Origin of the sequence: Microbacterium karelineae (assembly GCF_009745985.1) — a bacterium.
In the GTDB taxonomy this organism is placed as follows: Bacteria; Actinomycetota; Actinomycetes; order Actinomycetales; family Microbacteriaceae; genus Microbacterium; species Microbacterium karelineae.
Window position 1 is genome coordinate 400,330 of sequence record NZ_WFIX01000190.1, and the last position, 55,342, is coordinate 455,671.

General features: G+C 70.6%; 58 protein-coding genes and 1 tRNA gene (2 of these 59 running past the window's edge). 39 read left to right on the plus strand and 20 right to left on the minus strand.

The window, feature by feature from the left end; translation table 11 throughout:
* The 4 genes from GB932_RS14990 to GB932_RS15005 all read left to right on the plus strand — a co-directional run.
* Positions 1–533: the 3' portion of a threonine/serine exporter family protein gene (locus tag GB932_RS14990; RefSeq protein WP_231916234.1), read on the plus strand. The gene continues 1,027 nt to the left of window position 1, outside the view; only the last 533 of its 1,560 coding nucleotides appear in the window; its start codon lies beyond the left edge, outside the window; its stop codon occupies positions 531–533.
* Positions 530–1,057, plus strand: coding sequence for a hypothetical protein (locus tag GB932_RS14995; protein ID WP_156761484.1), 528 nt, complete (start codon positions 530–532; stop codon positions 1,055–1,057). The genes GB932_RS14990 and GB932_RS14995 overlap by 4 nt, the downstream gene beginning before the upstream one ends.
* A 138-nt stretch (positions 1,058–1,195) precedes the next feature.
* Entirely contained in the window at positions 1,196–1,507 is a 312-nt protein-coding gene (locus GB932_RS15000) for an AbrB/MazE/SpoVT family DNA-binding domain-containing protein (RefSeq protein ID WP_197517509.1), read from the plus strand.
* On the plus strand, positions 1,504–1,815 hold the full coding sequence (locus tag GB932_RS15005) for a hypothetical protein (RefSeq protein ID WP_156761486.1): 312 nt from the start codon (positions 1,504–1,506) through the stop codon (positions 1,813–1,815). The genes GB932_RS15000 and GB932_RS15005 overlap by 4 nt, the downstream gene beginning before the upstream one ends.
* A 12-nt stretch (positions 1,816–1,827) precedes the next feature.
* Here the strand turns inward: GB932_RS15005 and GB932_RS15010 are convergent, their stop codons facing one another.
* Positions 1,828–3,060: a sensor histidine kinase gene (locus GB932_RS15010; RefSeq protein WP_156761487.1), complete on the minus strand. Its 1,233-nt coding sequence runs from the start codon at positions 3,058–3,060 to the stop codon at positions 1,828–1,830.
* A 149-nt stretch (positions 3,061–3,209) separates the two neighbouring features.
* Between GB932_RS15010 and GB932_RS15015 the strand changes: the two genes are divergently transcribed.
* From GB932_RS15015 to GB932_RS15030, 4 genes are all read left to right on the plus strand, one after another.
* A complete protein-coding gene (locus GB932_RS15015; protein ID WP_156761488.1) occupies positions 3,210–3,875 on the plus strand; it encodes a response regulator in 666 nt (221 codons plus the stop codon).
* Between the two features lie 160 nt (positions 3,876–4,035).
* Entirely contained in the window at positions 4,036–4,512 is a 477-nt protein-coding gene (locus GB932_RS15020) for a hypothetical protein (RefSeq protein ID WP_156761489.1), read from the plus strand.
* Positions 4,513–4,525: 13 nt separating this feature from the next.
* Positions 4,526–4,957, plus strand: coding sequence for a hypothetical protein (locus GB932_RS15025; RefSeq protein WP_156761490.1), 432 nt, complete (start codon positions 4,526–4,528; stop codon positions 4,955–4,957).
* 70 nt (positions 4,958–5,027) lie between these two features.
* Positions 5,028–5,405 carry a hypothetical protein gene (locus tag GB932_RS15030; protein ID WP_156761491.1) on the plus strand — a complete coding sequence of 126 codons (378 nt, stop codon included), beginning with the start codon at positions 5,028–5,030 and terminating at the stop codon, positions 5,403–5,405.
* Positions 5,406–5,418: 13 nt separating this feature from the next.
* Here GB932_RS15030 and GB932_RS15035 read toward each other — a convergent pair whose 3' ends face one another.
* From GB932_RS15035 to GB932_RS15045, 3 genes are read right to left on the minus strand one after another with little or no spacing between them, the layout of a single operon-like run.
* Positions 5,419–6,372: an ArsA family ATPase gene (locus GB932_RS15035; RefSeq protein ID WP_156761492.1), complete on the minus strand. Its 954-nt coding sequence runs from the start codon at positions 6,370–6,372 to the stop codon at positions 5,419–5,421.
* A complete protein-coding gene (locus GB932_RS15040) occupies positions 6,363–6,623 on the minus strand; it encodes a cory-CC-star protein (protein WP_156761493.1) in 261 nt (86 codons plus the stop codon). The genes GB932_RS15035 and GB932_RS15040 overlap by 10 nt, the downstream gene beginning before the upstream one ends.
* A gap of 5 nt (positions 6,624–6,628) precedes the next feature.
* Positions 6,629–8,362: a carbon starvation CstA family protein gene (locus GB932_RS15045; protein ID WP_156761494.1), complete on the minus strand. Its 1,734-nt coding sequence runs from the start codon at positions 8,360–8,362 to the stop codon at positions 6,629–6,631.
* A gap of 144 nt (positions 8,363–8,506) precedes the next feature.
* Here GB932_RS15045 and GB932_RS15050 point away from each other — a divergent pair, with 144 nt between their 5' ends.
* The 12 genes from GB932_RS15050 to GB932_RS15105 all read left to right on the plus strand — a co-directional run bounded on the left by GB932_RS15050 (position 8,507) and on the right by GB932_RS15105 (position 18,739).
* Entirely contained in the window at positions 8,507–10,282 is a 1,776-nt protein-coding gene (locus tag GB932_RS15050) for a sugar phosphate isomerase/epimerase and 4-hydroxyphenylpyruvate domain-containing protein (protein ID WP_156761495.1), read from the plus strand.
* A gap of 9 nt (positions 10,283–10,291) precedes the next feature.
* The gene (aroQ, locus tag GB932_RS15055) at positions 10,292–10,732 is read left to right on the plus strand and encodes a type II 3-dehydroquinate dehydratase (protein ID WP_156761496.1); all 441 of its coding nucleotides are present in this window, start codon (positions 10,292–10,294) and stop codon (positions 10,730–10,732) included.
* 96 nt (positions 10,733–10,828) lie between these two features.
* Positions 10,829–11,368 carry a TRAP transporter small permease gene (locus GB932_RS15060; protein WP_197517510.1) on the plus strand — a complete coding sequence of 180 codons (540 nt, stop codon included), beginning with the start codon at positions 10,829–10,831 and terminating at the stop codon, positions 11,366–11,368.
* The gene (locus tag GB932_RS15065; RefSeq protein WP_156761498.1) at positions 11,365–12,639 is read left to right on the plus strand and encodes a TRAP transporter large permease; all 1,275 of its coding nucleotides are present in this window, start codon (positions 11,365–11,367) and stop codon (positions 12,637–12,639) included. The genes GB932_RS15060 and GB932_RS15065 overlap by 4 nt, the downstream gene beginning before the upstream one ends.
* Positions 12,636–13,538 (plus strand): shikimate dehydrogenase, encoded by a 903-nt coding sequence (locus GB932_RS15070; RefSeq protein WP_231916235.1) that lies wholly within the window; start codon positions 12,636–12,638, stop codon positions 13,536–13,538. Before GB932_RS15065 ends, GB932_RS15070 begins: the two co-directional genes overlap by 4 nt.
* 28 nt (positions 13,539–13,566) lie before the next feature.
* Positions 13,567–14,586: a TRAP transporter substrate-binding protein DctP gene (gene dctP / locus GB932_RS15075; protein WP_156761499.1), complete on the plus strand. Its 1,020-nt coding sequence runs from the start codon at positions 13,567–13,569 to the stop codon at positions 14,584–14,586.
* A gap of 106 nt (positions 14,587–14,692) precedes the next feature.
* Positions 14,693–15,337, plus strand: a complete 645-nt coding sequence (locus GB932_RS15080) for a TetR/AcrR family transcriptional regulator (protein WP_156761500.1) — start codon at positions 14,693–14,695, stop codon at positions 15,335–15,337.
* A 54-nt stretch (positions 15,338–15,391) separates the two neighbouring features.
* The gene (locus tag GB932_RS15085) at positions 15,392–16,057 is read left to right on the plus strand and encodes a DUF2306 domain-containing protein (protein WP_156761501.1); all 666 of its coding nucleotides are present in this window, start codon (positions 15,392–15,394) and stop codon (positions 16,055–16,057) included.
* Positions 16,058–16,071: 14 nt separating this feature from the next.
* Entirely contained in the window at positions 16,072–17,361 is a 1,290-nt protein-coding gene (locus GB932_RS15090; protein ID WP_197517511.1) for a sensor histidine kinase, read from the plus strand.
* The gene (locus GB932_RS15095) at positions 17,358–17,996 is read left to right on the plus strand and encodes a response regulator (protein ID WP_156761503.1); all 639 of its coding nucleotides are present in this window, start codon (positions 17,358–17,360) and stop codon (positions 17,994–17,996) included. Before GB932_RS15090 ends, GB932_RS15095 begins: the two co-directional genes overlap by 4 nt.
* A 46-nt stretch (positions 17,997–18,042) precedes the next feature.
* Complete coding sequence (locus tag GB932_RS15100; protein ID WP_197517512.1) at positions 18,043–18,360, plus strand: FitA-like ribbon-helix-helix domain-containing protein; 318 nt, start codon at positions 18,043–18,045, stop codon at positions 18,358–18,360.
* Positions 18,347–18,739 (plus strand): PIN domain-containing protein, encoded by a 393-nt coding sequence (locus tag GB932_RS15105; RefSeq protein WP_156761504.1) that lies wholly within the window; start codon positions 18,347–18,349, stop codon positions 18,737–18,739. Before GB932_RS15100 ends, GB932_RS15105 begins: the two co-directional genes overlap by 14 nt.
* A gap of 3 nt (positions 18,740–18,742) precedes the next feature.
* On the opposite strand, the gene GB932_RS15110 is transcribed toward GB932_RS15105, so the two are convergent.
* Positions 18,743–19,246, minus strand: a complete 504-nt coding sequence (locus GB932_RS15110) for an aminoacyl-tRNA deacylase (protein ID WP_156761505.1) — start codon at positions 19,244–19,246, stop codon at positions 18,743–18,745.
* 85 nt (positions 19,247–19,331) lie between these two features.
* A complete protein-coding gene (locus GB932_RS15115; RefSeq protein WP_156761506.1) occupies positions 19,332–19,847 on the minus strand; it encodes a DNA helicase in 516 nt (171 codons plus the stop codon).
* A 96-nt stretch (positions 19,848–19,943) separates the two neighbouring features.
* Between GB932_RS15115 and GB932_RS15120 the strand changes: the two genes are divergently transcribed.
* A complete protein-coding gene (locus GB932_RS15120; protein WP_156761507.1) occupies positions 19,944–20,501 on the plus strand; it encodes a peptidylprolyl isomerase in 558 nt (185 codons plus the stop codon).
* Positions 20,502–20,546: 45 nt separating this feature from the next.
* Positions 20,547–21,452, plus strand: a complete 906-nt coding sequence (locus GB932_RS15125; RefSeq protein ID WP_156761508.1) for a rhomboid family intramembrane serine protease — start codon at positions 20,547–20,549, stop codon at positions 21,450–21,452.
* A 316-nt stretch (positions 21,453–21,768) separates the two neighbouring features.
* On the opposite strand, the gene GB932_RS15130 is transcribed toward GB932_RS15125, so the two are convergent.
* Complete coding sequence (locus GB932_RS15130; protein ID WP_156761509.1) at positions 21,769–22,008, minus strand: cell division protein CrgA; 240 nt, start codon at positions 22,006–22,008, stop codon at positions 21,769–21,771.
* 69 nt (positions 22,009–22,077) lie between these two features.
* Between GB932_RS15130 and GB932_RS15135 the strand changes: the two genes are divergently transcribed.
* Both GB932_RS15135 and GB932_RS15140 read left to right on the plus strand, forming a co-directional pair.
* Positions 22,078–22,842 (plus strand): class E sortase, encoded by a 765-nt coding sequence (locus GB932_RS15135; RefSeq protein ID WP_231916236.1) that lies wholly within the window; start codon positions 22,078–22,080, stop codon positions 22,840–22,842.
* Complete coding sequence (locus GB932_RS15140) at positions 22,842–23,027, plus strand: hypothetical protein (protein ID WP_156761511.1); 186 nt, start codon at positions 22,842–22,844, stop codon at positions 23,025–23,027. Before GB932_RS15135 ends, GB932_RS15140 begins: the two co-directional genes overlap by 1 nt.
* 10 nt (positions 23,028–23,037) lie before the next feature.
* On the opposite strand, the gene pknB is transcribed toward GB932_RS15140, so the two are convergent.
* Genes pknB through GB932_RS15175 form a run of 7 tightly spaced genes read right to left on the minus strand, consistent with a single transcriptional unit; the run spans position 23,038 to position 32,229 of the window.
* Entirely contained in the window at positions 23,038–24,900 is a 1,863-nt protein-coding gene (pknB, locus tag GB932_RS15145) for a Stk1 family PASTA domain-containing Ser/Thr kinase (RefSeq protein ID WP_306769966.1), read from the minus strand.
* Positions 24,901–24,954: 54 nt separating this feature from the next.
* Positions 24,955–26,787, minus strand: coding sequence for a protein kinase domain-containing protein (locus tag GB932_RS15150; protein ID WP_156761512.1), 1,833 nt, complete (start codon positions 26,785–26,787; stop codon positions 24,955–24,957).
* Positions 26,784–28,244: a peptidoglycan D,D-transpeptidase FtsI family protein gene (locus tag GB932_RS15155; RefSeq protein ID WP_156761513.1), complete on the minus strand. Its 1,461-nt coding sequence runs from the start codon at positions 28,242–28,244 to the stop codon at positions 26,784–26,786. The genes GB932_RS15150 and GB932_RS15155 overlap by 4 nt, the downstream gene beginning before the upstream one ends.
* Complete coding sequence (locus GB932_RS15160; protein ID WP_156761514.1) at positions 28,241–29,620, minus strand: FtsW/RodA/SpoVE family cell cycle protein; 1,380 nt, start codon at positions 29,618–29,620, stop codon at positions 28,241–28,243. The genes GB932_RS15155 and GB932_RS15160 overlap by 4 nt, the downstream gene beginning before the upstream one ends.
* Positions 29,617–30,945 carry a PP2C family protein-serine/threonine phosphatase gene (locus tag GB932_RS15165; RefSeq protein ID WP_156761515.1) on the minus strand — a complete coding sequence of 443 codons (1,329 nt, stop codon included), beginning with the start codon at positions 30,943–30,945 and terminating at the stop codon, positions 29,617–29,619. The genes GB932_RS15160 and GB932_RS15165 overlap by 4 nt, the downstream gene beginning before the upstream one ends.
* A gap of 10 nt (positions 30,946–30,955) precedes the next feature.
* Positions 30,956–31,492: an FHA domain-containing protein FhaB/FipA gene (locus GB932_RS15170; RefSeq protein ID WP_156761516.1), complete on the minus strand. Its 537-nt coding sequence runs from the start codon at positions 31,490–31,492 to the stop codon at positions 30,956–30,958.
* The gene (locus GB932_RS15175) at positions 31,489–32,229 is read right to left on the minus strand and encodes an FHA domain-containing protein (protein ID WP_156761517.1); all 741 of its coding nucleotides are present in this window, start codon (positions 32,227–32,229) and stop codon (positions 31,489–31,491) included. Before GB932_RS15175 ends, GB932_RS15170 begins: the two co-directional genes overlap by 4 nt.
* Positions 32,230–32,408: 179 nt before the next feature.
* Here GB932_RS15175 and GB932_RS15180 point away from each other — a divergent pair.
* Together GB932_RS15180 and GB932_RS15185 are read left to right on the plus strand one after the other, a co-directional pair.
* Positions 32,409–32,492 (plus strand) — tRNA-Leu (locus GB932_RS15180).
* A gap of 313 nt (positions 32,493–32,805) precedes the next feature.
* Positions 32,806–34,272, plus strand: a complete 1,467-nt coding sequence (locus GB932_RS15185) for a C-glycoside deglycosidase beta subunit domain-containing protein (protein WP_156761518.1) — start codon at positions 32,806–32,808, stop codon at positions 34,270–34,272.
* 59 nt (positions 34,273–34,331) lie between these two features.
* Here the strand turns inward: GB932_RS15185 and GB932_RS20720 are convergent, their stop codons facing one another.
* On the minus strand, positions 34,332–35,186 hold the full coding sequence (locus GB932_RS20720) for a DUF4143 domain-containing protein (protein ID WP_156761519.1): 855 nt from the start codon (positions 35,184–35,186) through the stop codon (positions 34,332–34,334).
* Positions 35,119–36,060: a LysR family transcriptional regulator gene (locus GB932_RS15195; RefSeq protein WP_156761520.1), complete on the minus strand. Its 942-nt coding sequence runs from the start codon at positions 36,058–36,060 to the stop codon at positions 35,119–35,121. Before GB932_RS15195 ends, GB932_RS20720 begins: the two co-directional genes overlap by 68 nt.
* 230 nt (positions 36,061–36,290) lie before the next feature.
* On the opposite strand from GB932_RS15195, the gene GB932_RS15200 reads away from it, so the two are divergent.
* The 5 genes from GB932_RS15200 to carA all read left to right on the plus strand — a co-directional run bounded on the left by GB932_RS15200 (position 36,291) and on the right by carA (position 41,786).
* Positions 36,291–37,580 carry an ABC transporter substrate-binding protein gene (locus GB932_RS15200; RefSeq protein WP_156761521.1) on the plus strand — a complete coding sequence of 430 codons (1,290 nt, stop codon included), beginning with the start codon at positions 36,291–36,293 and terminating at the stop codon, positions 37,578–37,580.
* 77 nt (positions 37,581–37,657) lie between these two features.
* Complete coding sequence (locus GB932_RS15205) at positions 37,658–38,611, plus strand: carbohydrate ABC transporter permease (protein WP_156761522.1); 954 nt, start codon at positions 37,658–37,660, stop codon at positions 38,609–38,611.
* Position 38,612: 1 nt separating this feature from the next.
* A complete protein-coding gene (locus tag GB932_RS15210; protein WP_156761523.1) occupies positions 38,613–39,449 on the plus strand; it encodes a carbohydrate ABC transporter permease in 837 nt (278 codons plus the stop codon).
* A 25-nt stretch (positions 39,450–39,474) separates the two neighbouring features.
* Positions 39,475–40,269: a TIM barrel protein gene (locus tag GB932_RS15215; protein WP_156761524.1), complete on the plus strand. Its 795-nt coding sequence runs from the start codon at positions 39,475–39,477 to the stop codon at positions 40,267–40,269.
* A complete protein-coding gene (carA, locus tag GB932_RS15220) occupies positions 40,266–41,786 on the plus strand; it encodes a c-glycoside 3-oxidase CarA (protein WP_156761525.1) in 1,521 nt (506 codons plus the stop codon). The genes GB932_RS15215 and carA overlap by 4 nt, the downstream gene beginning before the upstream one ends.
* Positions 41,787–41,925: 139 nt before the next feature.
* On the opposite strand, the gene GB932_RS15225 is transcribed toward carA, so the two are convergent.
* Positions 41,926–42,669 (minus strand): DUF559 domain-containing protein, encoded by a 744-nt coding sequence (locus tag GB932_RS15225; RefSeq protein ID WP_156761526.1) that lies wholly within the window; start codon positions 42,667–42,669, stop codon positions 41,926–41,928.
* Between the two features lie 226 nt (positions 42,670–42,895).
* On the opposite strand from GB932_RS15225, the gene GB932_RS15230 reads away from it, so the two are divergent.
* The 4 genes from GB932_RS15230 to GB932_RS15245 are packed head-to-tail and all read left to right on the plus strand — an operon-like array spanning position 42,896 to position 45,850.
* On the plus strand, positions 42,896–43,291 hold the full coding sequence (locus GB932_RS15230) for a C-glycoside deglycosidase beta subunit domain-containing protein (RefSeq protein ID WP_156761527.1): 396 nt from the start codon (positions 42,896–42,898) through the stop codon (positions 43,289–43,291).
* Positions 43,288–44,397: a sugar phosphate isomerase/epimerase family protein gene (locus GB932_RS15235; RefSeq protein WP_156761528.1), complete on the plus strand. Its 1,110-nt coding sequence runs from the start codon at positions 43,288–43,290 to the stop codon at positions 44,395–44,397. Before GB932_RS15230 ends, GB932_RS15235 begins: the two co-directional genes overlap by 4 nt.
* Positions 44,394–45,422 (plus strand): sugar phosphate isomerase/epimerase family protein, encoded by a 1,029-nt coding sequence (locus GB932_RS15240; RefSeq protein WP_156761529.1) that lies wholly within the window; start codon positions 44,394–44,396, stop codon positions 45,420–45,422. Before GB932_RS15235 ends, GB932_RS15240 begins: the two co-directional genes overlap by 4 nt.
* A gap of 11 nt (positions 45,423–45,433) precedes the next feature.
* On the plus strand, positions 45,434–45,850 hold the full coding sequence (locus tag GB932_RS15245) for a C-glycoside deglycosidase beta subunit domain-containing protein (RefSeq protein ID WP_156761530.1): 417 nt from the start codon (positions 45,434–45,436) through the stop codon (positions 45,848–45,850).
* Positions 45,851–45,995: 145 nt separating this feature from the next.
* Here GB932_RS15245 and GB932_RS15250 read toward each other — a convergent pair whose 3' ends face one another.
* Positions 45,996–47,366, minus strand: coding sequence for a restriction endonuclease subunit R (locus tag GB932_RS15250; RefSeq protein ID WP_231916238.1), 1,371 nt, complete (start codon positions 47,364–47,366; stop codon positions 45,996–45,998).
* A 4-nt stretch (positions 47,367–47,370) separates the two neighbouring features.
* On the minus strand, positions 47,371–48,627 hold the full coding sequence (locus GB932_RS15255) for an ROK family protein (protein ID WP_156761531.1): 1,257 nt from the start codon (positions 48,625–48,627) through the stop codon (positions 47,371–47,373).
* Positions 48,628–48,776: 149 nt separating this feature from the next.
* On the opposite strand from GB932_RS15255, the gene GB932_RS15260 reads away from it, so the two are divergent.
* The 4 genes from GB932_RS15260 to GB932_RS15275 all read left to right on the plus strand — a co-directional run bounded on the left by GB932_RS15260 (position 48,777) and on the right by GB932_RS15275 (position 53,752).
* Positions 48,777–49,811, plus strand: coding sequence for a Gfo/Idh/MocA family protein (locus GB932_RS15260; RefSeq protein WP_156761532.1), 1,035 nt, complete (start codon positions 48,777–48,779; stop codon positions 49,809–49,811).
* Positions 49,808–50,560 carry a hypothetical protein gene (locus GB932_RS15265; protein ID WP_156761533.1) on the plus strand — a complete coding sequence of 251 codons (753 nt, stop codon included), beginning with the start codon at positions 49,808–49,810 and terminating at the stop codon, positions 50,558–50,560. Before GB932_RS15260 ends, GB932_RS15265 begins: the two co-directional genes overlap by 4 nt.
* 124 nt (positions 50,561–50,684) lie before the next feature.
* Entirely contained in the window at positions 50,685–52,178 is a 1,494-nt protein-coding gene (locus tag GB932_RS15270; RefSeq protein WP_156761534.1) for an MFS transporter, read from the plus strand.
* Between the two features lie 14 nt (positions 52,179–52,192).
* Entirely contained in the window at positions 52,193–53,752 is a 1,560-nt protein-coding gene (locus tag GB932_RS15275; RefSeq protein WP_156761535.1) for a GMC oxidoreductase, read from the plus strand.
* A gap of 3 nt (positions 53,753–53,755) precedes the next feature.
* Here GB932_RS15275 and GB932_RS15280 read toward each other — a convergent pair whose 3' ends face one another.
* Positions 53,756–55,342, minus strand: the 3' portion of a protein-coding gene (locus tag GB932_RS15280) for an MMPL family transporter (RefSeq protein WP_156761536.1). Its footprint extends 558 nt past the window's final position; the window shows 1,587 of its 2,145 coding nt (coding positions 559–2,145); the start codon falls outside the window, past its right edge; its stop codon occupies positions 53,756–53,758.

Sequence of the window (55,342 nt, forward strand, 5' to 3'; positions counted from 1 at the left end):
GGGCGGCCGCGTGGGCGGGGTGGTACGTGCTCACCGCGATCACGGGGATGCCCTCCGCGGGCGCCGTCTTCGGCGGCGCGCTCCTCGCGAGCTTCATCGGATCCGTCGTCGCCGACCGGCTGTCGGTCCCGTCGATCGCGGTCACGACGGCCGCGATGATCCCGTGGGTGCCGGGCACCAGCGTGTTCCTCGGTCTGCTCGGCTTCGTCAGCGCGGACGCCGATCAGGCGCAGTTCATGAGCGCGTTCGACTCGCTCTTCACCGCCGCGATGACGGGCATCGCGCTCGCCTCGGGCGCCACCCTCGGCATCATGATCGGCAGCCCGCTCCGGGTGCGGATCGGCGGCCGCACGGTGCTGATGCGCTCGAAGGCGCGGCCCGTGTCGGCGGCGGGCGGCACGGCGGCGTTCGAGGTCGTGCGGACGGAGCCCGTCGAGGCGCCGGAGCTCGACGTCGAGCACGAGCCGCCCGTGGCCGAGACAGACGACCCCCACCCGATCACCCGGCCCTACGATCCGAAGGCGGACACATGACGGAGAGCGTGACCCGGCAGCCCGAGACCTTCGCGTTCATGCATCGCGAGAACTTCTGGGGGAAGCCCAGCGGCGGCGGCATGAACCGATGGGACTATCGCGGCTACCGGTGGGAGATGCTGCGGCCAGCCGAAGGCGAACCCCCGATCGATGTGACCGTGTCGTGCACGGAGTGCGACACCGTCGCTGATGTGCGGATCCTGCCGCCGAGCGGTCTGCGACGCCAGCGCGCGATCATGGCGGGTCTCTCCCTCCTCGGTGTGCTGATCCTGCTCGTGGGCCTCGTGATGGCGGGCGTCGCGATCCCGATCGCGGATGACTCCGCGCTCCCCGACGCCGAGCGCGACGACGCCACGGCCGTCGCCATCGGCGGCGTGATCATGGTGATGGTGGGCCTGACGGTCGCGTGGGCCTTCTTCCTGAAGCGCGAGTCGCAGATCGGCGTGACGGGCGGAGGCGCCGGAGCCGCGGGCTTCGCGAAGCATGTCGTGACGCGGGTCGCCGACACCCCGCCGCAGGGATGAGGGAGCGTCCCGAGCTCTACGCCCCGAGGCAGGCGAGCGGCACGACGTGGATCCCATCGGCGCGCGTGTAGGCGTATCGGCCTCCCGTGACGATGGTGCGGTAATGCGGTAATGCGGCTGATCTGCGAGAATGCAGGTATGTCCACCGCAGAGTTCCACGGTTACGTCGGCGTTCAGCGTCGAGGTCTCATCGCGCTGCCCACCGAGCTGCGCCAGCGGCTGCATCTCGACGAGCCCGGTGCACAGCTCGAGGTGACGGAGCGTCCCGACGGCGTCGTGGAGCTGCGCCCGTCGCTCCCGATTCCCGCGGATCAAGCGTGGTTCTGGACGGAGCGATGGCAGCGGCGCGAGCGCGAGGTCGATGCGCATGTCGCCGCGGGGGACGTCACGACGTTCGACAGCGGTGACGACTTCCTCGCGCACCTCGACCAGGTCGCTGACGACTCGTGAAGTTCGAGGTCACCCCGAGTTTCGACGGCGACATCCGGCGGCTGAAGCCCGAGCACCTGGCGGAGTTCCGCAAGGTCCTCCGCGAGAAGTTCGTCCCCGCGTGCGATGCGTTTGCCGCCGATCCGGCCACGCCGTGGACCGCCTCACTGCGGGTGAAATCGGTGCGATCGGCACCCGGAGTGCTCGAGATGACGCGGTCGTTCTCGTCGCCCGACGGCCGAGCGACGTTCGAGCTCGTCACCGTCGAAGGTGAACTGCGGGTCCGCTGGCGTCGTGTGGGCGATCACGACGTCTTCAAGAGCCCCTGAAGCCCGGGCCGGTCAGCCTCGAGCGGCGTCTGCGCGGCGGCTCGCGGCGGCGGAGTCGATGGGCAGCTCGACGTGCAGCGTCCATGTGTCACCGTCGGCTGACGTCGTGAGCTCGCCGCCGAGCTGGCGGGCGCGCTCCCGGTGGCGGGCGAGCCCGCGGGACGTCGAGGCGACGGCGTCGATGGCGACCGCATCGGGGCGTATCCCGTTGACGACGTCGAGGATCAGGTGGTCGCGGCGACGCGCGACGGCGAAGGTCACAGGCGCCTCGGGTGAGCCGTGCTTCGCGATGTTCGTGGCGGCCTCGCGGATCGTCCTGGCGAGGGTGGCCGTGACGAGTCGGCCCAGCGCGACGTCGCCGATCTCGTCGCGAGTGTGTACCGCGAAGCCGAGTTCGCGCAGCGTCGTCGCGGCCCCGGAGAGGGCGTTCGGGATCGTGTCGGTCGTCGCGTCGGCCTCGCCCGTCGCCGCGATCACGCGGCGCACGTCGTCGAGCGCGCGCGTGGAGGCGACGGTGATCGCGTCGATCGACTCGACGGAGGTGCGCGGCGTGCGCTCGTCGACGGAGAGGCCGAGCGCACGCGCCTGCATTGCGACGATCGTCAGGTCGTGGGCGAGGATGTCGTGCAGGTCGTCCGCGATCCGTTCGCGCTCGTCGCGGAGCAGCTCTGCCTGTGCCCGCGTGGCGCGTTCGAGCTCGTCGGCCGTTGCCTGGTGCGCGAAGATCACGATGCGGAGGCTCGCGCCGATCACCACGGTCACGAGGGACAGGATGATCAGGATGAATGTCATCTCCGACGTCGTGTCGGGCTCGACGAGCTGGCGCACGACGCCGCACGCCCACAGGATGCCGATGTAGACGACCGTGCCGGAGAGGCTGCAGGTCAGGGCGACGAAGATCGCGGCGAGCAGGATGCCGCTGAGAGTCGGGCCGGCCGTCTCATCGAGCAGGCCGAGCGCGCTGAGGGTCACGGCCGCGACGCCCAGCAGTGTGAGCGCGATCGCGGCGACGGGCGGGCGCCACGCGAACATGCCGAACAGGATGGCGATGGCGAAGGAACTCAGGACATGAAGATCTACGAGGTCCGCAGGCGACGTCAGATCGGCGAGGATCGACGCCGCGATGAACGCCGCGACCACGAGCACGATCGTGCGCGCGGTGCGGCCGAGCGGAACGTATCCGAGGGGTGAGACGCCGCCGTAGGCCGCGAGCCACCGCGCCGGCCGGGTCTGGTTGCCGGTCATCCGCAGAGGCGGGAGTATCGGCAGAAGACGTCGATCAGGTGGCGGAACGGGGTCAGGAGCATCCGATGGACAGGCCCTTCACTGGTGGCGGTGGTGTCGCGGCGAGCCTACCGTCGGCCGTTGGCGGCGCCGATTCGTAGACTGAACGGGTGTCGAAGATCCGAGTGCTCATCGCCGACGACGAAAGTCTGGTGCGCCGGTCGCTCCGCACCTATCTCGAGAGCAGCGGTGAGGTGGAGGTCGTCGGCGAGGCCACGGACGGCCGAGAGGCCGTCGCGATGACACGGTCTCTCGCACCCGATGTGGCGCTGATCGACCTCCGGATGCCGCACCAGGACGGTGCGTCCGCGACCGCGGAGATCCGTTCGACGATGCCGAGCGTGAGATGCGTGTGCGTGACGACCTTCGGATCCCGGAAGGCGGTGCTGTCCGCTGTGCATGCGGGGGCGCAGGGATACGTCGTGAAGGATGCGGCGCCGGACGAGATCGTCGACGCCGTGCGGACGGTGCACGCCGGAGGATACGCATTCGGCGACGTCGCCACTGGGCAGCTGGTCGCATCGGCGCGCGGCATCGACTCCGATCCGGACCACGCGCGCGAGCCGCTGACCGAGGCCGAGCGCCTCACCGACCGACAGCGCGACGTCGTGACCCGTGTCGCGTCGGGCATGTCCAACGGAGACATCGCGCGCGACCTGCACATCACCGAGGCGACCGTGAAGACGCACCTGGGCGCGGTGATGTCCAAGTGGAACGTAAAGGACCGGGTGCAGGTCACCCTCCGCGCCGCCCGGGCGGGCATCGTCACGATCTGAGAGGCGTCTGCGACTTTTGGATGAGTCGGGTCAAACCTTCGTCGCAACTTCATTCTCAGGACCTCTCGACGCTTATAGCGTGACTGGCGTTCACGCGTGTCGCATTCAGCACTGTTCGTCGAAATCACGGCGATGAGTCAGGGGTCAAGGAGAAAAGGGTATGAAGAAGTCGCTTCTGTCTATCTCGGGAGGCATCGTCATCGCGTCACTGTCCGTTGGGACGATGGTTGTGCCTGCGTCCGCTGCGGAACCGTTGTCCACCACGACGAATGGTGTGACCAGCACGGCGGCAATGACCGCGACGTTCACCCACGCGCAGTGGCGCGTCATCGAACGGAATGCCCGTGCTGCCGGTGACAAGGAGGCAGCGGCCTACGCTGCTGCGCAGGCTGACCCGAACTCGATCCGGCCGATGGGTCTCGGCGGCCTGGCGCTGAAGGCGATCAAGTATGCGTTGAAGTATGGGTACGACCTGCTTCCGAAGGCGGTCAAGCCGTACGCAGGAAAAGTTCTCAACGTCCTCGACGCGATCGAGGAGGTCGCAGAGTACCCGATCACGATGCTGCTGTGGCACAACGGCGTCCCCTATGATCACGCTAGGCTCATCGCGCAGTGGATCGTGACCTTCGCCGTCTGACAGAGGAGCGTCCATGACGTCTCATCGTCTGGTGGGAGCTCCGATCATCGGGCTCTGGATCGGCGGCGCGATTCTCGTCGGTGCGAGCCCGGTTGTTCTGGGCGTCATCGTCGGATGGCTCGTTCCATGGGGTGGTCCTCCGCGAGCCGGCACCACTGGATGGTCGGTGCTCCATCTGCTGTGGATCATGCCGGCCTTCATCCTGGCGAGTGCGCTGGGTTCGGCGGTGATGAAGACGGTGCCGCCTCGACTCCGTTTTGTGCGGGTGACGGTCGACTTCGCCATCTCCGTGGCGCTGATCAGCGTGCTCCTGATCGTCTTCTTTGAGGAGTGGGCGGGAGCGTGCACGGCAGGAGCGATCGCCGGAGCCGGTTATGTGGCGTTGAAACCGCTTTTCGATCGATGGGATCGGCGGGAGCAGGAGGCGCGTACTCATCGTGTCTGAGAGTGCAGGCGGAAGTCGGCGATGGTCTCCGCAGGTGCCTGTCCGCCTGCTGAGAGATCGGACTGTTCAGATGCCCTCTCCCGCATATGTTCTCAATGCGCTCGCGCTGGCCATCGGTGCGGTCGGCGGGTGGGCCTGTGCCCTGCACTTCGGACATGGCGTCGTAGGGACGATCGCGTTCGTGGCTGCGATCGTCGCCATCGTCGAGACATGGCGGATCCGGAGGCGCCGCAACGGGGCGGGTCCCGCGGTCGTCGTCCTGGCGATCACGACGGTGCTGGTCGTCGTCGGCGTTCTCGCCGCCAAGGGTGCGATCCCCGCAGCGCTCGTCTGGGCGGGCGCCGCCGGCTTCGTCGTGAGCTGGGCGTATGTCCTGGCGATTCGGATCAGGTGGGGTATCGGCTCAGATGCAGAGGCATCGTCGGATCGCCCGCGCGGTCTCGGCTAGCCAGGCGACACTGTCACCGGACGGAATCAGGTCCCGCCAGCGCCCCCGCGATCCGCTCGAGGGCCGGCAGGCCGACGAGTTCGTCGACGAGGGGGATCCGCGTGACGGGGGCGCCGAGGTCGAGGTCCACCAGCAGCTCGTCCTCGCGGGCGGCGCGCGCCGGCATGAGTCCGGCGGGGGAGAGGCGGTTCGCGACGACGCCGACGAGCGGGATCCCGAGGGTCGCGAGCTGCGCGGCGACCTCGCGGCTCTCCGCGATCGGCATCGGCTCCGCGACGGTCACGAGCAGGAAGCCCGTGCGGGCCGGATCCCGCAAGCTGTCGCGCATGAGCGAGAAGCGCGCCTTCCGCCGCAGGAGCATCCGCCGCAGCTCGGCGTCCCGATCCGACGTGTCCTTCGTTCCGCCGAGCGCGCCGTAGGCGACGCCGAAGCGCTCGGAGCGGTCGCGGTTCGCGAGCAGCTTCTCGGTCCAGCCCGTCATCCGCTCGGGCATCGCGAGCAGGTGCAGAGTGTGGCCCGAGGGCGCCGTGTCGAACACGACGAGGTCGTACCGGTCGAGCCCCATCTCGAGCGCCTCCGCCACGCGCTCGAGCACGGCAGACTCGTGTGTCCCCGGTGCGTCGCGCGCCGAGTTGAGGTGCTCGCGGGCGGCCGCGTGCAGGCGATCGGGCAGGAGCCGCGTCATCGTCTCCGACACGGCGGCGAGGTGCCGGTCGACCGTGCGGGCCGGATCGATCTCGACGCCGTCGACGCGGCCGGCGCCCTCCCAGAGGGGAACGACGTCGTCGCCGATCGCGCACTCCCACAGGTGCCCGAGGTTGTGGGCCGGATCCGTCGAGACGACGAGCACGCGGGACCCGCGCCGGGCGCAGGCGAGCGCGAGCGACGACGCGACGGACGTCTTGCCGACACCGCCCTTGCCGCCCACGAACACGGCGCGGTGGGACGCGACGTCGTTCAGCAGCACGAGATGTGGTCCAAGGGCGAGCGCTCCATCCCTGCGCGCTGGTGCCACGCGTGGAAGTCGTCGTACACGGCCGGCATCAGCTCGGCCGTGTAGTAGGCGGCCGGGTCGGGCACGCCGAGAGACTCGGCGAGCACGACGAGCATGAAGTGGTCGTCCTCGTCGCGCTGGGCCCGGCCGAACGTCCTGCGGTACGGGCCCGCATAGAAGTCGTTCAGCCCCACCTGGAAGGCCGCCCAGCGCGACGGGGACATGGCGCCTACCTCGACGTCGGGATCGTCGTCGTCACGTGGTCCACGAGGTCGGAGTCCTCCGCCTCCTCCGGCTCCGACGCGGCGCGGCGCATCGCGACGACGCCCTCGATGCCGACCCAGATCGTCGCGACGATGATGACCAGGTCGAGCACCAGCAGCAGCCAGTTGGTCTCGACGCCGCCGTTCCAGAACGTCCCGACCTGCACGATCGCGGCCCAGAACGCCGCCACGAACACGATCACGAGCGGGATGATCGCCACGAACGCGTTGCGGCGCTTCCGGATCAGCATGATCGACACGATGATGAGCGTGAGCGAGGCGAGCAGCTGGTTCGTCGTCCCGAACAGCGGCCAGATCGTGAGCCCGCCGGATCCGTCGACGCCCTGGCTGAAGACGAGCGCGAGGCAGACGATGAGCACGACGATCGTGCCGATGATGTTGTTCATCTTGAAGCCGATGACCTCGGCCGCCTCCTGGAAGACGAATCGCAGCAGACGCACGCCCGTGTCCATCGTCGTCGCGGCGAACAGCACGGCCATCGTCGCGAGCACGGTCGCCGACAGCGACTGCGGCAGGCCGAGGCCCATCTCGATGATGTTGCCGCCGCCCTCGACGAAGGCGCCGACGCCGCCCTGGCCGAACGCGCTGTAGATCTCCTCCCAGCGAGCGACCGACTGGATCCCGGCGGTCGTCGCGATGATGGATCCGAGGGCGAGCATGCCCTCGCCGACGGCGCCGAAGTACCCGACGAAGCGGGCGTCGGTCTCCTTGTCGAGCTGCTTCGACGTCGTGCCGCTCGCGACGGCGCCGTGGAAGCCGCTGATCGCGCCGCACGCGATCGTGACGAACAGCAGCGGCCAGATGGCGGGCGTGCCCTCGGGGACCGCGGTGTTGATCGCGGGCGCGACGAAGCCGTTGCCGAAGACGAGGCCCGCGATGATCGTCCCGACGAACAGGATCGCGAGCCCCACGAACAGCTGCACGCCGTTGATGTAGTCGCGCGGCTGCAGCAGCAGCCACACGGGGAGGAGCGAGGCGATGCCCGCGTACAGGAACAGGATGATGATCCAGAACGTCGCGGGGCTCATGCCGAGGATCGGGTCGGGCAGCACGATCGGCATCTGGTCGCCGATGACGATGAGCGCGTAGAGAGCGACGACGCCGACGATCGTGACCGCGAGGAGGTTCCAGCGCAGCTTGTACACCGCGAGGCCGATGAGGATCGCGACGGGCACGGCGCCCCACGCGGGGATGACGGCGGACGGGTTGCCGATCAGCAGATCCTTGATGACGACGGCGAAGGCGGCGATCACCATGAGCAGCAGCAGCGCGATGACGACGAGGAACGCGTACGAGCCGCGGCGCCCGATGTACCGCGCCGCGAGGGCGCCGATCGACCGGCCCTTGTTGCGCTCGGACGCCCAGAGGGCGCCGAGGTCGTGCATGCCGGCGAAGAAGACGGTGCCGATCGTGACCCAGAGCACGGCGGGGAGCCAGCCCCAGATCACCGCGATCGCGGGCCCGACGATCGGGGCGGCGCCCGCGACGGACGTGAAGTGGTGGCCCCAGAGCACGAACTTGTTCGTCGGCACGTGATCGATGCCGTCGTTCTTCTCGTGGGCGGGGGTGCGGAAGGCGGGATCGAGCTGCAGCACCCGCTTCCCGAGGTACTTCGAGTAGACGAGATAACCGGCTGCGAAGATCGCGAGTCCGATGACCAGGAGGATCACGGAATCCATGCGATGCCCTTTCTGTCGTCGTCGACAGCGTGCACAAGGACGCTGGAAGGAGCGGCCGAAGGGAATCTCGGCGTATCCATAAGGTACCGCGCGGGCGCATCGATCGGGGATCGCGTAAAATGTACGATCTGGTACGTTAATAGCATGAACACGTCAGTGGCGACGGTGTGCCTGTCGGGCGGGCTCGTCGAGAAGCTCCACGCCTGCGCGGTCGCGGGTTTCGACGGCGTCGAGATCATGGACGCCGACCTCGTCGCGGCTCCCGAGTCTCCCGAGGAGATCCGCGCGCTCTGCGACCGGCTCGGGCTGCGGATCGAGATGTTCCAGCCGTTCCGCGACGCGGAGGGCGTCGACGACACGACGTTCGCCGACAACCTGCGCCGCGCGAGCGCGAAGTTCGACGTCATGGAGCGCCTCGGCACCGACCTCATGCTGCTGTGCAGCAACGCCGGCACCGCCACGACGGGCGACGAGGATGTCCTCGTCCGCCAGCTCGGCGCGTTCGCCGACCTCGCGGCCGAGCGCGGGATCCGCGTGGCATACGAGGCGCTCGCATGGGGCCGGCACGTCGACGACTACCGTGACGCCTGGCGCCTCGTCGAGCGGGCCGACCGGCCCAACCTCGGGATCTGCCTCGACAGCTTCCACATCCTCAGCCGCGGGCACGACCCCGCGGACATCGAGCGGATCCCCGGCGAGAAGATCCTCTTCCTGCAGCTCGCGGACGCGCCCGCCCTCGACATGGACGTCCTCCAGTGGAGCCGTCACCATCGCCTGTTCCCGGGCGAGGGCGACTTCGACCTGACGGGCTTCCTCGGGCACGTCCTCCGCGCGGGATACACGGGCCCGCTGTCGCTCGAGGTGTTCAACGACACGTTCCGCCAGACCGACGTCGTGCGCACGGCCGCCCACGCGCGCCGGTCGCTGACCTGGCTCGCTGACCGCACGGCGGCCGCGAACGGCTGGTCCGAGCCGCGGATCCCCGCGCCGAAGGAGGCGCGAGGCGTCGACTTCGTCGAGGTCGCGGGATCCGATCTGCACGAGATCGACCAGCTCCTCGGGCAGCTCGGCTTCGCCTTCCGCGGCCTGCACCAGTCGAAGCCCGTCCGGCTGTGGTCGGCGGGCACGGCGCGGATCATCCTCAACGAGCAGGTGCGCGCCGCCGCGCCGCGACTGTCGGCTCTCGGGCTCACGGTCGACGACGCGCGCTCCGCCGCGGCCCGCGCGTCCGCGCTCGGCGCGGATCCGGTGTTCCGCCGCACCTATCGCGGCGAGGTCGAGCTGCGCGCCGTCGCCTCGCCCGACGGCACCGAGGTGTACTGGAACGACCGCGACCCCGAGGAATCGTGGATCCGCGAGTTCTCCGGCGGCGAGGCGCGCGCCGCCTTCGCGGGCACGATCGACCACGTCAACGTCTCGTACCCATGGCAGGAGTTCGACGAGGCGGTGCTGTTCATGTCGAGCGTCGTCGGCCTCGGCGCGGAGCCGCCCGCCGACGTGCCGGGGCCGCGCGGGCTCGTGCGCAGCCAGGTGATGCGCTCGCGTGACGGTGTCGTGCGCCTGCCCATGAACCTCGCCCCGCCGACGGCGCCCGTGCCGCATCGGCACATCGCGGTGCGCGTCGACGATGCGATCGCCGTGGCGCGGGGTGCGCAAGAGCGCGGCCTGCGGTTCCTGCCGATCCCCGCCAACTACTACGACGACGTCCAGGCGCGCTTCGCGCTCGACGACGACGTGCTCGGCGCCCTGAAGGAGCTCGGGCTGCTCTACGACCGCGACGGCGACGGCGAGTTCATCCACTTCTACACGCCGACCTTCGGCGGGCTGTTCCTCGAGATCGTCGAGCGGCGCGGCGGATACGACGGCTACGGCGCGCCGAACGCCCCGGTACGCTTGTCCGCGCAGCGGCAGGTGGCGTAGGAGGCATACATGCACAAGCGAGTCCTGGTCGTCAACGGCCCGAACCTCAACCTGCTCGGCACGCGCCGGCCCGAGGTGTACGGCACCGACACGCTCGCCGACGTCGAGCGGGTCGCGACCGACGCCGCGCGCGACGTCGGGTTCGACGCGCGCTGTGTGCAGTCGAACTCCGAGGGGGCACTCATCGACGCGATCCACGCGGCGCGGCACGACTGCGACGGAATCGTCATCAACGCCGGCGCCTACACGCACACGTCGATCGCGATCCGCGACGCCCTCGAGGGCGTCGCCCTGCCGTTCGCCGAGGTGCACATCTCGAACGTCTACGCGCGCGAGCCGTTCCGGCACCACTCGCACCTGAGCGCGCTCGCCGCGTGCGTCATCGCGGGCGCGGGGATCCAGGGCTACGACTTCGCCGTGCGCCGCCTCGCGGCGCTGCTGGCCGCGTAGCCGGGATCGACGCGGGCGCGGATCCCCTTGCGCGCTCAATGTACTACCTGGTACGTTAGTTCTCGACCTGCTCGCATGGACCGACAAGGATGTCCCATGTCCGACACACCCCCACCGGGGCGCGCACCCGCCTGGCGCCGCGCCGTCCGCGTCATCACCGCGATCGAGATCGCCATCGGCGCGACCTGCCTCGTCGTGATCCTCGCACTCGTGTTCTTCCAGGCCGTGCAGCGGTACCTGCCGATCGCACAGATCGCCTGGACAGGCGAGATCTCGCGCTTCTGCCTCGTCTGGCTGACCTTCTCCGTCGCCGGCGTGCTCATCACGACCCGCGGCCACATCGCCCTCGAGATCGTCGACGGGCTCAGGAGCCCGATGGCGGTGCGCATCGTGCAGGCGGTCTCGCTCGTGATCGTCGCCGTGATCGCCGTGCTCCTCGTCTTCGAGGCGGCCGAGCTCATCCGGACGCAGGGGATCATCCGCTCGTCGGTCCTGCGCATCCCGATGTCGTGGGTGTACGTCCCGCTCCTCGTCGGCGTGTGCTCGACCGCGATCCGTTCGCTCGCGCTCGCCGGGTACGTCGCGGCGCGCGGCCCGCTCCTCGCGGACGTCGACGACGAGGAGGTCGTCGCATGATGCTCGCACTGCTCGGCATCGCCATCGCGGTGCTCCTCATCATCCGGGTGCCTGTCGCCTTCGCCTTCCTCGGCCCCTCGATCCTGTACATGTGGATCGGCGGCCAATCGGTCGGCAACGCGCTGCGCGAGGTCTTCAACGCCGCCGACAGCTTCCCGATGCTGGCCGTCCCGCTGTTCGTGCTGCTGGGATCCCTCGCCAATCGCGCGGGGATCGCCGACCGGCTCTTCCGCTTCGCGCTCGCCGTCCTCGCCCGCGTGCGCGGATCCCTCGGCTACGTCTCGATCGGGACGAGCGTCGGGTTCAGCTGGATGAGCGGATCGGCCGTGGCCGATGCGGCCGCGCTCGGCAAGGTGCAGATCCCGCAGATGATCCGCGAGGGGTACGGCCGGCGCTTCGCGACGGGCGTCTCGGCCTCGTCGTCGCTCATCGCCCCCGTCATGCCGCCGTCGATCCCCGCCGTCATCTACTCGGGGCTCGCCGCCGTGTCGACCGGCGCGCTCTTCGCGGCATCGGTCATCCCCGCCATCGCGATGGCGATCGGCCTCGTGATCGTCGTGGCCGTGCTCGTCGCGCGCAATCCGAGGATCCAGCGCGGCACCTTCGACGGGCGCGAGGTGCTCGCGTCGCTGAAGGGAGTGATCCTGCCGCTCATCACGCCCGTGATCATCCTCGGCGGGATCCTCGGGGGCGTCTTCACCCCGACCGAGGCCGCGGCGGTCGCCGTCGTCTACATCCTCATCATCGGGGTCGTGCAGCGCTCGCTCACGTGGCGCGGCCTGATGGAGGCGCTCAAGGAGACGGCCCTCACGACGGCGGCGATCATGCTCATCGTCGCGTCGGCGTCGCTGCTGGGGTACATCCTCGCCCGCGAGCGGCTCCCGCAGCTCATGACGGAGGCGATGTTCGCGATCAGCGACGACCCGACAGTGTTCCTGCTGCTCGTCGTGGTCCTGTGCCTCGTGCTCGGCACCGTCATCGACGCGACCGCCGTGCTCGTCCTGATCGTCCCGATCCTCATCCCGATCGCGAACACGTACGGGGTCGACCCGATCACGCTCGGCGTCATCGCGATCGTGTCGCTCATGATCGGCCTGCTCACGCCGCCCGTCGGCACCGTGCTCTTCGTCACGGCGTCCGTGTCGCGCACCCGCATCGGCGAGGTGTTCCGCGGAACCCTGCCGTTCCTCATCCCGTACATCGTCATCGTGCTGCTCGCAGTGCTCTTCCCCGGCATCGTCGCCTGGCTCCCGGGGGTGCTCGGGCTGTGAACGCCGCACCGACCCGCCTGCCGCGCTCGCCGCGGTCGATCCTCGTCGGCCTCGTCGGCCAGGGGGTGGGCCCGTCGCTCACCCCGCCGATGCACGAGCTCGAGGGCGCGCGCCACGGCATGAGCTACGTGTACCGCACGATCGACATCGACCCCGCGCACGCGGCACCCGAGCACCTCCGCCCGTTGCTGCGGTCGGCGCGCGCCCTCGGCTTCGACGGGCTCAACGTCACCCACCCCGCCAAGCAGGCGATCGTCCCGCTCCTCGACGAGCTCGCGCCCGGCGCCGCCCGCGTGGGCGCGGTCAACACCGTGCGGTTCGCGGGCGAGAGGATGATCGGCCACAACACGGACGTGACGGGCTTCGGATCCGCATTCGACGCGGCCTTCGGCGACGAAGAGCACGGGCTCGTCGTGCTCGTCGGCGCGGGCGGCGCGGGCAGCGCCGTCGCGACGGCCCTCGACGAGCGGCGGATCGCGGACCTCGTGATCGCGGACGTCGACGCGGGCCGCGCCGAGGCCCTCGCGCGCCAGCTGGGCCCGCGCGCCGGCGGATCCGTCCGCGGGGCCGGATCCGCGGAGCTGCCGCGTCTGCTCGCCGCGGCGAGCGGCGTCGTCAACGCGACCCCGTTCGGCATGGCCGCACACCCGGGCATGGCGTTCGATCCCGCGAGGCTCCCGGCCGACGCGTGGGTCGCCGACATCGTCTATCGGCCGACGGACACCGCGCTGCTGATCGCGGCGCGTGCCTGCGGGCTGCGCACGATGTCGGGGCTCGGGATGGCGATGGGCCAGGCGGCCGACGCCTTCGAGATCTTCACGGGCGTGCGCGCGGACCGCGCCGCCATGACACGAGACCTGCAGGACCTGGTCGCCGCCGAGGCGGCCTCCCCGGCGTGATCCGGGCAGAACGAGAGGAAGACGGACAATGAATGCACGAACCAAGCGAGCAGCGTGGGTCGCTCTGGTCGCGGCGCCGGCACTGGCGCTCGCGGGCTGCAGCGGTGCCGATGACGGGGCCGCGACCGGCGAGGGCGGCGATGTCGAACTGACCTTCGCGACGAGCTACAACGAGGATCAGCCGCAGCACACGTGCGGCGTCGATGGCATCAAGGAGGACGTCGAGGCGGCCGATGTGGGCCTCGCCGTCGAGGTCTTCCCGTCGAGTCAGCTCGGCGGCGATGCCGACCGTATCGCAGCGGTCGCCTCAGGCGACATCGACATCGACCTGCAGGGCGCGTCGGCGCTCGGCGCCGTGTACGAGCCGATCTCGGTCCTCGACGCCGCCTACGCCTTCGACGGACCCGAGCACCTCCAGGCCTTCATGACGAGCGAGGAGGGCCAGCAGGTCGCCGCCGACTTCGCCGACGCCTCGGGCGTGAGCGTGATCGGCGCCTGGTCGGCGGGGGCGCGCCAGTTCACCGCGAACGCGCCGATCACGGGGCCGGCGGACCTCGCGGGGATGCGCATGCGATTCCCCGGATCGCCGCAGTTCCTGCTCAACGCGCAGGCGCTCGGCGCGGCCGCGACCGAAGTCGCCTACGAGGAGCTCTACCTCGCGCTGCAGCAGGGCACGGTCGACGGCCAGGAGAACCCCATCACCAACATCGACGCCCTCAACCTGCAGGAGGTGCAGAGCCACCTCAGCCTGTCGGCTCACGCGCTCAACACCAACCTCATCATCGTCGGCGAGGTGTGGAACGAGCTCGATGCCGAGCAGCAGGAGGTGCTCCAGGGCGCCGTCGACGACGCGATCACGCAGGTGACCGCGTGCGTCGCCGACGCCGAGGCGGAGAAGATCCAGGAGTGGAAGGACGGCGACGAGTGGACCGTCGTCGAGGACGTCGACATCGACGCCTTCCAGGAGCAGGCCGTCGCGTGGTTCGAGGGCAACCTCGAGGGAGACTCGCTCGCCGTCTTCGAGGCGATCCGCGCCACAGCGGGCTGATCGCGGCGCGCCGGGCGCGGACGAGGGGTCCGCGTCCGGCGCCGCACGGATCCGTACGATGTTGGGGAGGCGCGCGCGACGCGGGCGTCCGGAACGAGGAGACGGCATGACGAGCGACACGGACGACGCCCCCCGCGCACGCGATGCCGAGCGCACGCGGCGCGAGCTGCTCGACGTCGCGAGCGAGGTGTTCGCCGACGTCGGCTACTCGGGCGCCCGCGTCGACGAGATCGCCGCGCGCACGCGCACGACGAAGCGGATGATCTACTACTACTTCGGCGGCAAGGAGCAGCTGTACATCGCAGTGCTCGAACGGGCCTACCGGGGGATCCGCGAGGCGGAGAGCCGCATCGACGTCGCGGGCCTCGCACCGCTCGATGCGCTGCGTGCGATCGCCGTCGCGACCTACGACCACCACGTGCGGCACAGCGAGTTCATCCGCCTGGTCATGATCGAGAACATCCACCGCGGCGAGTTCCTCAAGCAGATCGACTCGCTGCGGGAGCTCGGCCAGCCCGCCGTCGACACCCTCGAACGGATCCTCGTCCGCGGGCGCGCCGAGGGAACGTTCCGTGATGACATCGACGCTTTCGACCTGCACATGCTCATCAGCTCGTACTGCGTGTTCCAGGTCGCGAACCAGCACACCTTCGGCTATCTCTTCGACCGCGACATCCTCGCGGAGCCGACCGCATCGCACGCGAGGGCGATGCTCGCCGACGTCGTCGCCAGCTGGGTCGCCGTGCGCTGAGAACCGGCCATCCGGCCGACGCGGGCGCGGGGGCGCCTGCCGCAGGATCGTGGCATGTCCTCCGCACAGCCCCGTGTTCCCGCCCGCGAGTGGGCGCTCGCCGCCGGCCTCATCCTGCTCGCGCTCGTGCCCGTCGCCGCGGGATCCGCGCGGCTCGGCAGCATCGCCGGCGGCGTGTCCACCCCCGAGACGGCGCGCTTCGTCGACGATCCCGTGCCGATCGTGCTGCACATCGTCGCGGCGCTCGTCTTCTCACTCGTCGGCGCGTTCCAGTTCCTCCCGACCATGCGGCGTCGCCGCACGCGCTGGCATATGTTCGCGGGACGATTCCTGCTCGTGCCCGCGGGCGTCGTCGTCGCGGGATCCGGCCTCTGGATGAACGCCGTCTACACGATGCCGCCCGTCGACGGCCTCGGGCTCGCGATCTCGCGCTGGATCGTCGGAATCCTCACCCTCGCCTTCCTCGCGTTGGGCGTCGCGAACATCGCCCGCCGCCGCCTCCCCGAGCACGGTGCGTGGATGATCCGCGCCTACGCGCTCGCGATGGGAGCGGGCACGCAGGTGCTCACCTCGATGCCGTTCATCCTCGCGTTCGGGCCGCCCGACGAACTCGCGCGCCTGCTGCAGATGGACGCCGGGTGGATCCTCAACCTGTTCGTCGCAGAGGTCGTCATCCGGCGACGGATCCCGTCGCGCCGCACCACGGCGGTGGGGGTATGAGTAGCGTGTCGAGCATGGGAGCGGATGCGGCCGGCGGAGAGGGCGCGCTGGGCGTCCGCGCGCGGATCCGCGCCGCCTGGGGCGCACCCTCCGCTCCCGCAGCCGGCCCCCGGCGGCGGGACGTCGTGCTCGTCGGCATCGTCGCGGCGGCCGCCGTCGTGGAGACGGCGCTCCGCTCCGACCTCGCGTGGCCCGTCCCCACGGCCGCCGTGACGATCCTCTTCGCCCTCGGTCTGCCGTGGCGGCGGCGCCACCCGCTGCCGATCGTCGTCGCCGTCGCGCTCGTCGCCGCGGGCTTCGCACTCGCCGCCGCCGCGGCGGGCGCCGGGCAGAACGCGCTCGCGAGCATGTTCGTCGCGATCGTCTTCCCGTATGCGCTGTTCCGCTGGGGATCCGGCCGCGCCCGCATCATCGGCGGGCTGGTGCTGTTCGCCGGGCTCACCCTCTCGACCGCGCTCGGGGGCGAGGGGATCCCCGGCGCCGTCGCCGGCGTCGCGTTCGTCGGCGGCACATGCCTGGCGGGCGCGCTGCGCCGGGAGCGCGTCATGGCGCGCGGGCGCGAGCGCGACGCGATCCGCGCCCGGGAGCGTGAGTCCCTCGCGCGCGACCTGCACGACACGGTCGCGCACCACGTGTCGGCCGTCGTCGTCCACGCGCAGGCGGCGCGCGCGCTGCTCCCCGCGGATCCGGATCGCGCCGCAGACTCCCTCGCCGAGATCGAGAGGGGGGCGCAGGCCGCCCTGGGCGACATGAGATCCCTCGTGCGCATGCTGCGCCGGGACGCAGGATCGCGCGGGGAGACGTCGCGAACCGTTCCGCGAACGGACCGCGCAGGCACGTCGATCGCGCGCGATGGAGCGCGGGCGTCGGCTCCTCCGGCGAGCGTCGATTTCGTGCGCGGCCAGGAGCTCGATGCCGCGCCGCTTGCGCCGACACCGGGAATCGACGCCCTCGTCGCGCTCGCCGCGGACGGCCCGCCCGCCGTGCGGGTGCGCGTCGATGCCGGCGCGATCCCCGACGTCCTCGCGCAGGCCGCGTTCCGCATCGCGCAGGAAGCAGTGACGAACGCCCGCCGTCACGCGCGCGGCGCGACGGCGATCGACGTCGCCGTCCGCGAGGAATCGGGCGACGTCATCGTCGAGGTGCGCGACGACGGATCCGCGCCGTTCCGGATGACGGAGGGATACGGGATCCTCGGCATGACCGAGCGCGCGACGCTCCTCGGCGGATCCCTCGCCGCGGGGCCGGAGCCGGAGGGCGGCTGGCGCGTCCGGGGCGTGCTGCCGAGGGGAGGAGTCGGATGACGCGCGTGCTCATCGCCGACGACCAGCCCGCCGTGCGCTCGGGGCTGCGGGTGCTGCTCGAGACGCAGGGCTTCGAGGTCGCGGGCGAGGCCGCCGACGGTCGCGCGGCGGTCGACCTCGCGCGGCGGCTGCGGCCCGACGTCGTGCTCATGGACATCCGCATGCCGCGGATCGACGGCATCGAGGCGACCCGAGCCCTCGCGGGACCGGGCGTCGCGGATCCGATCGCGGTCGTCGTCGTGACGACGTTCGACCTCGACGAGTACGTGCACGGCGCCCTGCGCGCCGGGGCGAAGGGCTTCCTCCTGAAGGACGCGGGACCGCGGCTGCTGGGCGAGGCGGTGCGCGCGGCGGCGGCGGGCGACGCGCTCATCTCGCCGCGCGTCACGACGCGGCTGCTCGAGACGTTCGCGAGGCGGGATCCACGGCCTCGCGAGCCCGTCGAGCCGCTCTCGCCGCGTGAGGAGGAGGTGCTGCGCCTGCTCGCGCGCGGCCTCACCAACACCGAGATCTGCGACGAGCTGTACGTCTCGCTCGGCACGGTCAAGACCCACATCGGCGGGATCCTCACCAAGCTCGGCCTCCGCAACCGCGTCGAGGCGGCGATGTGGGCGTACGAGACCGGGAGGGTGTGACGGGGGAGCGCGCAGTGCTAGCATCATGACAGCAGAGGGGGCCCGCATGTCGACGATCACGGTGAGGAATCTGCCCGACGATGTCGTCGCGCGGCTGAAGGCCCGTGCGGCGCAGCAGGGCCGGTCGATGGAGGCCGAGGCGCGCCGGGTCCTGGCCGATTCGGTGTCGCCGAGCGGCATCGAGGCCGCGGCGGTCGACGCGCTGGTGAGCCATCGCCTCCGTGTGCGCGCGCGCCCGGCGAGCGAGGTGCGCGCGCGGCTCGGCGCGATCGGCCCCGCCCCCGGCGGATGGGCCGAGGAGCTTCACCGCGATCGCGATGACGATCAGCCGGAGGATCCGTGGCGGCGTCGTGATCCTGCTTGACACGTCGGTGCTCATCGCGCTCCCCGAGGTGGAGATCCCCGACGACGACATCGCGGTCAGCGCGATCTCCTACGCCGAACTGAGCTTCGGCGTCGCCGTCGCGACGGATCCGACGGTCCGACGCGAACGGCGGCGATACCTGGCCGAACTCGACGACGCGCTCGGCGTGGACTGGCTGCCGTTCGATCGCACCGCGGGCGACGGATATGCGACGCTCGCCGCCCGGATCGCGAGCCGGAGGCCCTCCCACGCGCGGAGCAAGGACATCCTGATCGCCGGGCACGCGTACGCGCTCGGGGCGCGATTGGCGACGCTCAACCCGCGCGATTTCGAGCTCGTCTCCGACGAGGTGGGCGTGGAGGTGCCGGCGCGCCGGTGACCCTCACTCCTTCGGGAGGGCCCCGCGGATGCCGTCGATCGGGTCCGTGATGTCGGCGACCGTCGCGCCGTACGCCGCGAGGAGCGCATCGGCGTCGACGTAGAGGGCATGGTCGTGGGCGCCCGCGCCCATCGAGATCCGCTTGCCGCGCATGCGCTCATCGGCATATACGGGCCAGTCGGTGGTCGAGCCGAGGGGAACGATCGTGCCGCGCTCGTACCCGGTCGCCGCGAGCGCCAGCTCCGGCTCGGGAAGGCGCAGCCGGTTCACGCCGACGACGGCGCGCAGCTTCGCCCACGAGATCGCCCTGTCGCCGGGCACGAGGGCGAAGCAGTACTGGTCGCCCTTCCCCTTCACGACGAGGGTCTTGACGATGTCGGAAGGGGCGATGCCGCGCTGCGCGGCCGCTTCCTCGAGGGATCCGGCGCGCGGAGACTCCCGGATCTCGATCTCGAGGCCGCGCGCGTCGGCGGCCTCGCGCACTCGGCGCGTGGGGTCGTCGGTCATGTCTCCTCCTGCGGTGTCCACCGGGGCACGGACAGCGAAAAGGGGTGCGCGGACCGAAAGGCCTGCGCACCCCGTCTCGTGATGTCTACGCGTCCGGGGCGGCGACGGCCTCGTCGGCGACCCAGAGCTCGTCCTCGGCGCTGAGAGTCTTCCATGCCACGACGAAGATGCCGACGGCGGCCGCGATGCCGAGCACGGCGGCGATGACGGCGCCCGCGCTGGACTTCTTCTTCGGCGGCTCGACGACGATCGTCCGCTTGCCGAGCTTCTCGGCCGTCGCGTCGTACGCGCCGATCGCGCGGCCGATCACGCCGCCGGCGGCCGGGATCACGCGGCCGTCGAAGAACTTCTTGCCCTTGCGGTAGCCCGACTCGACATAGGGCTGCGCGCGCTCGACGTAGGGCTCGAGGTACTCGTGGTACTTCCTGCGCGCCTCCGGCGCGAGCACCTCCTGATTGATCGCACTGAGCTGGCGACCGGCCGCGCGGGCCACATCGGCGGCCTCCGCGGCGACCTCGCGCTGGGCTTCCAGCACTCGGTTGGCGGTGCCCTGGAGCCTGCGGAGCTCCTTCTTGCGCTTCCTGCTGAGGCTGACGCTCACGTGTGTGCCCTCCCGCTGAGTCGGTACTTACCCCCATCCTGCCACGGCGCCCCGGATACCGGCGAGGGAACCGGGGTTCTCTGCGAGAATGGACCCATGACTCAGCACACGGCCGTCGCCACCGTCCACACGAATCACGGCGACATCGTCATCAACCTGTACGGCGACCACGCGCCCGCCACCGTCGAGAACTTCGTCGGCCTCGCCACGGGCGAGAAGGAGTGGCAGGATCCCCGCACGAACGCGAAGGGCGACGGCCCCCTCTACAAGGACGTCGTCTTCCACCGCATCATCCCCGGATTCATGATCCAGGGCGGCGACCCGCTCGGTCAGGGCATCGGCGGCCCGGGCTACGCGTTCGACGACGAGATCCACCCCGAGCTGAACTTCAACGAGCCCTACATCCTCGCCATGGCGAACGCGGGCAAGCGCCCCAACGCCATCACGGGCAAGATGAGCGGCACGAACGGCTCGCAGTTCTTCATCACGACCGATCCGACGCCGTGGCTGCAGGGCAAGCACACGATCTTCGGCGCCGTCGCCGACGACGCCTCGAAGAAGGTCGTCGACGCGATCGCCGCCGTTCCGACGGGCGCCAACGACCGCCCCGCCGAGGACGTCGTGATCAGCACGATCGACATCGCGCAGGCCTGACCCGGCGCTCCGCACGAAGCTCTGCCAGATCGGATCCCCGCCGCAGTGACGTCGAACTCGTACACCGACAACCCCGACAACTACTGCTACCGGCATCGTGATCGGCAGAGCTTCGTGCTGTGCCAGCGCTGCACCCGCACGATCTGCCCCGAGTGCCAGACCCAGGCCTCGGTGGGGTTCATCTGCCCCGAGTGCATGAAGGAGCAGCGGAAGAACCGCACGCCCGCGCAGAAGCGGGCAGCCCGCCGCTGGGGCCGCGGATCGGGCGGCACGGCCGTGTCGTTCGGCTCCAGCAGCACCCGGGTCATGACGACCCTGTTCGTCGTCACGGCCGTCGTCTATCTCGCGCAGCTCCTGGGGCGCGTCGTCCCGGGGCTCGAGGTGCAGGCCTGGCTGCTGTTCTGGCCGCCGTATCTCTACCCCGACGTGGCGGGCACCTTCCAGCCATGGCGTGTCCTCACGGCCGCCTTCGTCCACTCCGGGTTCTGGCACGTCGGGCTCAACATGCTCGCACTGTGGATGGTGGGGCGGTCGCTCGAGCCGATCCTCGGATCCTGGCGCTTCCTCACGACCTACCTGCTGAGCGCCGCGGGCGGATCCGCCGCCGTCGCGCTCCTCGCGTTCTCGACCCCCGTCGTCGGTGCCTCCGGCGCGATCTTCGGCCTGTTCGGCGCTCTGCTCGTCGTCGGCCGGCACCTCGGCGCGAACATGACCGGCATCTACGTCGTGCTCGGCATCAACCTCGTGATCGGCTTCATCCCCGGCATGAACATCGCCTGGCAGGCGCACCTCGGCGGCCTCGTCGTCGGCGCGGCCGTCGGGTTCATCCTCACCCGCACGCGGCGCCCGAACCAGCGAGGCCGGCAGATCGGCCTGCTCTGCCTCGTCGGCGCCGTGATCGTCGCGGCCTTCCTCGTGCCGCCGCTGACGGGATACGCGACCCTCACCTGATCCGCCCCGCCGATGCGCCGTCCACACCTCTCTCCACAGGGTGGGCTGCGTTCTCCACAGGTGAGCGCGAGTTCTCCACGGGAATGAGCGGATTCTCCACCCTCTGTCCACCCGTTCTCCACCGGAAATCGACAGTTGTCCCCGGAGTTATCCACAGATCCATCCCCAGGTGGGGAGAATCACACGCGTGTTATTCACACCTGGGGACACGGCTGTGGATGAATCACAACGGTGTGATTCACCCCGCCGGGGCCACGCGAGAACGCCCCGCCCGGAACGGATCCGGACGGGGCGAGGGACGTGATGAGGCGCGCGGCTATCGCCAGCGGGTCGCCATGATGAGGCCGATGAACGCGAGCCCGCCGCCGATCGCGAGGTTCCACGCCCCGATGTCGGGGATGGGGAACTGCGAGCTCGAGAGGTAGAACACGAGGATCCAGGCGAGCCCCAGCAGGAAGAACGCGACCATGACGGGCCGGAACCACACGGGGTTGGGCAGCGGTTCACCCGGGACATGGGTGAAGTCGTCGTCGTCCTCGTTCTTCTTGCGTGCCATGTGCGTCAGTCTACGGGAGGGCCCCGTCCGGACGCGACGGACACCCGCGGGACCGGTACGCTCGTGACCGTGAGCATCGAGGCGAAACCGCTGCCGCGCCCGCGCCGCGTCCGTCGCCGGGCCACCTTCGCGAGCGTGCTCGGCGAGCTCCTCCTCACGGTCGGGGTCGTGATCCTCCTGTTCATCTCGTGGCAGCTCTGGATCGGCGACCTCATCATCGGCGAGCAGAACAACCTCGCCGGGGCCGAGCAGATCGACGAATGGTCGCGGCTCGAGATCGCGCCGCCGCCCGTGACGGAGGATCCCGCGACGGGGGAGCAGTGGTACGAGCCGCCGACCCTCGAGCACCCGGGAGAGGGCGAGGTCTTCGCGACCATGCGGGTGCCGCGCTGGGGCGATGACTACAAGGTCAACATCGCGGGCGGCACGACGCGATCCGTGACGCTCGACCACATCGGCATCGGCCTGTACACCGAGTCGAAGATGCCGGGCGAGGTCGGCAACTTCGCCGTCGCCGCGCATCGCACGACCTTCGGCAAGCCGTTCGCCGACATCTCGACGCTGCAGATCGGCGACGCGATCGTGGTCGAGGCCCCCGAGGGCTGGTTCACGTACCGCTACCGCTCGCTCGAATACGTGGTCCCGTCGCAGCTCGATGTGCTCGCCGACGTCCCTCGCATGCCCGACGTCGAGTCGAACGGCACGCGCTACATCACCCTGACCAGCTGCTCGCCCAAGTTCTCGCTCGCCGAGCGCATCATCGGCTACGGAGTGTTCGAATCGTTCACCCCGCGATCCGAGGGCGAGCCGGACTCCCTGGAGAGCGTGAGCTGATGTACGCAGGACTCTGGCGGATCCTCCCCGGACCGTGGCCCGTGAAGCTGCTCGCCCTGCTCGTGCTGCTCGCGGCCGCCCTGTACGGGCTCTTCTGGCACGCGTTCCCGTGGGTGGCGGGGATGATCATCCCCGACGAGGCGACGGTCGGGATGGCTCGGGCGGTCGGCGCGGCGCTGCTGTGAGCGCGGGCGATCACTCGCCCTTCCTGCCCTCGTCGGACTTGTCGCCGCCGGTTCCCCCGTCGTTCCCGTTGCCGTCTCCGCTGTCGTCGTCCGCTGCGGGCTCTCCCGAGCAGATGGTGAGCGTCACGGTGGAGTGCACGGGCACGTCACCCGGCGCGGGTGACTGCGCGATGACGATCGGCTGATCCTCCGCCTCGCACGTGTCGTCCTCGCGCGTCTCGGGCGCGAGGCCCAGGCGCTCGAGCTGGTCGCTCGCCGCGTCGAGCGTGAAGCCCTCGAGGTTCGACGTCGTCACGCGGCCCGTGGCGATCGTGAGGTCGACCATGGCGCCCTGCAGCACCTCGTCGCCCTCCGCGATCTCCTCGCCGTCGATCTCGGCCTTCAGCACGGTGCCCTCGTCGCTGTCGGGGTCGTTGACGGGCAGCACCCTGCCCAGGTGCAGGCCCTCCGTGCCCGAGATCGCGTCGCGCGCCTGCTGCTCGCTGCGACCGGCGAGCTCGGGGATCGTCGACGTGAGCCGGCCCTCGGAGACGACGACCTCGACCGTCGCGCCGTTCATGACCGACGTCCCCGGCGCCGGATCCGTGCGGATCACGAGGTCCTCGGCGACGGTGTCGCTCGGCTCGGACCGTTCGATGGGCACGAGCCCGGCGTCCTCGAGGGCGGCCGCTGCGCCCTTGTAGTTCATGTCGGTCACATCGACGACGTCGACCGTGTCGGCGGCGCGCAGGTCGAGCGGATCCGTGCGGATGACCCAGAATGCGACGGCCGCCACGAGCGCGACGAGCAGGGCGATCGCGGCCCACACCCACGCGACGGGCGGGCCCGACTGCGTGCGGGCGATGCCGTTCTCCGCCGACAGCTGCGTGAGGGTGTGCTCGGTCTCGGTCTGCTTCTGCTGCCGTTCGCCGTACAGCTCGTCGGTGAGCGCCGCCAACTGGCGGCGTGACGGGCTCTTGCCGTCGAGGGCCGCGTCGAGCTCCTCGCGGAACGTCGCCGCATCGGCGAAGCGCTGCGCGGGATCCTTCGCGAGCGCGCGCATGACGATGGGATCGAGCTGCGGGGGCGCGCTGGCGGCGACCTTCGTCGGCGGGATGGGCGCCTCGCGCACGTGCTGGTATGCGACGGACACGGGCGAATCTCCGCGGAACGGCGGGCGGCCCGTCAGCAGCTCGTAGAGCACGACGCCGGTCGAGTAGATGTCGGCGCGCACGTCGACCTGCTCGCCCTTCGCCTGCTCGGGAGAGAAGTAGGCGGCGGTGCCGAGGATCGTCGTCGTCTCGGCGACCGTGGCCGAGGTGTCGCTCACGGCGCGCGCGATGCCGAAGTCCATGACCTTGACCTGGCCGTCGTCGGTCACCATGACATTGGCGGGCTTGATGTCGCGATGGATCACGCCCGCGCGATGCGAGTACTCGAGCGCCTCGAGGATCCCGTCGACGTACCGCGCGGCGTCGTCCGCGGGCATGGGACCGTCGGCGATGAGCTCCTTCAGGAGTCGGCCGTGGACGAGCTCCATGACGATGAACGGCGTGTGCCTCGTGCCGCCCGTGCCATCGTCCTCGAGATCCTCGCCGGCGTCGTACACGCGGACGATCGACGGGTGCGACATGCGGCTCGCCGCCTGCGCCTCGAGCCGGAAGCGGGTGCGGAAGGTGTTGTCGCTCGCGAGATCCCGGCGGAGGATCTTGATCGCGACGAGGCGTCCGAGGGTCAGGTCGTAGCCGCGGTAGACGCTGGCCATCCCCCCGCGCCCGATGAGAGAGTCGACGCGGTAGCGGCCGGAGAGGATCCGTTCCTGCTGGACGGGAGTGTCCATCGCCTGAGTCCGCTCGTCCGACACGTCGTCGCCTCCCCCAAGGTGTGCGTGCATGGCCTGGTCCGCCAGACTAGCCGAGGCAGGTGACGGCCTCGCCCAGACAGCGCATCAGCCGTTCGCGCCCTCGCCCTGACCGGTGCCGCCATTCTGGCCGCCGTCGTTCTGGCCGCCGTCGCTCTGCCCGTCGTCGCCCGGCTCCGGCGTGGGAGTCGGCTCGGGCTCGTCCGCCGCGACGGCCGGCACCGGCTCCATGGCGGCGGTTTCGGAGCTGCGCTGCGAGTCTCCGCTCTGGCAGAGCGCCTGATACGACGCGCTGACGTAGTTCGCGCCATCGTCGATCGTCACCTGCGTGACGTAGCCGCCCACGCCGAAGACGCGGTCCGTGGATCCGTCGTCGAACGTGGCGCCTTCGACGGTGACGCGATAGCCCGAGACATCGCCCGTGCCGCTCGGGCAGGAGTACGGCTGCCAGTTCAGCTGGGCCGTCTCGCCGCGCACGAGCTCGCTCTCGCTGAACGTCGGCGCCGATTCCGGTGCGGGGATCTCGACGAGCTCGCCGTACACGGTCGCCGTGACCTCGGTGCCCTCCGCGACGAACCCGCGCGGGGAGACCTCGTAGATCGTGTCGACCTCGTCCTCCGTCGACGCCGCGTTGCCGTCGGTGCACACGAGGGTGATCCGCGCGCTCTGCTCGCTGATCGTGCGGCTCGCCTCATCGCAGGTCAGGCCCTCGAGGGATAACGCCGACACGTCGATGAGCGAGGCGCTCGGCGTGGGCTCCTCGGTGGGCTCGTCCGTCGGGGTCGCCTCGGTCGAGGGCGTCGGCGTCGAGCTCGCGCCGGGGTCGCCTCCGCCGAACCAGCCCGTCGTCATCCCCCAGACTGTGCCGCCGATCACGACCGCGAGCAGGATGATGAGGGCGATGAGCGGGCCCGTCCACGGGCTGCGCTTCTTCTTCGGCTTCTCGGCCGCATCCGGGGCCGCCTCGCCCATCGGGAGGGGAGACGTCGTCGGCATCATCTGCGTCGCGGTGCCCGTCGCGCCGAGCAGCTGCGTGACATCGCCGTCGGATGCCGCGGCGCCCGCGCCGATCATCGGCGCCGCGGCCACGGCGGCCGCCATGTCGCCCCGGCGCAGCGCGTTGCAGGCGCGCGACACGGCCGCGGCCGAGGCCGGACGCTCGGCGGGCTTCTTCGCGATCATCGCGAGGACGAGGTTCCGCACCGGGGCCGGGATCGACTCCGACAGCGGCGGCGCGGTGTCGTTGATCTGCGCCATCGCGATCGCGACCTGCGACTCGCCCGTGAAGGGACGCTTGCCCGCGAGGCACTCGTAGGCGACGATCCCGAGCGAGTAGATGTCGGTCGCCGGGCTCGCGGGGTGGCCGGATGCCTGCTCGGGCGACAGGTACTGCACCGTGCCCATGACCTGGCCGGTCGCCGTCAGCGGCACCTGATCGGCGATGCGGGCGATGCCGAAGTCGGTGATCTTCACGCGGCCGTCGGGCGTGATGAGCAGGTTGCCCGGCTTGATGTCGCGGTGCACGAGGCCCGCCGCATGCGCCGCCTGCAGCGCCGAGGCGGTCTGCGAGACGTAGTCGAGCACCTTGTCCGAGGGCAGGGAGTTCTCGCGCTCGAGCAGCGTCGACAGGGCCTCGCCCGGCACGAGCTCCATGACGAGGTACGCGGATCCGTTCTCCTCGCCGTAGTCGAACACGCTCGCGATGCCGTCGTGGTTGACGAGCGCGGCGTGGCGGGCCTCGGCGCGGAATCGCTCGAGGAAGCCCGGATCGCCCATGTACTCGTCTTTGAGGATCTTGATCGCGACGGTGCGGCCGATGACGTGGTCGGTCGTCTCCCACACCTCGCCCATGCCGCCGATCGCGATGCGCGAGATCAGCTCGTAGCGCCCACCGAACGTCACACCCTGCGTTGGCCTCATTGTGCGAGCACCGCCTCCATGACCTTCTTCGCGATGGGAGCCGCGATCGTGTTCCCTGAACCTGATTGACCCATGCCGCCGCCGTCTTCCACCACGACGGCGACCGCCACCTCGGGATCATCCGCGGGGGCGAAGCCGGTGAACCACAGCGTGTAGGGCTCGTCGGTGTCGTTCTCTGCGGTGCCCGTCTTCCCGGCCACGTCAACGCCCTCTATTCTTGCACCCGTCGCGGCGCCGGATGCGACGCTCGCGACCATCATGTCGGTGAGGGCGTCGGCGTCGTCGGCGCTCAGCGGCTGCCCCTTCTCGGATGCCGCGTACTGCTTCTGCACCGAGAGATCGTCGCCGACGACCTGGTCGACCATCCACGGGCTCATCTCGGTGCCGTCGTTCGCGATCGCGGCCGACCACAGGGCGACTTGGAGCGGGGTCGAGGTCACCTGCCCCTGACCGAAGCCGGTGAGGGCGGTCTGGGCCCTGTCGAGCCCCGTCGGGTAGCCCGAGACGGCCGTCGCGAGGGGCACCTCGTAGCCGAGGTTGAAGCCGAACTTCTCGGCCTGTTCGCGGATCGCATCGTCGCCCAGCTCGACCGCCAGCTCGGCCATCGGCACATTGCAGCTCAGCTCGATGGCGGTCGCGAGCGTGACCTCGCCGCCGCCGCCGCACGTGCCGCGCGTCGCGTTCATCACGGGGTGGCTCGTTCCCGGCGGCGTGTACTCGGCCACGTTGTCGAACGTGCTGTCGGCGTCGTAGTCGCCGGACGACAGCGCCGCGGCCGCGACGACGAGCTTGAAGGTGGATCCCGGCGGGTAGATCGCCGAGATCGCCCGATTGATGAGCGGGTCGCGCTCGTCCTCCAGCAGCTGGTCGTATGCGCTCTGCGCGGCGCCGGGATCGTGCACAGACAGCTGGTTGGTGTCGAATCCTGGCGTCGAGACGAGCCCGAGGATGCGTCCGGTGTCGGGCTCGATCGCCACGACGGCGCCCGTGTAGCCCGCACCCACCATCGCCTCGTACGCGGCGCGCTGCACGGCGGGGTCAAGGCTCAGCTCGACTGACGAACCGCGCGGCTCCTGGCCCGTGATGACCTGCTCGAGTCTCGCCAGGAACGCGGAGTCGGCGAAGCCCGACAGCTCCTGGTTCATCGTCTGCTCGATGCCCGTCGCAGTGCCGAGGGCCGGGTTGAGCCACCCTGTGATGCCCGACCACATCTCGGCGTCGGGGTAGAGACGCTGGTATGCGTAGAGGTCGTCGGACGACTGCGAGCGCGCGATCTGCTCTCCGCCCGCGATGAGGGGTCCGCGGCGCACCTCGTACGAGTCGTACAGGGTGCGGCGGTTGTTCGGGTCGCTTGCGAGATCGCTCGCCGTCACGACCTGGATCACGCTCGTCGACGCGAACAGCGCGACGAACATGAACACGACGATGATGCTGAGCCGCCGGATCTCCTTGGTCATCCGATCACCGCCCTGGGCTGTCGGCGCACGGCGTCGCTCACGCGGAAGAGGATCGCGACGATGAGCCAGTTGGCGAGCAGAGAGGATCCGCCCGCGGCGAGGAACGGCGTCGTCAGGCCCGTCAGGGGGATCACGCGCGTGACGCCGCCGACCATGATGAACACCTGCAGCGCGAGCGTGAACGACAGGCCCACGGCGAGCAGCTTGCCGAAGTCGTCCTGGCCGGCGACGCCGATGTGCGCGCCGCGGCTGATGAACACGAGGTAGAGCGCGAAGATCGCGAACAGCCCCACGAGCCCCATCTCCTCGCCGAGGCTCGGGATGATGTAGTCGCTGTTGGCGACGGGCGTGAGGCTCGGCCGGCCCTGGCCGAGCCCCGTGCCGAACATGCCGCCGTGTGCGAGGCCGAAGAGGCCGTTGACCAGCTGGAAGCTCCCGCCTGCGGGATCGTTGTACAGCGTGTCGTCGAACGCGTGGATCCACGCGTCGAAGCGGCCGTGCACATACGGCATGACGAACGTCGCGGCGACTGCGCCCGCGCCCGCGAGCACGACGCCGATGAGCACCCACCCCGTCTTGCCCGTCGCGACATAGAGCATCGCGACGAACATCCCGAAGATGAGCATCCCCGTGCCGAGGTCGCGCTGGGCGACGATGATGCCCATCGATACGAGCCAGATCACGAGCAGGGGGCCGAACTCCCGAGCCCGCGGGAACGTGAACCCGAGGATCCTCCTGCCCGTCGAGGCGAGGCTCTCCCGCGTGCGGACGAGGTAGCCGGCGAAGAAGATCGCGAGGCAGATCTTCGCGATCTCGCCCGGCTGGAAGTTGAAGCCCGCGACGCGGATCCACACCGTGGCGTTGCCGCCGCCGTTGAGGAACGGGATGAACGGCAGCACGAGCAGCATGAGGCCGGTGAGGCCGAAGATGTACGTGTATCGGAACAGCACGCGATGGTTGCGCAGCATCCACACGAGCGCGCCGCACAGCGCGATCGACAGCATCGCGAACATGAGCTGGTGCAGGCCGGCCGAGGTGTCGTCCGCGAGGTCGATGCGGTAGATCATCGCGGTGCCGAGGCCCGTCAGCAGCAGCGCGACGGGAAGCAGGAACGGGTCGGCCTGCGATGCGCGGATCCGGAGGACGATGTGCACGACGAACGCGAGCGCGCACATCGCGGCGACGACGTACAGGATCGGCTGGTCGATGCCGCCGAGCGCCCCGAACTGCACGAGCACGAACGCGGCCCCCGTCAGGAGGATCGCGAACAGCAGGAGCATGAGCTCGCGGTTGCGCAGGCGCTGCGCCTTGCGCATGCGCCGCAGCTCCTTCTTGACGCCCCTGTCCGGCGCGTCGTCGATCTCGATGTCGGTCATGCGTCACCGCCTCCGTCTGTCGCCGCGGACGGCGTGGGATCGGGTGTGCGCGTCGGCTCGGGATCCGCCTCTTCGGGCGGGTCGTCCTTCGGGGCCGGCACGCGCGAGATGAGGTTCTCGACGATCTGCCGCGCCTCCTCCAGCGAGTCGGCGTTGATCGTCTCCTCGGCGCGCGAGCGCCACGCCGCCGGGATCTCGTCGATCGGCACGCCCGTGTCCTCGTAGGCGGTCGACAGCGCGATCGGCCCGATCGACTGCTGGATGCCCTGGTAGATCACGACGCTGTCCTCGTCGGTGCCGACGTAGTACCGCGTCTGCGTCCAGCTGTAGAACAGCCAGGCGCCGGTCGCGATCGCCGCGGCGAGCAGCAGCAGGGCGCCGAATCCGACGATCCGGCGGCGCCGCACGCGGCGCCGGTCCTCCGCGATGAGCTCTTCGAGATACTCGTTGTCGGGCTCGAAGTGGCTCGGCTCGTTCGCGGCGGCGCGCTGGGGATGCAGCCAGCCCGTCGGCAGCAGCGAGCGCGACGCCGGGACGTCGACGCCGTCGGGATTCGACGCCGAGCCGACGATCGTCGGCGTTCCCGTGTACAGCGGGTGCTGCCCGCCGACGTCGACGATGACGAGCGTGACGTTGTCGGGCGCCCCGCCGTCGAGCGCCTGCTTGAGCAGATTGTCGGCGGTGCGCGCCGGAGGCATCTCCTGCCGCAGGGTCTTCGCGAGGTGCGCGTCGTCGACGACGCCCGAGAGTCCGTCCGAGCAGAGCACCCAGCGATCGCCGGGCCGGGTCGGCATGATGAAGGTGTCGACCTCGGGGTTCGCGTCCATGTCGCCGAGCACGCGCATGAGCACGGACCGGCGCGGGTGGTAGCGCGCCTCCTCCGGCGTGATGCGCCCCGTCTCGACGAGGCGCTGCACGAACGTGTGGTCGGTCGTGATCTGCGTGAGGTCGCCGTCGCGATACAGGTAGATGCGCGAGTCGCCGATGTGGCCGATGACGGCGTACTCGTCGACCATGACGATGCCGCTCACGGTCGTGCCGAGGCCCGCGAGCTGCGGCTTGCGGGCGGCGACGTCGATGAGGTCGCCTGCCGTCGACACGATCGTCGTGTGCAGTGCCTCCTCGGCCTGCGCAGGCGACTCGAAGTGGGTGTCGAGGGGCTGCAGCCGGCTGATCGCGACGGCTGACGCGACGTCGCCGCCCGCATGGCCGCCCATGCCGTCGGCGACGACGAACAGGTTCGAGCCGGAATAGCCCGAATCCTGGTTGTTCGACCGCACCCGCCCCGTGTGGGAGATCGCGGCGCTGGAGCCCTCGAAGACCATCAGGCGACGGCTACTTCCTGAGCTCGAAGGTCGTGGCGCCCACCTTGATGGGCGCGCCGATCCTCACCGCGACCGGTGAGTTCGGCGAGACCTTCGCGCCGTCGTGGAAGGTGCCGTTCGTCGAATCGAGATCCTGGATCATCCACTGATCCGCGTAGCGCACGAGGCGCGCGTGGTGGCTCGAGGTGTAGTCGTCGCGGATCACGAGGCCCGACTCGCCCGAGCGGCCGATCGTGAGCGGTTCGGAGCCGAGGGGGATCTCGAGTCCCGCCTTCGGCCCGGACGTGATGACGATGCGACCGGCGGACGCCGCCGTCGCCGACTCGGACTCGGTCGACCCGCGCGTGATGCCGTGGGCGACCGTCTGCGCCTGCGGATCCACGGCCGGCGCCGCGGGCGAGGCGCTCGCCGCGACCGGAGGATCCGGGAGCTTGCGCACGCGCCCGCCGAACACATCGGCGCGCAGGGCGAAGATCAGGACGAAGACGAACACCCACAGGAGCAGGAGGAAGCCGTACTGGAGGATGAAGAGAGTGAGTTCGCTCATGGGCGCCCCCCGTGGAAGGCGTCGATGATCTGCGTCGCGTCGCCCTGGTCGGGCAGCTGCTCCGCGCGCGGCGCCGCTGTCGCGACGACGCGGAAGACGATGTTCGTGCGGCCGATCGTGATCGTCTGACCATCGGCGAGGCCCGCCTGCTTCACCTTCTGGCCGTCGAGGCGGGATCCGTTCGTGGACCCGAGGTCGCGCACCATGCCGCGCTCGCCGTCCCACAGGATCTCGACGTGGCGGCGGCTCGTTCCCGAGTCGGCGATCGTGATGTCGGAGTCGGACCCGCGCCCGATCACCGTGCGCGCACGCGTGATCTGGTGGCGTCGCCCGTCGATGTCGAGGACCGCCTTCCACGACACGCGGCCCTCCGCCGAGGAGCTGAGGACGTCGATCGTGCCGGTCGAGACGCCCTCTGCAGCGCGCAGCTCGATCGAGAGCGGGCCGGAGAGGCTGTAGCCCTGGGCGCTCACGTGCGCCTGGACGATGTCGCGCAGCTCGTCGTCGAGCGAGCGGCCGAGGGCCTGCATGCGCTCGGCGTCGGCCGGACTGAGGCGCACCTCGAAGCTGTTGGGCGCGAGGATGCGCTCGCGACTGACGATGGCGGCCTTCGTATCCATCTCACGGCGGAGCGCGGACGCGATCTCGACGGGTTGGATGCCGCTGCGGAAGGTCTTGGCGAACGCGCCGTTCACGGCACGCTCGAGACCCTTCTCGAAGCTGTCAAGCAATCCCACGGTGCTCCTCGATCTCGGATACGGGTATGCGTCATGCTACTGGCCACCCCTGTCAGCGCGAGTCGAACCCTGGGATGACGTTCAGGTCACTCCCACGGATGACACGGGGTGGCCCGGTTGGCGAACGCTCTCGCCGCCATGGTATTCTCGGGAAGTTGAGTTCGCGGTGACGCGAACACGCGCAAGTGGCGGAATCGGTAGACGCGCTGGCTTCAGGTGCCAGTGTCCTTACGGACGTGGGGGTTCAAGTCCCCCCTTGCGCACTCGACCTCCTGCATCCCCCTGGTCGCGGCTCCGCCGCCTCCCAGGGGGATGTCTCGTTGCACCTCGCGGGGCGTCCCCACCGCCCCTCCACGCGCTGCTGGCGAGTCGCGCGGAGCCGCGGGCGGCGTGGGCCCACCCGCGGACCCCGATGTCGCTCTCTGCGCTCGTGACCGGTGGGTGCATCCTCAGCGGACCACCCGCGTCCTCGCATCATCCGAGGCTTTTGCTGACATCAGGTTCACTTATGTGTGTTTGTGGCGGAAGAAGCGTAGCGTCGGGCGCAGACGGACACCTGCGACGAAGGAGCGCCACATGCCCAACGGACTGATCGCACACGACAGCCTGCGCGCCCACCCCGACGGTGCCGCGCTGCGCCTGCAGATCCCGTGGTACCGCAGCCTCTGGCTCTCGTCGGTCACGTCGATCACCCTCGCGATCGACGGCGCCGAGGTGCCGCAGGCCGACCTCGTCCTCGAACTCGGCGGACGGCGCTACGCCCTCGACGAGCTGCCGGAGCAGAGCGAGACGCTGTGGCAGCTGCAGGAGCACCCTCTCCTCGTGGTGCGTCTCGAGACCCCGATCGCCGTCGGCGAGGCACACGGCGTCGTGATCCACGGCGAACTGCGCCTGCCGTATATGCAGATCGCGCCCGGCGAGGACGGCGGCCCCGGCATGTACGTGCCGAACGTCGTGCACCAGGATGAGCGGCTCGTCGCGACCGATCGCGACGCGGCGCCTCCCGCGCTCGAGCGGATCACCGAGCCGCGGCCGCCCGCGGAGTCGGATCCGTTCCCCTTCGGTCTCACGCTCTACTCCGCGAGCGCCGAGTACCGCGCCGGCTGGTTCGACTTCGATGGCCTGCTCGACCGCGTCGCGGACCTCGGCATCGGCCCCGGAATCGAGATCGTCGCCTCCCAGATGCTGCCCGAGTACCCCGTCGTCACGGACGACTTCGAGAGGGCCTGGCGCGGGGCGTTCGACCGGCACGGCTTCGTCGCGAGCTCGTTCGGCGCGAACCTCGACATGGGGCGCCGCCGCGACCGCGACATGACGCCCGACGAGGAGTACGAGTTCACGCGCGTGCTGTTCGAGGGCGCCGCGCGCCTGGACTTCCCGCTCATCCGGATCCAGAGCGCGAAGCCCGAGCTGCTGCGCCGCCTGCTGCCGCTCGCCGAGAAACTCGGCGTGAAGCTCGCCTACGAGATCCACGCGCCCGCGGGGCCGAACGCGCCGGAGATCCTGCGCGTGCGCGAGGTGTACGAGGAGCTCGGATCCCCGCTGCTCGGCTTCGTCGCCGACTTCTCGTCGACGATGCGGCGGATGTCGCCCACGCTCCTGCGCGCCGTCGAGCGCGCGGGCCTCGACGGCGAGGCGCTCGACCGCCTCCAGGCGATCTGGGCGACCGACGCGTCGATGCGCGAGCGCCAGGAGGAGCTCATCGAGTATCTGCAAGGCCGCGATTTCGATCCCGGCCAGCTCGGATCCTTCGCCCATCTCGCGTTCAACATGCACGGGCACGTGGATCCGGCGGAGTGGGCCGACATCATGCCGCAGATCATGCACGTGCACGCGAAGTTCTACGACATCGATGAGGCGGGTGAGGAGCCCGCGATCGACTACCCGGAGCTCGTGCGCGTCTTCGTCGAGGGCGGATACCGCGGCTTCTGGTCGAGCGAGTGGGAGGGACACGCGTTCGCCGAGCTCGGCGAGGTGGATCCGCTCGTGCTCGTGCGCCGGCAGCACGACCTCATCCGCCGCAGCGCCTCCGCGCTCCGGTAGGCGCCCGTCGAATGCCTCAGATGGTCCCAAACTCGCGGATATGGGACGATCGGCGGCATTCAGCGCGCACCCCCGCGCTTCGCCTGCCGCAAACTGCTCCAAGATCGCCGGTTTGGAGCAGTCCGCGGCATTCGAAGGTCAGGCCTCGAGCAGCGCGAGCGGGATGACGTGGACGCCGGACGGCAGGGTGCACGCGGACTCGGTCGCAGTGATGATGGCGAGGAAGTCGGGCAGGCCGATCGTCGAGGTGTCGACGAGTTCGTCGCGGAGGCGCAGGAGGTTCGCCTCCGCCTCGGGGTCCGCGAGGAACCGAGCTCGACCTCGAGGGCGACCCAGCGTCCGTCGGGTTGCTCGATGAACGCGTCGGCCTCGAGCCCGGTGTTGTCGCGGCAGTGATGGACCCTGCCGAGCTCCACGCTGGCAAGCGAGCGGACGTCGCGGACGACCTTCGCCTCGAACACCTGGTCGAAGAACTCCGGATCGGACGCGAGGCGATCGATGCCGATGCCGAGGGCGGCGCACGCGAGGGCGGGCTCGGTGAGCAGGAGCTTGGGCGCGCTCCTCAGGCGCGACCGTGAGCGCAGCGCGACGCTCCACGCCGGGAGCTCCTCGAACGCGAACACCCTCGCCAGACCGTCGAGGTGGCTCCTCACCGTCGCCGGAGTGATCGTGCCGCCGTCGCCGGAGACATCCTTTGCGAGACTCGCCTCGCTTGCCGTGTGTCGTGCCAGCGACTCGATGAGCCGCTGCGCCTGTCGACCTCGTGACGGGTGGCGTTCGAATGCCGCAGACGGTTCCAAGATCGCCGTCTTGGCTCGATCTGAGGCATTCGAAGGGGCCGCGCGGTCAGGCGTCCCGCACGCCCTCCTCGACGAGGCGGCCCGCCTCCTCGAGCAGGGCGCGCATCCACGCATGCTCGGGGTCGCGGTCGTGCGCGGGGTGCCACCAGAGCGCGTTGACGAGCGGGGTGGCGTCGAACGGCAGCTTCACGACGCGCACGCCCTCGGTCTGTCGCACGATGGGGGCGAGGGCCGCCTGCACGAGCCCGACGCGGTTCGTGCCGGCGACGAAGTGCGGCAGGGCGAGGAAGCTCTCGACGACGGCCGCCGTGCGCGGCTCGATGCCGAGCTGCTGCAGCTGTCGCACCGCCGAGGTGAACGCCGAGCGCGACTGATACGTCATGACGAACGGGCGCGCCTCGAGGTCGTCCATCGACAGCGCGTCGGCCGTATCGTCGCCGTGCGTCTCCGAGACCACCGCGACCCAGTCGTCGTGCCAGAGGTCGGTCCAGGGGAGGCCGGAGAGGTAGCCGTGCGGGATGATCATCCCGTCGGCCGAGCGCAGGCGGTTGGCCGCGTCGTCGACGATCGTCGGGTTGTGCAGCATGAAGCGGAACCGCACGCCCGGTGCGCGCTCGGCCGCGAGGCGCGAAGCGACCCGGCCGATCGTCACGAATCCGTAGTCGGATCCGTAGATCGAGAACTCGCGTGTCGACTCGGCAGGATCCCAGGAGGCCTCGCTCTCGAAGATGCGGCGGACCGCCTCGAGCGCGCCCGTCGTGTGCTCGGAGAGGCGCACGGCGAACGGCGTGAGCTCGTAGGTGTTGCCGCGCCGCGCGAGGATCGGATCCCCGAAGTGGGTCCGCAGACGCGCGAGCGAGGCGCTCAGCGCGGGCTGGCTGAGGTGCAGGCGCTCGGCCGCGCGCGTGACGCTGCGCTCTGTCAGCAGCGCGTCGAGGGAGACGAGCAGGTTGAGGTCGAGCCGCGACAGCAGCGCGTGTTCGGTCACGTGAACCTCCCTGTTCGTGCCGCCGAGTGCATCGATCCTATCGATGGAACGGCCCGGGCGTATCGAGGCGAGGGATTCTGGGGCGCGCCTCGCTCGCGCACTTATGTCACGCATTCGCAACGCTTATGTGTGTTTCGGGCAAAACTTTGTCAGAATCGCCTTATCTCATCGCGGAGCCGTCACGAGGCGGCCGAGAGTGGGTTCAGACGATGACGTCGAAAGGGCAGGACATGTCGAAGAAGATCATCCGCCGCACGCGCACGACCGGCGCGATCGCAGCCGCCGCCATCGGCACGCTCGCGCTCGCGAGCTGCTCCGGCTCGGACGGGGGTGTCGGCGGGAGCGGGGACTCGTTCTCGCTGATGTACTCCGCGTCGAACACGCTCGAGAGCCCGTTCGAGACCCTGGCGAACGAGTACATGGAGACGCACGACGGCGTCACCATCGAGCTCGAGGCCGTCCCCAACGACACCTACGGCGACACCCTGCGGACGCAGCTGCAGGCCGGGAACGCCCCCGACGTGTTCCAGACGGAGGGCGGATCCGGTCAGACCCGCAGCGTCATCCCGCTCGCCGAGGCAGGGTTCCTCGAGCCGCTCAGCGAGGCGTCCGCCGCGCTCGTGCCCGAGAGCGCGGAATCGTTCTTCACGCTCGACGGATCGACATACGCACAGCCGCTCGTCACCGCGTTCTCCGGTCTCATCCTCAACGAGGTCGCGCTGAGCGACATCGGCGCGACGTCGTTCCCCGCGGACTGGGACGAGTTCATCGACCTGTGCACGCAGGCGAGCGAGGAGGGCAAGTCGGCGCTCCTCGTCGCGGGTGCGGCAGGCCCGAACACCGGCATGCTCGCGATGAACATCGCCGCGACACGCGTCTACGGCGAGACGCCCGACTGGAACGAACAGCGCGCCGCCGGCGAGGTCACGTTCGCGGAATCGCCCGGGTGGGCGGACACGATGCAGGCGATCGTCGACCTCGAGGCGTCCGGATGCCTGCAGGACGGAGCGGTCGGTGCCGGCTTCGACGCGCTCACGAACGGGCTCGCGACGGGCCAGGGGATCGGATTCTTCGCCCCCGGCGCGACCGCGACGGAGCTCGCGCAGGCCGCTCCGGACGCCGAACTCCGGATCCATGCCTTCCCACCGGCGACGACATCCGATCCTGCTGTCGGCATCCTGAACCCGACGTACTCGCTGTCGATCAACGCCGCGTCGGACGCCGCGGATGCCGTCGAGGACTTCTTCGCCTGGCTCGCGGAGCCCGAGCAGGCCAACCGCTTCGCCGAGATCTCTGGCGGTCTGCCCATCACGGGCCTCGACGAGTACGACTTCGACGGCGGCACGTACGGCCCGGTGGCCGACCTCATCCGCGACGACGCGGTGACCCCTCTGCCGAACTCCGGGTGGACGAGCCCCGCCGTCTACGAGGCCCTGGGCGGCGGCGTGCAGGGACTCCTCAGCGGCCAGGAGACGGTCGACTCCGTGCTCGCGTCGCTCGACGCGGCCTGGGACCGCTGATCCGCACACCGCACATCCCATCCCGGCGGCCGCGCCTCGCGGTCCGGCCGCCGGGCACGACCCCTGAGAGGCTGAGCATGTCGGCATCACCTGGCACCTCCGAGACCGAGGCGCTCATCGTCCCCCGCGCGAAGCCGCGGCGGTGGGGGCACCTGCCGCAGCGGCGCGCGGGCCTCGTGAGGTTCGGGCACTGGTGGTGGACCCTTCCCGGCGTCCTCATGGTGCTGGGAATCCACTACGCGGCGACATCGGTCGGCGGGTTCTTCGCCTTCACCGACTGGAGCGGGATCGGATCCTTCAGCCTGATCGGGTTCGAGAACTTCCGCACGATCTTCACCGATTCGCGGTACCTGCTCGCGCTGGGGAACACGCTGTTCCTCGCGTTCCTGTCGGTGATCGGGTCGAACGTCGGCGGGCTCGCGCTCGCGGTCGCCCTCAACCGCACGCTGAAGACGCGCTACGCGCTGCGGGTCGTCTTCTTCATGCCCGTCGTCCTCTCCCCGCTGGCGACCGCCTATATCTGGCGGTTCATCTTCGAGTACAACGGGCCGATCAACATCTTCCTGGAGTCGGTCGGGTTGGGGGAGTGGGTGCGCCCGTGGCTCGCCGATCCGGCGTTCGCGATCTGGACGGTTCTCCTCGTCGTCGTCTGGCAGACGACCGGATTCGCCATGGTGATCTACATGGCGGGGCTCGCCGGCGTTCCGCCTGAGATCGAGGAGGCGGCCGCGCTCGACGGCACGAGCCTCTGGCAGCGCTTCTGGCACGTGACGATGCCGGCGATCCGTCCGGCGGTCGCGATCGCGACGACGCTCGGCCTCGTCCAGGGCCTGCGCGTGTTCGACCAGATCCTCGCCTTGACCGGCGGCGGTCCGTCGGGGGCGACGGAGACGCTGGCGACGCAGGTCTACAAGGAGGCCTTCTCGCTCGGGAACTTCGGGTTCGGTGCGGCGCTCGCACTCGTGCTCACCGTGATCATCCTCTTCTTCGCCGTGATCCAGCAGCGCATCACGGCGGGCAAGGACAGCTGATATGTTCCGCTACACCAGACTCACTCTGCTGCGCGAGATCAGCGTGTGGTTCCTCGCGCTCGTGTTCCTCGCCCCGTTCTACTTCCTCATCTCGATCGCGCTGAAGCCTGACAGTGAGCTGCTCACGACCTCGCCGCTCGCGCCGCCCGAGTCGCCGACCGTGGAGAACTTCGTCGGCGTGATGACGGCGACGGGGAACTCGAACGTGATGCTCGGGCTGCTCAACAGCGTCGTCATCACGGCGGGCAGCGTCGTCGCGCTCGTGATCCTCGGCGCGCTCACGGGATACGTCATCGCGAGGTCGACGACGCGGTGGGGCCGCGCAGCCTTCATGCTCTTCCTCGTCGCGATCGTCCTCCCGACGCAGCTCGGCACCGTTCCGCTGTACATCGGCGCTCGTGCGATCGGGCTGACGGGATCCCATTGGGGGATGATCGTGCTCTATACGGGCATGATGCTCCCGCTGGCGATCTTCCTCTACGCGGGCTTCTTCCGCGGCATGGGGACCGACTTCGAGGAAGCCGCGATGATCGACGGCGCGAGCCGCACGCAGGTGTTCTTCCGCATCATGTTCCCGCTCGTCGGGCCTGCGACCGGAACGGTCGCCATCTTCGCCGGCCTCATCATCTGGAACGACTTCTTCACGTCGCTCGTGTTCCTCGGCGGATCCGAGACGCAGACGCTGCCCGTGTCGATGTACTTCTACATCGGCTCGCTCGTCTCGCAGTGGAACCAGATCTTCGCGATCGTCATCGTCGCGATGATCCCGATCCTCGCCTTCTACCTGATCGCGCAGAAGCGCTTCATCCAGGGCTTCGCCGGCGGCCTCAAGGGCTGACCGGCACCGACTCAGAGGAGACTCCATGTACCAGCTCGCACCCAACATCGAACTGCTCTTCACCGACGCGGGCGACTACCACGACCGCGTCCGCGCGGCCGCGGCGGCCGGATTCGACGCCGTCGAGATGTGGGGGCCCACAGGCGTCGATGCTCCGGCCGCGCCCAAGGACCTGCCCGCGCTGAAGGCGGCGCTCGAGGAGACGGGAACCCGGCTCACGGCGCAGCTGGCGGAGCCGCGTATGCAGTTCATGATCCCGCCGTGGGACCACTCCGACTTCTTCCGCAAGCTCGACGAGGGCGTGGAGATCGCACGGGACCTCGGCTGCCCGCGCATCGTCGTCGGCAGCGGCACGGGCTTCGGCGGCTGGAAGCGCCAGGTGCAGCTCCACAAGCTCGTCGAGATCTACCGGAAGGCGATCGCGCAGATCGACGGATCCGGCATCGCACTCGCGCTCGAACCCGTCAACGTACGCGTCGACCACCCCGGTTCGCTCCTCGACCGCACCGCCGAGGCGGTGGAGGTCGCCCGCGGCGTCGACTCGCCCTTCTTCGGCGTGCTCTACGACATCTACCACTCGGCCGTCGAGGGCGAGGACATGGCGGCGGAGCTCGCGAACGCGGGCGGGCTCGTGCAGTACGTGCAGCTCGCCGACGCCCCCGGCCGCGGCGAGCCCGGCACGGGCGACCTGGATTGGCCGGAGCGCCTCCGGATCCTGCGGGCGGCGGGCTACGACGGGCCGATCGGGCTCGAGTACTACCCGCAGACCGAGTCCGCGGCGTCGACCGCGCGCGTCGTCGAGTGGGCGGCGGAGGCATGACCGGCCGCTACCCCGACGCTGTCGACGTCGTCATCGTCGGATCCGGCCCCGCGGGATCCGCCTACGCGAGGATCCTGTCGGAACAGGCGCCGAGCGCGACGATCGCGATGCTCGAGGCCGGACCGACCGTGTCGGATCCGCCGGGCGCGCATGTCAAGAACATCGCGGATCCCGACGCCCTCGCCCGGGCGCAGCGGCGATCCGAGGGGCCCGGCGCGGGCGCCGCGGCCGTGAGCTCGCCCGGCGCCGTCAAGGCGGGCGAACGGCGGGCCCGGCCCGGCACCTTCCTCCTCGACGACGGCTACGCGCAGCCAGGGGAGGACGGCCTGCCGGTCGCGGCCTTCTCGAGCAACGTCGGCGGCATGAGCGCGCACTGGACGGCCGCCTGCCCGCGCCCCGGCGACAGCGAGCGGATCGGGTTCCTCGACGACGAAGGAGTGCTCGACGAGCTGCTCGCCGAGGGTGATCGCCTGCTCGGCGTCACGGCCGACGCCTTCGACGCCGCACCGTTCTCAGGACTCGTGCGCGAGCGCCTCGCGGCCGTCGTCGACGCGGGCCGCCCCGAAGAGCGCCGCGTGCAGCGGATGCCGCTCGCCGTGCACCGGCGCGACGACGGCCGCCTCGCCTGGTCGGGATCCGATGTCGTCCTCGGCGACGTCACGCGCGCGAACCCCGGGTTCGCGCTCCACGACGAGTCGCTCGTGACGCGGGTCCTGCTCGCGGACGGCGTCGCATCGGGCGTCGAGGTGCGCGACCGGCGCGACGGATCGACCCATGCCATCGCCGCGCGACACGTCGTCGTCGCGGCCGACGCGCTGCGCACCCCGCAGGTGCTGTGGGCGTCGGGGATCCGGCCGGCCGCACTCGGCCGATACCTCAACGACCAGGCGCAGATCGTGTTCGCGTCGCGGCTGCGCGATGTGTCGGGCGCCTCGGAGGAGAGCGGCGACGGCGCGCTCAGCGAGACGAGCGGCGTCAGCTGGGTGCCGTTCACCGAGGAGCTGCCGTTCCACGGGCAGATCATGCAGTGGGACACCTCGCCGATCCCGATCGCCGACGACGATCCGATCGTCCCCGGCTCGATCGTGGGCCTCGGCCTCTTCTGCGCCAAGGACCTGCAGGCCTCGGACCGCGTCGCGTTCGACGCGGCGACGCTCGACGCGTTCGGCATGCCCGCCATGCGGATCCACTACACCCTCACCGACGCCGATCGCGCCGTGATCGGCAGGGCGAAGGACGAGATCGTCCGGCTCGGCCGCGCCGTCGGCGAGCCCCTCGACGCGCGCCCGTTCGTCATGCCGCTCGGCGCGTCCCTGCACTACCAGGGCACGGTGCGCATGGGGGCGGAAGACGACGGCGCGAGCGTCTGCGATCCCTGCAGCGAGGTCTGGGACGCGCCCGGCGTCTTCGTCGCGGGCAACGGCGTCATCCCGACGGCGACCGCGTGCAACCCGACGCTCACGTCGGTCGCGCTCGCGGTGCGCGGCGCTCGCCGTATCGCGGAGCGGCTGGCCTGATCCTTCGAATGCCGCACATCGCTCTGTCCTGCCGTGGTTGGTGCCGTCTGCGGCATTCGAAGGATCGACGGCGGGTTCGAATGCCTCGGAGTGTGCGTCCTCGCCGGGTTTGGGGCGATCTGAGGCATTCGAAGGGGGGTCATCCGCGCCAGCCGCGCGAGCGCAGCGCGCCGGCCACCCGGCGAATGAGGGCCGCGGGATCCGCGTGCAGGGCCGCCGTCACCTGGATGACGATCCAGCCCTCCGCGCGGAGGCGCTCGATCCGCTCGACGTCCTTCGCGTAGGTGGCGTGGTGCTGCGCGCCCTGGTACTCGATCGCGACCTTCCACTGCCGGTAGACGAGGTCCACGCAGCCGAGGTGCTCCCCGCGGGGATCGAAGAGATCGATGTTGAGCTCCGGCTCGGGCAGGCCCGCGCGGACGAGGCGCACGCGGCACGCGGATTCCCGGGCCGACCAGGAGTCGAGGCGGATCTCTCCGAACGCCTCTCGCAGTGTCGCGGCGCCGCGACGGCGGCCGGCCGAGAGCGCGGCGAAGAGCTGCTCCTTGGTGGCGAGCGGTGGCCGGCCGGCGTGCGGACGGCCGACGCCCTCCCGCCACACCCGGCAGAAGCCGTCGCCGAGCGCGACGAGGTCGATGAGGTCCCAGGATCCGAGCATCGCCCATGTCGAGGCCGGTGACGCGACCCGCAGGCCGTCCACGTGCACGACGTTCACCATCTCCGCGTGCAGGCGCCTCCCGTGGACCCCTGCCCCGCGAGGCAGCGGCAGATTGCCGAACACTCCGACCTCGAGGGGACGCACCTCGCGCCCGAGGCCGGGCGGCAGCGGCGCGTCGAGCAGGTGCACCGCAGTCTCGTAGGCGTAGAACTCGTCGTCGCGCATCCGCGTCGCTTACGCCTGCGCGAGCCGCACCGTCTCCGCGCGGGCGCGCCGGAACGGATCCGCGACTCGGCCTCGAAAGTTATCCACAGGCCGCTTCGAATGCCTCAGACTGCGACAAACCGCGGAATCTGGGGCGATCTGAGGCATTCGAAGCGGGGTGGTCATTGACTTTCGTCGAAATCAGACGTTAGAGTGTGTGAAAGCAACTAAGGACGAGGAGGTCCCGGTGATTCCCGACCGCATCATCGAGCAGGACACGCTGCGAAGCGACGGTTCCCGCGCATCCGTGGAGGTGCGCATCCCCTGGTATCGCGCGCTGCCCGCATCCTGCATCGCCGGGGCCGCGCTCACGATCGACGGCGTCGCGGCGCCCGTCGAGACGCTCCGGTGGGAGATGAACGGACGCACGTTCTCCTTCGCCGACATGGTCGACGACACGGACGAGTGGTGGTTCCCCGTCGACTCGGCCGTGCTCTCGGGGGATCTCGAGATCGACCCGGCCGCCGATCACGAGGTGTCCGTCGACCTCACGCTCTACATCCCGTACATCGTCATCGGCGACGACGAGGTGCTCCACATCGAAGAGCGCGACTCCAAGACCATGAAGGCGGTGACCGCATGACCGCGCAGCTCGGCACGCCCGTCCAGGGCGTCACGCTCTACAGCTTCACCCGCGCCTTCCACGGGCGCGAGTACGACCTCGAGGGCCTCATCCGCAAGGTCGCGGCCGACGGCTACGGCCCCGGCCTGGAGGTGATCGGATTCTCGAGCCTGCGGGGCTTCCCCGACGTCGACGACCGCTTCGCCGGCTGGTTCCGCGACCTCGTCGCCGAGGTCGACCTCGTGCCGACGTCGCTCGCGATCAACGCCGACATCGGGATCCACCGCAACCGCCTGCTGAACCAGGATGAGCTGATCGAGTACATGCGGCGCCAGATCGAGGCCGCCGCACGCCTCGGCTTCCCCGTTGCGCGCGTGCAGATCTCGCTCACGCCCGACTCGATGGAGCAGCTCGTGCCCGTCGCCGAGCGCTACGGCGTCGCCCTCGCACTCGAGGTGCACGCCGATCAGTACGCGTCGCACCCGCGGATCCTCGCGCTGCGCGACCGCTATGAGAAGGTCGGATCCCCGCTCCTCGGCTTCACGATGGACTGGGGCGCGACCGTGTCGGGCTTCGCGCCGTCGCTCATCGAGGCCTACCGGCGCCGCGGCGCGGGCGAGGAGCTCCTCGCCGCCGTCTCCGAGCTGTGGGCCGAGTTCCACACGCAGGGCCCGCCCGCCGACCAGGCCGAGCACGGCGAGCGCTTCGGCCGCTTCATCGGGCTCGCCGCCCAGCACGGCCGCCCCGACCTCGGCATCGATTTCGGGATCAACGGCACGGGCCTGTTCGGCCCGGCACCCGTCGACGACTGGCTCGAGATCATGCCCTGGATCCGCCACGTGCACGCGAAGTTCTTCGGCATCGACGAGAACGGCGAGGAGCCGTCTGTGCCCGTGCGCGACCTCACCGATCTGTTGGTCGAGAACGGGTACTCGGGTGCCGTCTCGAGCGAGTACGAGGGATGGCACTGGAATCACTGGCAGAGCCCGTTCGACATCGTCCGCGGTGAGCAGGTGCTGCAGCGCTCGGCCGCCGAGGCTGCGGGATCCCGCATGATCACGGACGCCGCCGAGGCGCGCGCCGTGCTCGCGGCCCACCACGCGGCCGCGCAGGCGGTGGCCCGATGAGCGGCGGCATCGCGGGCACGGGGATCCGGCTCGGCACGACGCTCTACTCGATGACGAGCGAGTTCGCGGCGGGGCTGTACACGCCTGAGACGCTCATCCGCGCCGTCGCCGAGAACGGCATCGGCCCCGGTGTCGAGTTCAACATCGCGCAGCTGCTGCGCACCTACCCCGATGTCGACTCCGACTTCGTCGACCTCTGGTTCCGCACGCTCGACGACTGCGGCCTCGAGCCGAGCGCCGTCGGCACGAACCTCGACATGGGGCGGCGCAGGGAACGCGACATGACGCCGGAGGAGGAGTATGACTTCTTCGCCCGGCAGCTGAAGACCGCCCATACGCTCGGATTCAGGAAGATCGTGATCCGCTCGGCCGGCCGCGAGCTGCTGCGCAGCCTGCTGCCCCTCGCCGAGAAGTACGATCAGGTGCTCGGCTACGAGATCCACGCGCCCGTCGGCCCCAACGATCCGAAGATCGTCGAGATCCGCGAGCTGTACGACGACCTCGGATCCGACCGCCTCGGTTTCACGGCCGACTTCTCGTCGACCATGCACAGCCTGTCGCCGACGCTGCTGCGCACGCTCGGGCAGATGGGCATGGACGAGCGCCACTTCCCCGTGATGGAGGAGATCTGGCGCGAGCCGACGCCCATGCACGTGCGCAACCAGAAGTTCGAGGAGCATCTGATCCGCGAGGGCGTGGATCCGCTGCGATTCGGGCCGTTCACGCGTCTGGCCTTCAACATGCATGGTCTCGTGGCGCCGGAGGAGTGGCTCGACATCATGCCGCAGATCTTCCACGTGCACGCGAAGTTCTACGACATCGGCCCCGACGGCGAGGAGCCCGCGATGGACATCCCGCGCATCGTGCGGCAGTTCGTGGTGGGCGGGTACGAGGGGTTCCTCTCGAGCGAGTGGGAGGGGCACGCGTTCTCGGATCTCGGCGAGGCGGATCCCATCGACCTCGTGCAGAAGCAGCACGCGCTCATGCGCCGAGCGATCGAGGAGACCGCCGCTCAGGCGGCGTAGGAGGAGACGACATGGCCACCCACAACTCTCTGTTCTCCGAGAAGGACGTCCGCCGCACCGACGACGGCATCGCCGTGTCGGTGCAGATCCCCTGGTATCGCAGCCTCTGGCTCAGCGCCGTCGACGACGTCGACGTGACGGTGAACGGCGAGGCGATCCCGAAGGAGTCGCTGCGCTTCGCGCTGCAGGGGCGCTCGTACCGCGTCGCGGAGCTGCCCGACCAGTGGGACACCCTCTGGTTCGTCGCGGATCGCCCCGACGTCGTCATCCCGCTCGACCGGGTGCCCGCGCCAGGCGAGAGCCTCACGGTCGAGGTCGTGCTGACGATGCGCCTGCTCTACATGCAGATCGCTCCGGGCGTCGACGGCGGCCCGGGCCGCTACGTCACGAACCGGGTGCCGGTCGAGCGCGAGGTCACGCTCGCCTGACGTCGCCGTCCGAATGCCGCAGATCGCTCCAGGAATCCATTCTTGGAGCGATCTGCGGCATTCGTCTGCCGGGCGGATCCTGTGAATGTCGCGAATCGCGCCGAACCGCGGATCATGGCGCAGACTGCGGCATTCGACGCGGGCGTCAGGCCCCGAGCGCCCGGCGCGCGAGTGCGAGGTGCGCGGACGTCATCTCGGCCGGATCGTCGTCGAGCCAGGCGTGCCCGCCCCACTCGCTGCAGAGGGTGCCCCTGAACGCTGTGCCGCGCAGTAGGCTCCCCACGTCTCGGATCGGCGCGCTGACGCGGCCGTCGGCGTCGTCGAGATCCCAGAACTTCAGGTGGAACGCGCCGACGAGCGGCAGCACCTCTCGCAGCTCGTCGGCCGACGAGCGCCCGAAGCGCACGATCATGTCCATCGCCAGCGCCTGGGCGGATCCGGGGATCGCGCCGCCGCGCAGCGCCTCCATGACGACACGCGGGGTCGCCGGATCCCGCCAGCCGTCGGCGAGGCGGCGCACGAGCGCGTCGTCCACGCCGGCCGAGGCCAGGGCGCGCACATAGCTCGTGGGGAGCGCCGGCATGAGCATGCTGATGTCGATGAGCAGGCGGAGGTGCGGATCATCGAGGCGCGCGATCTCGTCGTAGTCGGCGGCGTGCGCGTCGGATCCGGGAGTCTGCGACCCCTGCGCCTCTTCGAACAGCACGAGGTCGAGCTCATGCAGGACGGGCTGCAGGCGGGCGAGGAGGGCGGGACCCGCCTGGCCGATCGGCAGGCGCGCACCCTCGGCGCCGACGCGGCTCGCCGCGCGCAGCTGCGGCAGCAGGAACGCGAGGCGCTCGTCGTCGTCGCGGCGATGCCCGTCCTCGGCCCACTCGTCGATGCTCGCGCCGACGATGCTCACGCGGGCACCCGCGTCCGCGAGGCGCTCGCGCAGGGCGTCGACCTCGTCGTCCGCGGGGGCGGGGAAGCCCCGCCATGCCTGGCCGGCCTCCACTTCGATCAGGTCGGCGATGCCGTCCGTCGCGATCGTCGCGGCGATGTCCGTCGCGCCGCGTTCGGCGCGCACGATCTGCGGGGTCCAGTTGAAGGCGCTCGCCGCGAGGCGGCCCGAGAAGGGCGCGCTCATCGGACGTCCTCCCCCGCGAAGGCGAGTTCGCATCGGGTGTCGAGGCGCGCGCTCCCGAATCGGGATCACGAGCATCTCGCCGCCCATCGGGAGGTAGGGGATCGCGAGCCGGAACGACACCGCGACATCGTGCCCGTCGTCGAGGGGCGCATCGCCGGCCACGACGACGCGGTCCTGGAGGTGCCACCACCCCGTCTCGCCGTCCGTCGCGGCGATCGTGCGGTCGCCGAGGCGGATCCGCACGCGCTGCGCGGACCCGTCGACGCTCAGCTCGAGGCCCGAGAGGCTCGACAGCGGCAGAGATCGGATCCACGGCAGGCTCAGCCGCAGCTCGAATCCGGCGGGCGTCGTCGTCAGCGCGTCCTCGCGCAGCGCGGTGAGGGTCATCTGCTCAGACCGCCGGGAAGATCGCCTCGATCGTGGGACGCCCGTCCGCGAACCAGCGCGCGAAGCTCGCGTCGAACAGCTGCTCGCGCACGAGCTCCGCGCCGCCGCGGATGGGCTCGCGGATGTCCTCGATCGACTGCTCGATCGCCAGATCGCGCGTTGCGAGGGGGAGAGATCGGTCGTAGACGCGCTGCCGCACCTCGGCGAGATACGCCTCGCCCGCCGCGGCCGCGACGGCGCCGCCGATGACGATCACGGCGGGGTTGAAGACGTTCACGAGCGTCGCGATCGCATCGCCCATCACGCGGGCCGACCTCTCCGAGAGGGCGCGCGCGAGGCCATCGCCGCGCTCGGTGGCGAGCGAGATCTGCTCGGGGGTGATCGGATCCACGTCCGACAGGGAGCTCTCCTCGCCGGCCGCGATCGCGGCGTTCGCGTCGCGCACGAGCGCCCACCCGCTCGCGACGGCCTCGAGGCAGCCGACCTTCCCGCACCGACAGCGCGTCTCGGCCCCGAGGACCGGCACGTGACCGATGTCGCCCGCCGCACCGTTCGCGCCGCGGTGCACGCGGCCGCCCGAGAGCAGGCCCGCGCCGATGCCCGAGCCGACCTTGCAGTAGATGAGGTCCTCGTCGAGGGCCTTCCGCCGGGCGCGCTCACCGTAGGTCAGGAGGTTGACGTCGTTGTCCACCCACGTGGGTGCGCCGAGGTGCTCCTGCACCCGCCCGCGCACGTCGACGTTGTTCCAGCCGGGCATGATCGGCGGCGCGACGGGGCGCCCCGAGGCGAAGTCGACCGGCCCGGGCAGGCCGACGCCCACGCCCCAGATCGGGGCGCCCTCTTCGGCCGCGAGCAGCTCGTCGACCATGGACAGGGCGACCTCGAGGGTCTCGTCGGGGCCGCGCGAGATGTCCCAGTCGCGGTGCGCCTGAGCGGTGACGTCCCCGTCGAGCCCCGTGAGACCGACGTGGATGTGCAGCGCGCCGATCGCGCACACGACGAGGCGTCCGCGCTCCGCCTGGAAGCGGAGCGTGCGCGGCGCCCGCCCGCCTGAGCTGGGTCCGAAATCGCTGTCGGCGAGGTATCCGAGGGCCGCCGCCCGCTCGATCCGCTGCGTCACGACGCCGCGGCCGAGGCCCGTCGCCTCGCCGATCTCGGGCCGCGTCGTCGCCTCTCCTGTGCGGACGAGGTTCACGATGCGCAGGAGGCTCGTGACCTCGTCGGTCTGCGCGCTGAAACGGAGGGTCGAATCGGTGGCCATGCCTGATTCTGACATATCTATCGACAGGATCGACGTAAGTCTCCCGTCTGGGGGATCAGCCTCGCGCATGCGCGGGATCATCACCCCATATGACGAGATCCGTCGTCCCTCAGCCAGGATGGTGCAGAAGCCGAAGGGGGCGATGCGCGATGCCGCACGGAGTGGGGATCCTGGGAGCGGGGCCGGGCGTCTCGGCGCTGCACCTGCCGACGCTCGCGCGCCTCGATGGGATGTTCGCGGTCGTCCACATCGCCGACGCGTCAGGGGAGCGCGCGCCCGACCTCGCCGCGAGGATCGGCGCCCGAACCTCCCGGGGATCCGCCGAGGTGCTCGCCGACGAGGACGTCGATGTCGTCGTCCTCTGCGCGCCGCCGGCCACGCACGCGGCCCTCGCGCGTGCCGCGATCCGCGCCGGCAAGCACGTGCTGTGCGAGAAGCCGCTCGCGACCGACGCGGAGGATGTGCGCGCGATCGTCGACGAGGCGCGCGAGGCGGGGCTCGCCCTCGTCGTGGGCACGAACCACCTGCACGACACAGCCTGGCACCGGGCGCTGCGCGCGATGGTCACCGAGGACGGCGCCGTGAAGGGCATCGGGCTCACCCTCGCGCTGCCGCCCAACGACCGCTATCACGCGCTCGTCAGCGAGCCGGGCCCGGCGTCGGCGCGCCGGGGAGGGCCGGACCTCGCGGATCCGCGCATCGCGGCGGGCGTCGTCCGCCAGCTCGCGACGGGTCTCGTTATGCACGACCTGCCCGCGATCCGGGATCTCGCGCCCGATTTCGAGGGCCTGGACGATGCGCGGGCGCTCCCGCCGATCGGGTGCGCGCTCGGGTTCCGCGCATCAGGGATCCCCGTCCGCGTGACGGCGGCGATGCTCCCCGGCGGCGCCGACGCCCTGTGGCGCATGACGATCGACATGCCGGGCGACCGGCTCACGATCGATCATCCGCCCGCCTTCGCGCATGCGGGCAGCACGGTCGTCTCCGTCGCCACGGCGGACGGGCGCACCACGGTGTTCCGCAGGGATCCCGATGACGGGTACGTCGGCGAGTGGCGGGCGCTCGCCGCGATGCTCGAGGGGCGCGAGGAGCCCCAGTATGACGAGATGGCCGCCGATGCGCTCTACGCGATCGAGCTCGCGGATGCGGCCGCCGATCTCGTGCGGGCGGGAGGGATCCGATGAGCGTCATCGGCGTCACCGCAGAGACGCGGGCGCATGGCGTCGCGATCGCGGAGCTCCCGGCGAGCGCTCGCCGTGTCGCCGCGCCGGCTGGGGCGATCGTCATGATCGACGGGGGCGGCGACTGGTGGATCCGTGCCGCGCGCACGGCGGGCGCGGTCGCCGTCGTCGTGACGGAGCCCGGACCGGCCCCGGCGGGCGCGGTCCGCACCCTCGCCGGCACGCTCGGGGTGCCGGTCGTGGTCTCGCGCCACCGCCTGCGGCGCGCGTGGGTCGACGCGCTGCGGGGGCGGCTCGGCGGCGCGCCCGTCGCGTTCGTCGTAGAGGCGCTCGCGGCAGAGGGCGACGCGCAGGCCGTGGTGCGCGACGCGGCCGGGTGGCTGCGGGAGCTCGGCACGGGATCCCTGCGGGTGACCTCGTCCGCTCGGGCGGCGAGCGGGATCAGCGCGTCCGGATCCGCGGGGGAGTCGGCCGCATCGATCCTCCTCACCGCTGCCGAGCAGCGAGCGCCGCTCCTCGACATCGTGGGGATCGCGCCGGTGCGCGCCGAGCTGCGCCTCGACGAGGCGGCCGGGGCGGCGCGCATCGCCGTCGTGGATGACGGAGGGGTGTGGACGGCACCGGAGGCTCTCGAGACGCCGGAGCGCGAGGCGCTGCGCGCCGCGATCGACGCCGTGCGGGCGGGATCGGGACGGAACGATCTGTGCGCCCTCGCGGATGATGTCGAAGCGATCACCACTCTTTCGTTGTAATCCGACATAAGATCGCATAGAATCTACTTTGACGTCGGGGTCCTCGGACCCGTCGCCCGCCGCGCAGTCGGGGCGGGCGCACATCAGGTCGCGTCGATGGCCCGGTCGCACGGGCGAGAACCGCATGCCACTGTCCGCATCACGCCTCCGCATCCTCGTCGCCTCCCTGCTCGCCGTATCGTTCCTCGGGGCCCTCGACCACACGATCGTGTCCACGTCCCTCGCGACGATCGCGGGAGAGGTCGGCGCGCTCGAGGCCATGAGCTGGGTCGTCGTCGGCTACACGCTCGCGGCGACCGTCCTGCTGCCCGTCATCGGCGCTCTCGGCGACGCACTGGGTCCCCGCCGGGTCTTCCTCGTCAGCCTCGCCCTGTTCGTCGTCGCCTCGCTGGCCTGCGGCTTCGCACAGGACATGGTCCAGCTCGTCGCCGCGCGCGTCGTGCAGGGCACGAGCTCGGCCGGCCTGCAGCTCATGTCGCAGACGATCGTCGCGCACGTCACCACGCCGCGCGAACGCCCGCGCCAGCTCGCGGTCATCGGTGCAGCCTTCCCCGTCGCGATCCTCGTCGGGCCCCTGCTCGGCGGCGCGATCACGGAGTACTGGGGCTGGCCATGGGTGTTCTGGATCAATGCGCCCGTCGGCCTCGCGGCGCTCGCCTTCGCCTCCGTCGCCATCCCGCACATCGATCCCGGTTCGCGGCGCGGTCTCGACGTCCCCGGATCCGTCGCGTTCACGGTCGCGATGATCGCGCTCGTGCTCGGCGTGACATGGTTCCCGGACCCGCGACTGACCGCCGCCGCCTGGGCGTGCCTCGGGTTCGCAGTCGTCGGCATGGCCGCGTTCGCGATGATCGAGCTGCGCTCGCCCGCCCCGCTCATCCCGCTGCGCCTCTTCCGCATGCGCGCCGTGTCCGCGAGCGTCGCGCTCTCGGCCGTCATCGGCATCGGGCTGTTCTCGGTCGTGTCATATCTGCCGACCTTCTTCCAGATGGCCGCCCGCACGAGCGTGACGGTCTCCGGCCTCGTGCCGATCGCGACCGTGTTCGGGATGCTCGTGAGCAACCTCGCGACCGGCTGGCTCGTCGCGCGGACGGGCCGCTACCGCGCCTACCCCGTGATGGGGACGGCGCTCGGCGCCGCCGGACTCCTCACCATGGCCGTCCTCCCGGTCGGCCTGCCGCTGTGGGTCCCGGCGCTGGCGATGTTCGTCGTCGGCGTCGGAACCGGCGCGTTCATGAACCTCATCATCGCCGTCGCGCAGGGGTCCGTCGCGCGCGACCGGATGGGATCCGTCACCGCCGTCGTGAACCTCACGCGCCAGGTCGGCGCGACGACGGGCACCGCGGTCATCGGCGGCGTGATCGCCGCGGGCGTCGCCGCCGGCCTCGGCGGATCCTTCGACACCTCGACGCTCACGCCCCAGCTCGTCCACGCGGCGCCCGCCGCCGTGCAGGCGGAGGTCGCGGCCGTGTACCAGGCGGCGTTCGCCCCCGTGTTCGCCGCACTCGCCTGCGTCTACGCCGCAGGCGTCGTCGCGGCCCTGTTCCTGCCCGCCACCCGCCTGGGCGACGACGCCCCGGCCCCGCTCCCCGCGGACGACGCCCCCGTCGCCGCCTGATCCGAGGAGATCCCATGAACTCCAGCCCCCGCATCGCCATCGTCGGAAGCGGCCCGATCGGGTCCGCGTACGCGAGGATCCTGCTCGATGCGCTCCCCGGCGCGCGCGTGACCATGCTCGAGGCCGGGCCGCAGCTCACCGCGGTGCCGGGCCAGAGCGTGCGCAACATCGCGGATCCCGACGCGAAGGCGTCCGCGCGCGAGCGCTCGCAGGGGCCGCAGTCGGGGGCGCATCGCGCCGATCTCGGAATCCCCGGCGACGTGGTCGTCGAGGGCATGTTCACCGCCCGTGAGGGCACCCATCTGCTCGACTTCGGCGGAGCCGGATCCGCGCATGCCGCGACGTTCCCGGCCGCGGCCGCATCGACGAACGTCGGCGGCATGGGGGCGCACTGGACGTGCGCGATCCCCCGCCCCGCGTTCAGCGAGCGGGTGTCGTTCATCGCCGACGACGAGTGGGACGCGCTGATCGACGAGGCCGAGCGCCTGCTGCACGCGCAGACGGCCGCCTTCGCCGACTCGGCGGTCGGCGGTGCGATCCGGAGCCTGCTCGCGGAGGAGTACGCGGGCGAGCTGCCGGACGGCTACGGCGTCGGCACGCTGCCGGTCGCGGGCGACCCGCAGCCCGACGGGACGATGCGGTGGGCGGGCGCCGACACCGTGCTCGGATCGGCCGCGGTGGACGAGCGCTTCGAGCTGCGCGACCTGCACCTCGTGAGGCGCATCGAGCGCGACGGCGGCCGCGCGACCGGCGTGACGGTCGAGGACCTGCAGACGGGGCGGACGCGGACCGTCGACGCCGATCTCGTGGTCGTCGCGGCGGACGCGTTCCGCTCGCCGCAGCTGCTCTGGGAATCCGGCGTGCGCCCGCGGGCGCTCGGGCACTACCTGACGGAGCATCCCGTCGTCATCTCGACGGTGGCGCTCGACGCGGAGCGAATGGACCGCTTCGCGACGGAGGACGACCTCGCGGCGGAGCTCGCGCGGCGCGCGCTCAACGCCGCGGATCCCGTCGCCGCCGTCAATCGGATCCCCTTCTCCGAGCCCGATCACCCGTTCTCGCTGCAGGTGATGTACGCCGAGAACCCGCCGTTCCCCCTGGACCCCTCGCACCCGCGTGCCGGCAACCGCTGGGGCTACGTCAACATGGGCTACGGCATGCGCAAGCGACCGCGCTACGAGGACGCCGTCACCTTCGACGACTCCGAGCGCGACTACCGCGGGTTCCCGAACATGACGATCGAGTACGCGTTGACGGACGACGAGCACGCGGAGATCGAGCGCGGCACCGCTCTCCTGCGCCGTGCGGGCGAGGCACTGGGCGAGTTCATCGCCGAGCCGCGCCTGCTCCCGAACGGGTCGAGCCTGCACTATCAGGGCACGATGCGCATGGGCGACGTCGACGACGGCACGTCGGTCGCGGATCCGTTCTCGCGTGTGTGGGGTGTGGAGAACCTCGTCGTCGGCGGAAACGGGCTCATCCCCACCGCGACGAGCATGAATCCGACGCTGATGAGCCTGGCGCTCGCCGTGCGGGGGGCGCGGGCGGCGGCGGAGCGGCTCGCGGCGGAGTGAGGATCAGCGCGCTCGTCGGGACAGCTTCGACGGCCACCAGATCACGCGGCCGATGTCGGTCGCGAGGGCCGGCACGAGCAGGGTGCGCACCACGAACGTGTCGAGGAGCACGCCGAAGGCGACGATGAAGGCGATCTGAACGAGGAACAGGATCGGGATCACACTCAGCGCCGCGAAGGTCGCCGCGAGCACGATCCCCGCCGAGGTGATCACCCCGCCCGTGACCGTCAGGCCGCGCCGGATCCCCTCCTGCGTGCCGTGCGCGAGGCTCTCCTCGCGCACGCGCGTCATGAGGAAGATGTTGTAGTCGATCCCGAGGGCCACCAGGAAGACGAAGCCGAACAGCGGCACCGCGGGATCCGCGCCGGGGAACTCCAGCACGTGGTCGAAGATGAGCGCCGAGACGCCGAGTGCGGTGCCGAACGACAGCACGGTCGTCGCCATCAGCATGATCGGCGCGACGACGGCCCGCAGAAGCAGCATGAGGATCACGAGGATCACCGCGAGCACGACGGGGATGATCAGGTTGCGGTCGTGGATCGACGCATCATTCGTGTCGATCGCGGTCGCCGTGACGCCGCCCACGATCGCGCCGACGTCGTCGAGGGAGACCCGCAGGTCCCGCACGGTCTGCGCGGCCGCCTCGGAGTCGGCGGCGTCGGCGAGTGTCGCCTGCAGCAGCACGTCGCCGTCCGACACCGTCGGCGCGGGCGGCTCAGGCGCGCCGATCGCCGTGATCCCGTCCGCGGTCACGGGCGCGGAGCCGCTGGGCGAGTCGGCCGTCGTCACGGTCACGTCGGTGACGCCGTCCTCCGCGAGCAGGATGTCGGCCGCGTCCTGCAGCGCATCCTCCGGCACGATGACGTTCGCGGGGCTCCCGGACCCGCCCGGGAAGTGCTCGCCCAGCGCGGTCTGGCCGTCGCGCGCCTCGGATGCACCGAGGACGAGATCCGATTGAGGGACGCCGTCTGCCTGCAGATGCGGGACGAACGCGGCGCCCGCGAAGAGGACGAGGGCCGTGAGGATCCACACGCTGCGCGGTCGTCGCGAGACGAGCTCCGCGACGCGGGCCCAGCCGCGCGAGGTCCCCTGATCCGTCGCGCGCGGCACGCGCGGCCAGAACGCGGCGCGGCCGAACGCGAACAGGAGCGCCGGCAGGAACGTCAGGGCCGCGAGCATCGCGAACACGATGCCGATCGAGGCGACCGGGCCCAGCGTGCTGTTCGACTTCAGATCGCTCAGCAGCAGGCACAGCAGGCCCGCGATGACGGTCCCTCCCGAGGCGACGATCGGCTCGACGGATCCGCGCACGGCCCGAAGCAGCGCCGTGCCTCGGTCGTCGACCGTGCGCAGCTCCTCCCGGAAGCGCGCGACGAGCAGGAGCGAGTAGTCGGTGGCCGCACCGATGACGAGGATGAACAGGATCCCCTGGGTCTGCCCGCTCAAAAGCAGGACCTCGGCTTTCGCGAGCCACCACACGACGAGCAGCGCCGTGCAGAGCGCGAACAGGCTCGTGGACAGCACGACGATCGGAAGGAGGGCCGAGCGGTAGACGAGCACGAGAATCACGAGCACGGCGGCGAGCGCCAC

Coding starts and splice junctions, on each gene's coding strand:
- GB932_RS15150 (WP_156761512.1), bottom strand. CDS start 26,787: ATGAGGCCAACGCAGGGTGTGACGTTCGGTGGGCGCTACGAGCTGATC.
- GB932_RS15185 (WP_156761518.1), top strand. CDS start 32,806: ATGCCCAACGGACTGATCGCACACGACAGCCTGCGCGCCCACCCCGAC.
- GB932_RS15020 (WP_156761489.1), top strand. CDS start 4,036: ATGAAGAAGTCGCTTCTGTCTATCTCGGGAGGCATCGTCATCGCGTCA.
- GB932_RS15040 (WP_156761493.1), bottom strand. CDS start 6,623: ATGTCCCCGTCGCGCTGGGCGGCCTTCCAGGTGGGGCTGAACGACTTC.
- GB932_RS15155 (WP_156761513.1), bottom strand. CDS start 28,244: ATGACCAAGGAGATCCGGCGGCTCAGCATCATCGTCGTGTTCATGTTC.
- GB932_RS15130 (WP_156761509.1), bottom strand. CDS start 22,008: ATGGCACGCAAGAAGAACGAGGACGACGACGACTTCACCCATGTCCCG.
- dctP (WP_156761499.1), top strand. CDS start 13,567: ATGAATGCACGAACCAAGCGAGCAGCGTGGGTCGCTCTGGTCGCGGCG.
- GB932_RS15225 (WP_156761526.1), bottom strand. CDS start 42,669: ATGCGCGACGACGAGTTCTACGCCTACGAGACTGCGGTGCACCTGCTC.
- GB932_RS15270 (WP_156761534.1), top strand. CDS start 50,685: ATGCCACTGTCCGCATCACGCCTCCGCATCCTCGTCGCCTCCCTGCTC.
- GB932_RS15100 (WP_197517512.1), top strand. CDS start 18,043: ATGTCGACGATCACGGTGAGGAATCTGCCCGACGATGTCGTCGCGCGG.
- carA (WP_156761525.1), top strand. CDS start 40,266: ATGACCGGCCGCTACCCCGACGCTGTCGACGTCGTCATCGTCGGATCC.
- GB932_RS15065 (WP_156761498.1), top strand. CDS start 11,365: ATGATGCTCGCACTGCTCGGCATCGCCATCGCGGTGCTCCTCATCATC.
- GB932_RS14995 (WP_156761484.1), top strand. CDS start 530: ATGACGGAGAGCGTGACCCGGCAGCCCGAGACCTTCGCGTTCATGCAT.
- GB932_RS15165 (WP_156761515.1), bottom strand. CDS start 30,945: ATGGTCTTCGAGGGCTCCAGCGCCGCGATCTCCCACACGGGGCGGGTG.
- GB932_RS15060 (WP_197517510.1), top strand. CDS start 10,829: ATGTCCGACACACCCCCACCGGGGCGCGCACCCGCCTGGCGCCGCGCC.
- GB932_RS15275 (WP_156761535.1), top strand. CDS start 52,193: ATGAACTCCAGCCCCCGCATCGCCATCGTCGGAAGCGGCCCGATCGGG.
- GB932_RS15205 (WP_156761522.1), top strand. CDS start 37,658: ATGTCGGCATCACCTGGCACCTCCGAGACCGAGGCGCTCATCGTCCCC.
- aroQ (WP_156761496.1), top strand. CDS start 10,292: ATGCACAAGCGAGTCCTGGTCGTCAACGGCCCGAACCTCAACCTGCTC.
- GB932_RS15010 (WP_156761487.1), bottom strand. CDS start 3,060: ATGACCGGCAACCAGACCCGGCCGGCGCGGTGGCTCGCGGCCTACGGC.
- GB932_RS20720 (WP_156761519.1), bottom strand. CDS start 35,186: ATGCGTGGATGCGCGCCCTGCTCGAGGAGGCGGGCCGCCTCGTCGAGG.
- GB932_RS15120 (WP_156761507.1), top strand. CDS start 19,944: ATGACTCAGCACACGGCCGTCGCCACCGTCCACACGAATCACGGCGAC.
- GB932_RS15240 (WP_156761529.1), top strand. CDS start 44,394: ATGAGCGGCGGCATCGCGGGCACGGGGATCCGGCTCGGCACGACGCTC.
- GB932_RS15160 (WP_156761514.1), bottom strand. CDS start 29,620: ATGACCGACATCGAGATCGACGACGCGCCGGACAGGGGCGTCAAGAAG.
- GB932_RS15050 (WP_156761495.1), top strand. CDS start 8,507: ATGAACACGTCAGTGGCGACGGTGTGCCTGTCGGGCGGGCTCGTCGAG.
- GB932_RS15210 (WP_156761523.1), top strand. CDS start 38,613: ATGTTCCGCTACACCAGACTCACTCTGCTGCGCGAGATCAGCGTGTGG.
- GB932_RS15140 (WP_156761511.1), top strand. CDS start 22,842: ATGTACGCAGGACTCTGGCGGATCCTCCCCGGACCGTGGCCCGTGAAG.
- GB932_RS15025 (WP_156761490.1), top strand. CDS start 4,526: ATGACGTCTCATCGTCTGGTGGGAGCTCCGATCATCGGGCTCTGGATC.
- GB932_RS15235 (WP_156761528.1), top strand. CDS start 43,288: ATGACCGCGCAGCTCGGCACGCCCGTCCAGGGCGTCACGCTCTACAGC.
- GB932_RS15110 (WP_156761505.1), bottom strand. CDS start 19,246: ATGACCGACGACCCCACGCGCCGAGTGCGCGAGGCCGCCGACGCGCGC.
- GB932_RS15045 (WP_156761494.1), bottom strand. CDS start 8,362: ATGGATTCCGTGATCCTCCTGGTCATCGGACTCGCGATCTTCGCAGCC.
- GB932_RS15250 (WP_231916238.1), bottom strand. CDS start 47,366: ATGACCCTCACCGCGCTGCGCGAGGACGCGCTGACGACGACGCCCGCC.
- GB932_RS15090 (WP_197517511.1), top strand. CDS start 16,072: ATGGGAGCGGATGCGGCCGGCGGAGAGGGCGCGCTGGGCGTCCGCGCG.
- GB932_RS15260 (WP_156761532.1), top strand. CDS start 48,777: ATGCCGCACGGAGTGGGGATCCTGGGAGCGGGGCCGGGCGTCTCGGCG.
- GB932_RS15245 (WP_156761530.1), top strand. CDS start 45,434: ATGGCCACCCACAACTCTCTGTTCTCCGAGAAGGACGTCCGCCGCACC.
- pknB (WP_306769966.1), bottom strand. CDS start 24,900: ATGCACGCACACCTTGGGGGAGGCGACGACGTGTCGGACGAGCGGACT.
- GB932_RS15200 (WP_156761521.1), top strand. CDS start 36,291: ATGTCGAAGAAGATCATCCGCCGCACGCGCACGACCGGCGCGATCGCA.
- GB932_RS15030 (WP_156761491.1), top strand. CDS start 5,028: ATGCCCTCTCCCGCATATGTTCTCAATGCGCTCGCGCTGGCCATCGGT.
- GB932_RS15085 (WP_156761501.1), top strand. CDS start 15,392: ATGTCCTCCGCACAGCCCCGTGTTCCCGCCCGCGAGTGGGCGCTCGCC.
- GB932_RS15170 (WP_156761516.1), bottom strand. CDS start 31,492: ATGAGCGAACTCACTCTCTTCATCCTCCAGTACGGCTTCCTCCTGCTC.
- GB932_RS15000 (WP_197517509.1), top strand. CDS start 1,196: ATGTCCACCGCAGAGTTCCACGGTTACGTCGGCGTTCAGCGTCGAGGT.
- GB932_RS15080 (WP_156761500.1), top strand. CDS start 14,693: ATGACGAGCGACACGGACGACGCCCCCCGCGCACGCGATGCCGAGCGC.
- GB932_RS15255 (WP_156761531.1), bottom strand. CDS start 48,627: ATGGCCACCGATTCGACCCTCCGTTTCAGCGCGCAGACCGACGAGGTC.
- GB932_RS15265 (WP_156761533.1), top strand. CDS start 49,808: ATGAGCGTCATCGGCGTCACCGCAGAGACGCGGGCGCATGGCGTCGCG.
- GB932_RS15095 (WP_156761503.1), top strand. CDS start 17,358: ATGACGCGCGTGCTCATCGCCGACGACCAGCCCGCCGTGCGCTCGGGG.
- GB932_RS15215 (WP_156761524.1), top strand. CDS start 39,475: ATGTACCAGCTCGCACCCAACATCGAACTGCTCTTCACCGACGCGGGC.